Source organism: Methylobacterium platani (assembly GCF_001653715.1).
GTDB lineage: Bacteria > Pseudomonadota > Alphaproteobacteria > Rhizobiales > Beijerinckiaceae > Methylobacterium > Methylobacterium platani.
Map to the genome: position 1 here is coordinate 1 of NZ_LWHQ01000006.1, position 56257 is coordinate 56257.

At 71.7% G+C, this 56257-nt stretch carries 53 protein-coding genes and 1 tRNA gene (1 of these 54 cut by a window edge); 12 read left to right on the forward strand and 42 right to left on the reverse strand.

Annotated elements, in window-relative coordinates:
- Positions 1-50 precede the first annotated feature (50 nt).
- The 14 genes from xylB to A5481_RS01595 form a co-directional block, all read right to left on the reverse strand.
- A complete protein-coding gene (gene xylB / locus A5481_RS01530; protein ID WP_048437350.1) occupies positions 51-1526 on the reverse strand; it encodes a xylulokinase in 1476 nt (491 codons plus the stop codon).
- Between the two features lie 60 nt (positions 1527-1586).
- A complete protein-coding gene (locus A5481_RS01535) occupies positions 1587-2693 on the reverse strand; it encodes an ABC transporter ATP-binding protein (protein ID WP_048437351.1) in 1107 nt (368 codons plus the stop codon).
- A gap of 7 nt (positions 2694-2700) precedes the next feature.
- Positions 2701-4317: an FGGY-family carbohydrate kinase gene (locus A5481_RS01540; protein ID WP_048437352.1), complete on the reverse strand. Its 1617-nt coding sequence runs from the start codon at positions 4315-4317 to the stop codon at positions 2701-2703.
- 46 nt (positions 4318-4363) lie between these two features.
- Positions 4364-5335, reverse strand: a complete 972-nt coding sequence (locus A5481_RS01545; RefSeq protein ID WP_048437353.1) for a sugar-binding transcriptional regulator — start codon at positions 5333-5335, stop codon at positions 4364-4366.
- Entirely contained in the window at positions 5332-6237 is a 906-nt protein-coding gene (locus tag A5481_RS01550) for a TIM barrel protein (RefSeq protein ID WP_048437354.1), read from the reverse strand. Before A5481_RS01550 ends, A5481_RS01545 begins: the two co-directional genes overlap by 4 nt.
- Positions 6234-7052 carry a carbohydrate ABC transporter permease gene (locus A5481_RS01555; protein WP_048437355.1) on the reverse strand — a complete coding sequence of 273 codons (819 nt, stop codon included), beginning with the start codon at positions 7050-7052 and terminating at the stop codon, positions 6234-6236. Before A5481_RS01555 ends, A5481_RS01550 begins: the two co-directional genes overlap by 4 nt.
- Positions 7049-8023: a carbohydrate ABC transporter permease gene (locus A5481_RS01560; protein WP_082984883.1), complete on the reverse strand. Its 975-nt coding sequence runs from the start codon at positions 8021-8023 to the stop codon at positions 7049-7051. Before A5481_RS01560 ends, A5481_RS01555 begins: the two co-directional genes overlap by 4 nt.
- Positions 8020-8592, reverse strand: coding sequence for a phosphoheptose isomerase family protein (locus tag A5481_RS01565; RefSeq protein WP_064503742.1), 573 nt, complete (start codon positions 8590-8592; stop codon positions 8020-8022). The genes A5481_RS01560 and A5481_RS01565 overlap by 4 nt, the downstream gene beginning before the upstream one ends.
- Before the next feature lie 195 nt (positions 8593-8787).
- Positions 8788-10137, reverse strand: a complete 1350-nt coding sequence (locus A5481_RS01570) for an ABC transporter substrate-binding protein (protein WP_048433927.1) — start codon at positions 10135-10137, stop codon at positions 8788-8790.
- Between the two features lie 36 nt (positions 10138-10173).
- Positions 10174-11211 carry a zinc-dependent alcohol dehydrogenase gene (locus tag A5481_RS01575; protein WP_048433928.1) on the reverse strand — a complete coding sequence of 346 codons (1038 nt, stop codon included), beginning with the start codon at positions 11209-11211 and terminating at the stop codon, positions 10174-10176.
- A gap of 335 nt (positions 11212-11546) precedes the next feature.
- Positions 11547-12290 carry a MauE/DoxX family redox-associated membrane protein gene (locus A5481_RS01580; RefSeq protein WP_048433929.1) on the reverse strand — a complete coding sequence of 248 codons (744 nt, stop codon included), beginning with the start codon at positions 12288-12290 and terminating at the stop codon, positions 11547-11549.
- Positions 12291-12360: 70 nt separating this feature from the next.
- On the reverse strand, positions 12361-12753 hold the full coding sequence (copM, locus tag A5481_RS01585; RefSeq protein ID WP_048433930.1) for a CopM family metallochaperone: 393 nt from the start codon (positions 12751-12753) through the stop codon (positions 12361-12363).
- Between the two features lie 273 nt (positions 12754-13026).
- Complete coding sequence (locus tag A5481_RS01590) at positions 13027-13491, reverse strand: hypothetical protein (RefSeq protein ID WP_048433931.1); 465 nt, start codon at positions 13489-13491, stop codon at positions 13027-13029.
- Positions 13492-13872: 381 nt separating this feature from the next.
- Positions 13873-13947: transfer RNA gene (locus A5481_RS01595), tRNA-Gln, on the reverse strand.
- A gap of 167 nt (positions 13948-14114) precedes the next feature.
- On the opposite strand from A5481_RS01595, the gene A5481_RS01600 reads away from it, so the two are divergent.
- Positions 14115-14870 carry an SDR family oxidoreductase gene (locus A5481_RS01600; protein ID WP_048433932.1) on the forward strand — a complete coding sequence of 252 codons (756 nt, stop codon included), beginning with the start codon at positions 14115-14117 and terminating at the stop codon, positions 14868-14870.
- A 164-nt stretch (positions 14871-15034) separates the two neighbouring features.
- Entirely contained in the window at positions 15035-16648 is a 1614-nt protein-coding gene (locus tag A5481_RS01605; RefSeq protein ID WP_048433933.1) for a peptide chain release factor 3, read from the forward strand.
- A 36-nt stretch (positions 16649-16684) separates the two neighbouring features.
- Here A5481_RS01605 and A5481_RS01610 read toward each other — a convergent pair whose 3' ends face one another.
- Both A5481_RS01610 and A5481_RS01615 read right to left on the reverse strand, forming a co-directional pair.
- Positions 16685-17137 carry a response regulator gene (locus A5481_RS01610; protein WP_048433934.1) on the reverse strand — a complete coding sequence of 151 codons (453 nt, stop codon included), beginning with the start codon at positions 17135-17137 and terminating at the stop codon, positions 16685-16687.
- Positions 17138-17197: 60 nt separating this feature from the next.
- On the reverse strand, positions 17198-17668 hold the full coding sequence (locus A5481_RS01615; RefSeq protein WP_048433935.1) for a BLUF domain-containing protein: 471 nt from the start codon (positions 17666-17668) through the stop codon (positions 17198-17200).
- Between the two features lie 232 nt (positions 17669-17900).
- On the opposite strand from A5481_RS01615, the gene A5481_RS01620 reads away from it, so the two are divergent.
- The 3 genes from A5481_RS01620 to A5481_RS01630 all read left to right on the forward strand — a co-directional run bounded on the left by A5481_RS01620 (position 17901) and on the right by A5481_RS01630 (position 23152).
- Entirely contained in the window at positions 17901-19274 is a 1374-nt protein-coding gene (locus A5481_RS01620; protein WP_048433936.1) for a flagellar hook protein FlgE, read from the forward strand.
- Positions 19275-19464: 190 nt separating this feature from the next.
- Positions 19465-21345, forward strand: a complete 1881-nt coding sequence (flgK, locus tag A5481_RS01625; RefSeq protein WP_048433937.1) for a flagellar hook-associated protein FlgK — start codon at positions 19465-19467, stop codon at positions 21343-21345.
- Positions 21346-21355: 10 nt separating this feature from the next.
- Positions 21356-23152: a hypothetical protein gene (locus A5481_RS01630; protein ID WP_048433938.1), complete on the forward strand. Its 1797-nt coding sequence runs from the start codon at positions 21356-21358 to the stop codon at positions 23150-23152.
- A 59-nt stretch (positions 23153-23211) separates the two neighbouring features.
- On the opposite strand, the gene A5481_RS01635 is transcribed toward A5481_RS01630, so the two are convergent.
- The 3 genes from A5481_RS01635 to A5481_RS01645 all read right to left on the reverse strand — a co-directional run bounded on the left by A5481_RS01635 (position 23212) and on the right by A5481_RS01645 (position 26042).
- Entirely contained in the window at positions 23212-24114 is a 903-nt protein-coding gene (locus tag A5481_RS01635) for a LysR substrate-binding domain-containing protein (protein WP_048433939.1), read from the reverse strand.
- A 114-nt stretch (positions 24115-24228) separates the two neighbouring features.
- Positions 24229-24819 (reverse strand): glutathione S-transferase family protein, encoded by a 591-nt coding sequence (locus tag A5481_RS01640; RefSeq protein WP_048433940.1) that lies wholly within the window; start codon positions 24817-24819, stop codon positions 24229-24231.
- 14 nt (positions 24820-24833) lie between these two features.
- Positions 24834-26042 (reverse strand): ABC transporter substrate-binding protein, encoded by a 1209-nt coding sequence (locus A5481_RS01645; RefSeq protein WP_048433941.1) that lies wholly within the window; start codon positions 26040-26042, stop codon positions 24834-24836.
- A 329-nt stretch (positions 26043-26371) separates the two neighbouring features.
- Between A5481_RS01645 and A5481_RS01650 the strand changes: the two genes are divergently transcribed.
- On the forward strand, positions 26372-27577 hold the full coding sequence (locus tag A5481_RS01650) for an iron-containing alcohol dehydrogenase (protein WP_048433942.1): 1206 nt from the start codon (positions 26372-26374) through the stop codon (positions 27575-27577).
- A 31-nt stretch (positions 27578-27608) separates the two neighbouring features.
- Here A5481_RS01650 and A5481_RS01655 read toward each other — a convergent pair whose 3' ends face one another.
- Both A5481_RS01655 and A5481_RS01660 read right to left on the reverse strand, forming a co-directional pair.
- Positions 27609-28346 (reverse strand): FadR/GntR family transcriptional regulator, encoded by a 738-nt coding sequence (locus tag A5481_RS01655; RefSeq protein ID WP_082173118.1) that lies wholly within the window; start codon positions 28344-28346, stop codon positions 27609-27611.
- A gap of 38 nt (positions 28347-28384) precedes the next feature.
- Complete coding sequence (locus tag A5481_RS01660; protein ID WP_048433944.1) at positions 28385-28921, reverse strand: hypothetical protein; 537 nt, start codon at positions 28919-28921, stop codon at positions 28385-28387.
- A gap of 153 nt (positions 28922-29074) precedes the next feature.
- Here A5481_RS01660 and A5481_RS01665 point away from each other — a divergent pair, with 153 nt between their 5' ends.
- Together A5481_RS01665 and A5481_RS01670 are read left to right on the forward strand one after the other, a co-directional pair.
- Complete coding sequence (locus A5481_RS01665) at positions 29075-30457, forward strand: aminotransferase (RefSeq protein WP_048433945.1); 1383 nt, start codon at positions 29075-29077, stop codon at positions 30455-30457.
- A 409-nt stretch (positions 30458-30866) separates the two neighbouring features.
- On the forward strand, positions 30867-32327 hold the full coding sequence (locus A5481_RS01670) for a methyl-accepting chemotaxis protein (RefSeq protein ID WP_048435121.1): 1461 nt from the start codon (positions 30867-30869) through the stop codon (positions 32325-32327).
- A gap of 351 nt (positions 32328-32678) precedes the next feature.
- Here the strand turns inward: A5481_RS01670 and A5481_RS01675 are convergent, their stop codons facing one another.
- The 6 genes from A5481_RS01675 to alaS all read right to left on the reverse strand — a co-directional run bounded on the left by A5481_RS01675 (position 32679) and on the right by alaS (position 40992).
- The gene (locus A5481_RS01675) at positions 32679-34211 is read right to left on the reverse strand and encodes an acyl-CoA carboxylase subunit beta (protein WP_048435120.1); all 1533 of its coding nucleotides are present in this window, start codon (positions 34209-34211) and stop codon (positions 32679-32681) included.
- Positions 34212-34431: 220 nt separating this feature from the next.
- On the reverse strand, positions 34432-35328 hold the full coding sequence (gene rfbA / locus A5481_RS01680; RefSeq protein WP_048435119.1) for a glucose-1-phosphate thymidylyltransferase RfbA: 897 nt from the start codon (positions 35326-35328) through the stop codon (positions 34432-34434).
- Between the two features lie 14 nt (positions 35329-35342).
- A complete protein-coding gene (gene rfbD, locus A5481_RS01685) occupies positions 35343-36242 on the reverse strand; it encodes a dTDP-4-dehydrorhamnose reductase (RefSeq protein WP_048435118.1) in 900 nt (299 codons plus the stop codon).
- A 4-nt stretch (positions 36243-36246) separates the two neighbouring features.
- Positions 36247-37299, reverse strand: a complete 1053-nt coding sequence (rfbB, locus tag A5481_RS01690; RefSeq protein WP_048435123.1) for a dTDP-glucose 4,6-dehydratase — start codon at positions 37297-37299, stop codon at positions 36247-36249.
- A 108-nt stretch (positions 37300-37407) separates the two neighbouring features.
- On the reverse strand, positions 37408-37962 hold the full coding sequence (gene rfbC, locus A5481_RS01695) for a dTDP-4-dehydrorhamnose 3,5-epimerase (RefSeq protein WP_048435117.1): 555 nt from the start codon (positions 37960-37962) through the stop codon (positions 37408-37410).
- A gap of 363 nt (positions 37963-38325) precedes the next feature.
- Positions 38326-40992 (reverse strand): alanine--tRNA ligase, encoded by a 2667-nt coding sequence (gene alaS, locus A5481_RS01700; protein WP_048435116.1) that lies wholly within the window; start codon positions 40990-40992, stop codon positions 38326-38328.
- 175 nt (positions 40993-41167) lie between these two features.
- Between alaS and A5481_RS01705 the strand changes: the two genes are divergently transcribed.
- Positions 41168-41581: an MAPEG family protein gene (locus A5481_RS01705; protein WP_048435115.1), complete on the forward strand. Its 414-nt coding sequence runs from the start codon at positions 41168-41170 to the stop codon at positions 41579-41581.
- Between the two features lie 213 nt (positions 41582-41794).
- On the opposite strand, the gene recA is transcribed toward A5481_RS01705, so the two are convergent.
- The 10 genes from recA to flgB form a co-directional block, all read right to left on the reverse strand.
- On the reverse strand, positions 41795-42886 hold the full coding sequence (gene recA / locus A5481_RS01710; protein WP_048435114.1) for a recombinase RecA: 1092 nt from the start codon (positions 42884-42886) through the stop codon (positions 41795-41797).
- A 122-nt stretch (positions 42887-43008) separates the two neighbouring features.
- On the reverse strand, positions 43009-43428 hold the full coding sequence (locus A5481_RS32090; RefSeq protein WP_082173223.1) for a PIN domain-containing protein: 420 nt from the start codon (positions 43426-43428) through the stop codon (positions 43009-43011).
- Positions 43429-43475: 47 nt separating this feature from the next.
- On the reverse strand, positions 43476-43718 hold the full coding sequence (locus A5481_RS01720) for a hypothetical protein (protein WP_048435112.1): 243 nt from the start codon (positions 43716-43718) through the stop codon (positions 43476-43478).
- Positions 43719-43791: 73 nt separating this feature from the next.
- Complete coding sequence (gene cckA, locus A5481_RS01725; RefSeq protein WP_048435111.1) at positions 43792-46392, reverse strand: cell cycle histidine kinase CckA; 2601 nt, start codon at positions 46390-46392, stop codon at positions 43792-43794.
- 142 nt (positions 46393-46534) lie between these two features.
- On the reverse strand, positions 46535-47599 hold the full coding sequence (flhB, locus tag A5481_RS01730) for a flagellar biosynthesis protein FlhB (RefSeq protein ID WP_048435110.1): 1065 nt from the start codon (positions 47597-47599) through the stop codon (positions 46535-46537).
- A 4-nt stretch (positions 47600-47603) separates the two neighbouring features.
- Positions 47604-48377, reverse strand: coding sequence for a flagellar biosynthetic protein FliR (gene fliR, locus A5481_RS01735; protein WP_048435109.1), 774 nt, complete (start codon positions 48375-48377; stop codon positions 47604-47606).
- Between the two features lie 59 nt (positions 48378-48436).
- The gene (gene fliQ, locus A5481_RS01740) at positions 48437-48703 is read right to left on the reverse strand and encodes a flagellar biosynthesis protein FliQ (RefSeq protein ID WP_048435108.1); all 267 of its coding nucleotides are present in this window, start codon (positions 48701-48703) and stop codon (positions 48437-48439) included.
- 32 nt (positions 48704-48735) lie between these two features.
- Positions 48736-49041, reverse strand: coding sequence for a flagellar hook-basal body complex protein FliE (fliE, locus tag A5481_RS01745; protein WP_048435107.1), 306 nt, complete (start codon positions 49039-49041; stop codon positions 48736-48738).
- Positions 49042-49043: 2 nt separating this feature from the next.
- Entirely contained in the window at positions 49044-49454 is a 411-nt protein-coding gene (gene flgC, locus A5481_RS01750; RefSeq protein WP_048435106.1) for a flagellar basal body rod protein FlgC, read from the reverse strand.
- Between the two features lie 84 nt (positions 49455-49538).
- Positions 49539-49943 (reverse strand): flagellar basal body rod protein FlgB, encoded by a 405-nt coding sequence (gene flgB / locus A5481_RS01755; RefSeq protein ID WP_048435105.1) that lies wholly within the window; start codon positions 49941-49943, stop codon positions 49539-49541.
- A gap of 254 nt (positions 49944-50197) precedes the next feature.
- Between flgB and A5481_RS01760 the strand changes: the two genes are divergently transcribed.
- Positions 50198-51319: a hypothetical protein gene (locus tag A5481_RS01760; protein WP_245298613.1), complete on the forward strand. Its 1122-nt coding sequence runs from the start codon at positions 50198-50200 to the stop codon at positions 51317-51319.
- A gap of 210 nt (positions 51320-51529) precedes the next feature.
- Complete coding sequence (gene fliP / locus A5481_RS01765) at positions 51530-52297, forward strand: flagellar type III secretion system pore protein FliP (RefSeq protein ID WP_048435456.1); 768 nt, start codon at positions 51530-51532, stop codon at positions 52295-52297.
- Here fliP and A5481_RS01770 read toward each other — a convergent pair.
- The 4 genes from A5481_RS01770 to A5481_RS01785 form a co-directional block, all read right to left on the reverse strand.
- Positions 52285-52560, reverse strand: a complete 276-nt coding sequence (locus tag A5481_RS01770) for a hypothetical protein (RefSeq protein ID WP_048435465.1) — start codon at positions 52558-52560, stop codon at positions 52285-52287. The two genes, fliP and A5481_RS01770, sit on opposite strands and share 13 nt — an antisense overlap.
- Before the next feature lie 64 nt (positions 52561-52624).
- The gene (locus tag A5481_RS01775) at positions 52625-53002 is read right to left on the reverse strand and encodes a hypothetical protein (RefSeq protein WP_053082472.1); all 378 of its coding nucleotides are present in this window, start codon (positions 53000-53002) and stop codon (positions 52625-52627) included.
- Between the two features lie 91 nt (positions 53003-53093).
- Complete coding sequence (locus A5481_RS01780; protein WP_048435455.1) at positions 53094-53411, reverse strand: hypothetical protein; 318 nt, start codon at positions 53409-53411, stop codon at positions 53094-53096.
- Positions 53412-53464: 53 nt separating this feature from the next.
- Positions 53465-54370, reverse strand: coding sequence for a DMT family transporter (locus tag A5481_RS01785; RefSeq protein ID WP_048435454.1), 906 nt, complete (start codon positions 54368-54370; stop codon positions 53465-53467).
- Between the two features lie 263 nt (positions 54371-54633).
- On the opposite strand from A5481_RS01785, the gene A5481_RS01790 reads away from it, so the two are divergent.
- On the forward strand, positions 54634-55515 hold the full coding sequence (locus A5481_RS01790) for a YihY/virulence factor BrkB family protein (protein WP_048435463.1): 882 nt from the start codon (positions 54634-54636) through the stop codon (positions 55513-55515).
- 26 nt (positions 55516-55541) lie between these two features.
- On the opposite strand, the gene A5481_RS01795 is transcribed toward A5481_RS01790, so the two are convergent.
- Positions 55542-56257: the 3' portion of an SfnB family sulfur acquisition oxidoreductase gene (locus tag A5481_RS01795; RefSeq protein ID WP_048435453.1), read on the reverse strand. It continues 541 nt past the right edge of the window; 716 of the gene's 1257 nt are visible here — the last part of the coding sequence; the start codon falls outside the window, past its right edge; its stop codon occupies positions 55542-55544.

A 56257-nucleotide genomic window follows, 5' to 3' on the forward strand; every position in this document is an offset into this window, starting at 1 on the left:
GGCGACGCAGCTCGTGTCGTGTACCGTGTGGCCTGCCAACGCAAGTCTGCTTAGATCCGTCCCGCCGCCCTGTAGCGCTGCCGGCGCGCCGCGCTCGGCCCGGCGAACTGCCGGTCCGGCGCGACCACGGCGCGGGTCGGCGGGCGGGTGCAGACCTCCGCCTCGGTGCCGCCGGCGCACAGCATGCCGAGCCGCGCCGCCCCGAAGGCGGCGCCGAGCTCGCCGCCTTGCGGGCAGGTGAGCTCGAGGTCGAGCGTGTCGGCGATGAGCTGGTTCCAGAACGGGGTGCGCGAGCCGCCGCCGACGACGACGCAGCGTTGCGGCGCCGCCCCGGCCTCGCCCAGCACGTCGAGGCAATCCGCCATCGCGAAGGCGACGCCCTCGAGCACGGCGTAGACCAGCGCGTCGAGGCCGTGCTCGGCCCGGAGGCCGGTGAACGAGGCGGTGAGGTCGGGGTCGTTGTGGGGCGTGCGCTCGCCCGTGAGGTAGGGCACGAAGACCGGCGCGTGGGCGCGCCGGTCCGGATCGGCCGCGAAGGCCTCGGCGCGGGCGATCAGGGCGCCGACCGGGATCCCCTCCGCGGCGATGCCGGCGAGCCAGGACAGGGAGGCGGCGGCCGAGAGCGCCACCGCCATGCCGTGCCAGCGCCCCGGCAGGGCGTGGCAGAAGGCGTGCAGGGTGCGCCCGGGCAGCGAGACCATCCGGTCGGTGGTGACGAACAGCACCCCCGAGGTGCCGAGGGACAGGAACCCGTCGCCGGCCTGCACCGCCCCGATCCCGACGGCCGAGCAGGCGTTGTCGCCGCCCCCGCCGGCGATCGGGATCCGGTCCCCGCCCAGGCCCCACGACGCCGCGAGGTCGGCCGAGAGGTGGGCCGACACGTCGGAGCCCTCGACGAGGTCGGGCATCTGCGCCCGGGTGAGACCGCAGGCGGAGAGCAGGGTGTCGTCGAAGCGCCGCGCCGCCACGTCGAGCCAGAGCGTGCCGGCGGAATCCGACATCTCCGACACGAAGGCGCCGGAGAGCCGCCAGCGGACATAGTCCTTCGGCAGCAGCACCTTGGCGACCTGCGCGAAGATCTCGGGCTCGTGCCGGGCGACCCAGAGGAGCTTCGGGGCGGTGAAGCCCGGCATCGGCACGTTGGCCGCGCGCGCCGTGAAGTCCGGCACCCGGGCGAGCAGCTCGGCGCATTCCGCCCCGCAGCGGCCGTCGTTCCACAGGATCGCCGGGCGCAGGACGGCGCCGGAGGCCGAGAGCAGGGTGGCGCTGTGCTGCTGGCCCGACAGGCCGATCCCCCGCACAGGCCCGAGCTCGCCCCCCGGCGCCCGGGCGCGGGCCTCGGCCACGGCGGCGAGCGTCGCCTGCCACCACGCCTCCGGGTCCTGCTCCGACCAGAGCGGGCGCGGCCGGGCGATCGCCACCGGCGCGCCGCCCTCGGCGAGGCAGGTCTGGTTCTCGTCGAGGAGCACGGCCTTCACCGAGGAGGTGCCGATGTCGATGCCGAGGAAGCGGGCGGGTCGGGTCATGATGGATTCGTTGGCGGGTTGCGGCGTGATAGGGGAGCGACCGTGCTCCCGCGCTTCGTCTCAGATCGCGAGCCCGGCCCCGTCGAAGAGGTAGATCTGCTCGGGCGCGACCCGCACCGGCAGCTCGTCGCCGGCCGCGACCGCGGGGCGGCCGGGGGTGAGGATCGACAGGGCCTCGCCGTCGGCGGGCCGGGCGTAGATCTGGGTCGAGCCGCCGAGATTCTCGGTCATCTCCGCCCGCAGGCGCAGCGAGGGCGCGGCGCCGTCGAGGGCGAGGTGCTCGGGCCGCAAGCCCACCGTGACGCGGTCGCCAACCCTTGCGCCGCCCCTCGCACCGACCCTCGCGCCGCCCCGGCGGGGCGCCGCGACGAGGCGGCCGTCGACGAAGCTCGGATGCGTCAGGGTCAGGCGGTCCTCCGCCGCCTCGGCCACGGTGGCGGGCAGGAAGTTCATCCGCGGCGAGCCGATGAAGCCGGCCACGAAGGTGTTGACGGGGGCGTCGTAGAGCTCGGACGGCGTGCCGACCTGCTCGATGCGGCCGGCCCGCAGCACCACGATCCGGTCGGCCAGCGTCATCGCCTCGATCTGGTCGTGGGTAACGTAGACCATGGTCACGCCGAGCTTCTGGTGCAGCCGGGCGATCTCGATGCGCATCTGGGTGCGCAACTCGGCGTCGAGGTTCGAGAGCGGCTCGTCGAACAGGAACAGCTTGGGGTGGCGCACGATGGCCCGCCCGATCGCGACGCGCTGGCGCTGGCCGCCGGAGAGCTGGCGCGGCTTGCGCTGGAGCAGCGGCCCGATCTGCAGGATGGCGGCCGCCTCCTCGACCCGGCGGCGGATCTCGTCGGCCGGCATCTTCGCCATCTGCAGGCCGAAGGCCATGTTCTCGAACACGCTCATGTGGGGGTAGAGCGCGTAGGACTGGAACACCATCGCGACCTGCCGGGCGGCGGGCTCGACATGGGTGACCTCGCGCCCGTCGATCGCCAGCGTGCCGGCGGTGATCTCCTCCAGGCCCGCGATCATCCGCAGCAGGGTCGACTTCCCGCAGCCGGAGGGCCCGACGAAGACGATGAACTCGCCCTTCTCGGCGCGGAAGCCGACGCCGTCGACCACGGTGTGGTCGCCGTAGCGTTTGACGATGCCGTCGAGGCTCAGGAAGGCCATGGGGTCTCTATCCGTGGTCGGCGGCGAGGCCGGCTTCGGCGCCGAGCGCGTCGCGCTCGATCGCGTTGCGGACCTCGAACAGGGTCAGGTAGGTGCGGTAGGCGCGGTCGTGGGCGCGCGCCCAGGCCGGGTCGGGGGCGAGCGCGGCCTGCTCCGGCGCCATCGCGTCGAGGGCGCCGAACAGGTCGGGGACGAGCCCTGCGGCGGTGGCCGCCACCATGGCGGTGCCGAGCAGCACCGGCTCGGCCGCCTCGCCGACCACCAGGGTGCAGCCGAGCGCGTCGCGGTAGAGGCGCATCAGCAGCGGGTTGTGGCGGTGGCCGCCGGCCAGCGCCACCGTGTCGATGGCGTAGCCGTGGCGGTTCAGGTGCTCGCGGATGTGCCGGGTCTGGAGGGCGAGCGCCCGGGCGGTGGCGTAGTAGGCCTCCAGGAACGACCGCTCGCTCGTCTCCTCGCCGATTCCGGTGAGGAGCGCCCGCACCCGCCCGTCGCCGAGCGGCGCCCGGTTGCCGAGCCAGTCCGGCACGATGTGGCGGCGGGCGGCGAAGGCCGGTCCCTCGGCGTCGAGGCGGGCGAGCACCGCGGCCGCGGCGGCGGCGTGGGTCTCCGGCGACGGCGGCCCGGGGCTCGCCGGGTGGTGGGCGAGCACCGCGTCGAGGGCGGCGCCCGACAGGCTCTGCCCGGCCTCGTGCATCCACAGGCCGGGGAAGACCGCGTCCTTGAACGGGCCCCAGACGCCCGGCACGTGGCGCGGGTCGGGGGCGAAGGGCATGAACGAGGTCGAGGTGCCGGCGATCATCGGCAGCACCCGGTTGAGGCGCGAACGGCAGTCGCGGCCGAGCACCCCGAGGGCGCCGGCCTCTGCATCGATCAACCCGACCGCGACCGGCAGGCCGGGCGGCAGGCCGAATTCCCGCGCCGCCTCCGGCGAGAGCGGCCCGTGCACCGTGCCGACATGGGCGGGCGCGGCCGCGAGCCTGCCGAGGCGGGTGAGGTCGGCAAGCCCGAGCGTGTCGAGGAGGTCGCGGCACCAGGGCTCGGCCTCGTTCGGCAGGTAGGGCCACTTGCAGGCCAACCCGCAGACCGAGTGGCGGTCGACCCCCGTCGCCCGGAAGGCGAGCTCGTCGCAGAGGTCGCGGGCGGTTCTCAGCCGGGCCCAGGCCTCGGGGCGGTGGCGCTTGAGCCAGAGCAGCTTCGGCAGGTTCGTCTCCGGCGAGACGGCGCCGCCGACATGGTCGAGGAAGCGGTGGCCGGTGCGGTCGATCTCGAGCGCCTCCGCCTCGCCGCGGTGATCCATCCAGCACACGACGTCGGCCTCGCCGTCGAGCGGGGGCGCGCCGTCGGCGGTGAGCGCCAGGGACGAGGTGGCGTCGAAGGCGAGCCCGGCGACAAGCGCGGCCGCGCCGGGCTGCGCCGCCAGGGACGCTTGCGCCAGGACGTCGCGCACGCAGGCACCCACCGCCGCCCAGATCTCGGCCATGCGGTAGACCGCGTGGTGCTCGGCCGGGCGCAGGAGCCGGAACGGAGCCTGGCGCGCCGCGAGGACGCGCCCGTCCAGGGTGAACAGCCCGGCCCGGGCCGACAGGGTGCCGACGTCGACGGCCAGCACGAGGGGCGCGGTCATCGCGGCCCCCGCGCGCAGGGCCGGTCTCGGCCCGTCCGGATCCCGCTCACCTGCGCCCCTCCCCGTCGTCCAGAATCGCCTCCGCCACCGCTTCGTCGGTGACGAGACGGTTGACGTAGCGCGCCCGCAGCACGGCCGCCACGATGCTGGCCTTGTGGCGGCCGCCGGCGGCGAGAATGGAGTACGGCACCTCGCGCAGGTCCTCCGGCGGCAGGGCGACCGCCCTGGCGTTGAGGGGATGGTCGACCGGACGGCCGTCGCGATCGAGATAGACGCCGAGCAGGTCGCCGACGGCCCCGGCCGCCGCGAGCGCCGCGAGGTTCTCCGACACGGTCTGCGTGCGGGCGAGGAGCGAGAGGTCGGACAGGTCGCCGGCCGCCACCAGGGCGACGTCGGCCTGGCGCGCCCGCCGCATCGCCTCGGCGAGGCCGTAATGGGTCAGGAGCGCGAGCCGGTTCTCGCTCGACGGGCAGTAGATCGGGGCCGGGAGGTAGTAGCACTCGGCCCCGAGCGCCCGGGCGAACTCCGTCGCGACCTCGAAGGTGTTGGTGCCCGAGCCCCGGGTGAGGCCGCCCATCAGGGCCGCCACCCAGGCGCCGGGGAGCCGGCGCGGGCTGATCCGCCGGGCCGCCGCCGAGAGCGTGCTGCCCCAGCCGACGCCGAGGCCGCGGCCCTCCGCCAGCAGGGGGTCGAGGAGGGCGCCGGCCGCCTCGCCGATCACGCGCTGCTGGGCGGCCGGGTCGTCGACCGCCGGCACGACGACGGCCTCGGCGAGGCCGAAGCGGTCGCGCAGGCGCGCCTCGAGCGCGACGCAGTGGGCGAGCGGCATCCGCAGCTCGATCCGCACCGAGCCGTCGGCCCGGGCCTGGCCGACGATCCGGTTCACCCGCAGCCGCGTGATGCCGAGCCGGTCGGCGATCTCCTGCTGCTTCAGGCCGGCGATGAAGTAGTACCAGGCGACCCGGGCGCGGACGTGCTCGCCCTCGGGGCCGGCCTCCTCGGGCGAGGCCCCCTTCACGCGGCCGCCTCGCGCAAGGCGAGCGCCGAGCGGCGCACCGCGTCGAGCACCGAGGCGTCGTCCTGCTCGAAGGGGTAGAACACCTCGAGGAACACCGGCGCGTGGCCGAGCCCCGCGCGGCGCTGGAGGGCGAGGGCCGCGCGGGGCTCGACCCGGCCCGGCTTCGTCAGGTCCCAGTGGCGGTCGAGCTGGTAGTCGGTCTGCTGCAGGTGGACCGCGCCGATCCGGCCGCCCAGCCCCTCGAACCACGGCTCCATCGCGGCCCGGCCCGCGCCGTAGAGCGGCTCGTAGGTGCCGTGGCCCCAGTCGACGCAGTAGCGCCACGGCAGGGCCGCGCCCGCGAGGTCGTCCGACATCCGGATCGCCTGCGCCACCGTCCAGGGCCATTCCCGGCGCAACGGCGTCGGCTCGACTAGCAGCTCGGCGAGGCCGGCCTCCGCCGCGGCCTCGGCGAGGCGGTGCATCCGGGCGATCAGGTCGCGGTAGTCGGAATCCGGGATCGCGTCCGGCTCGTGCCCGTCGGGGCGCGCCGCCACCGCCCCGAGGGGGCCGCCGACGCGCGGGATGCCGGCCCGGGCGGCGAAGCGGTAGGCGCGGGCGAGCCAGTGCTCGGCCACGTCGCGCAGGCGCGGATCGGGGTGGAGGAGCTGGTTGAAGCTGTAATGCGCAAGGCCCACGAAGGCGCTGTGGATCGCGATGCCGTGGCGCTCGGCCGTCTCGCGGATGTCGTCCGCCGCCGCGTCGAGCACCGCGTCCGGCCAGAGCGGATCGACGAGGTCGAAGGTGAGCTGGACGAGGTCGAGGCCGAGCTCGTCCCGCACCAGCGGCGCCCAGAGGGCCGGCGTGACCCAGCGCTTGACGCAGAACGACAGGTTGATGCCGACGGGCGGGGTCGTCGTCATTTGGTCGCCCCCATGGTGAGGCCGCGGACCATGTGGCGCGAGACCGCGAGCGCGAACAGCGTCACCGGCAGCACGATGACGGTGCCGGTCGCCATGATCTTGCCCCAGGGCAGCTCGTAGCCGGACATGAAGCTCGTCGCGACGACCGGGGCGGTCTGGACCTGGCGGCGGGTGAGCACGAGGGCGTAGAGCAGCTCGTTCCACGAGAAGATGAAGCTGAAGATCGCCGAGACCGCGATGCCCGGCACCCCGAGCGGCAGGTAGATCCGGCGGAAGATCGTGAATTGGTCGGCACCCTCGAGGCGCGCCGCCTGCTCGAGGTCGCGCGGGATCGAGCGGAACTGGTCGGTGCAGATCCAGATCACGATCGGCAGGTTGAAGGTGAGGTAGATCAGGATCAGGACGAGGTGGGTGTCGAGCAGGTTGACCTGGAGCGCCAGCAGGTAGACCGGCAGGGCGAGCACGATCGGGCTGATCATCCGGTTCGAGATGAACCAGAACCACAGGTCGCGCTTGCCGCGGAACTCGAACCGGGCGAGCGCGTAGGCCGCCGGCGTGCCGAGGCAGACCGCCAGGAAGGTGGTGGTGCAGACGACGATCAGGGAATTGAGGATGGCGCCCGAGACCTTCTGGTCGGCGAAGATCTCGGCGTAGTTGGCGAGCGTCGGGCGGAACAGCCACACCGGCGGCGAGGCCAGCAGGGCGGCCTGCTCCTTCAGGCTCGACGACACCATCCAGTAGAACGGGAACAGGGTGAAGCTTAAGGTGACGAGGAGCCCGAGGGCGTGCAGCAGGCGCGCGGAACGGCCGGTCACGAGTCGATCTCCTTGTACAGGAGGCGGATGTAGAGCCGGCTCAAGATGATCGTGACGACGAGGAGCAGGATCGCCTGGGCCGAGGCGGTGCCCATGTCGAAGACCCGGAAGCCGATGCGCTGGATGTAGATCGAGATCAGGTCGGTGGCCGCGCCCGGCCCGCCCCGGGTCATCACGAACACCATGTCGAACAGCTTCAGGATGTCGGCCGAGCGCAGGATCAGCACGGCGGTGAGCCCGGGCAGCAGGTAGGGCAGCTGCACGTGGCGCAGGAGCGCGAGCCGCGAGGGCGTCTCAAGGCGCGCCGCCTCCTCGATCTCCACCGGCACCATCGACAGGCCGGCGAGGAAGATCAGGGCGCAGAACGGCGTCCACTGCCAGACGTCCATGACGGCGATCGCCGCGAAGGCCCCGGCCGAGGAGCCGAGCCAGTCGAAGCCGCCGAGCCCGACGAATCCGAGGAGCTGGTTGGCGACCCCGAAGTCGCGGTTGAAGATCAGCCGGCCGATCAGCCCGACCACCGCGAAGGTGGTGGCGAGGGGCACCACCAGCGAGACCCGGGCGAGCGCCCGCAGGAACGACAAGCCCGGCTGGTGCAGCATCAGGGCGATGGCGATGCCGAGGACCAGCTCGACCGGCATCACGGTCAGGAAGAACCGGGCGGTGAGGAGGAGCGAATCCCAGTAGCTCCGGTCGCCGAGCACGCCGAGATAGTTCTCGAACCCGACGAACGGGAAACCGTCCCGCGGCCGGGCGAGGTTGTAGCGCCGGAACGAGGTCACGAGGGCGAACAGCGTCGGGTAGATCCCGATCACCAGGAGCGTCCCGACCGCCGGCAGCAGGAACCACAGCGGCGTCAGCCGGCCGTAGCCGGGGTCGAGCCGGCCGGGAGCGGGCCGCGTTGCGGCGGGCGGGTCGGCGGCAGCCGGCGCGGCGGGGGCGGCCCCGGTCTCGGCGGGGTTCGGGGTCATTCGAGGTTGGTGTGGTTGGCGCGCATCGCCTCGGGGCTGACGCCGAGCCGCGCGCGGAGCTTCACGATCATGACCTCGAACAGCACGAACAGCGCGCCCTCGTAGAGCGAGCCCATCGGCAGGATCGAGACGCCGCTCCCCTCCTCCGCCCCGTCCCTGGCCACGTCGTCCGCCATGGTCTGGGCCGGGACGACGACGAGGTGGTCGGCGTGGCGCGCCGCCTCGCCGCCGGCTTGCGCCGTCACCACCAGCACGGCGGCGCCGGCGGCGCGGGCGATGTCGATCAGCGCCTGGATGGTCGGAAAGCCGCCGGGCCCGGCCGAGACCACGAGCAGGTCGCCGGCCTCGATCGGCGGGGTGGTCATGTCGCCGACGACGCTCGCGTCGAGCCCGAGGTGGAACAGCCGCATGGCGAGGCCGCGCACCTGAAGCCCTTCGCGCCCGACGCCGTGGAGCGCGATCCGCCGCGCCCCGGCGATCGCCGCGACGGCAGCGTCGACGGCCGCGTCGTCGAGGCGCGCGAAGACGTGCTCCAGCTCGGCGAGGGCCTGGCGGTAGGGGGTCGGCACGGGTGGTTCTCCTGAGGCGGGCGGGTATGTCTCCTCTCCCCGCGGGCGGGGAGAGGGCCGCGTCACCGTCCAGGCGACGCGGCAGGCGGTAAGCGAAGCGGGAGCGAGGGGGACGTGCCGGACGAGGCTCTCCCGGACGCATCCCTCGCTCCACGCTCTTCACGTCGGGGCGGGAGACGCGCCCGGGTCCGTTCGCTACTGCAGCAGCGCCTTCTTGCCCGAGTAGTACCCTTCCTTTCCCAGGATCCCCTCCATGCGGCTGCCGATCTCCTTGGCGCCGGCCGCCGGGGTGGTCTCGCCGAGCATCATCTTCGAGCCCCACTCGGCCACGACCTCGGAGATCGCCGGCCAGGCCGGGAAGCGGGGGCGGTATTGCGGCACGCCCTTCTGCCAGGAGGCGACCATCGGCTCGACGAACTTGTACGAGGCCTTGATGTCGGGCTGCTGGTAGATCGCGGAACGGCCCGAGACGCCGCCGGCCTCGACGTAGGGGCGGGCGATCGCCTCCGAGGTGGCCCACTGGATGAACAGCCAGGCCGCCTTCTTCTCCGCGTCGGTGGCCTGCGAGGCGACGGCGAGGGAGAAGCCGCCGAGCGCCGGCAGGCGCCCAGCCGGGCCTTCCGGCTCCGGCGCCACGGCGAGGCACTCGCCGAGCTTCGAGGTCTTCGGGTCGGTGAGCGTGCCGTAGAAGGCCGACCACTCGGTGATCATCGCGACCTGGCCCTGCGCCAGGGCGTTCACCGCCTCGTTGTGGTCGAAGCTGACCACGCCCGGCGGCATGTACTTCATCAGGTCCTGGCGGAACTGCAGGCCGGCCTGGCTCTCGGGGCTGTTGAGGTTGGACTTGAAGTTCTTGTCGAGGAGCGAGCCGCCGAACGGCCACAGCACCCGCATGAAGCTGTCGGCCGACTGGGTCTCGCCGCGGCGCGACTGCAGCGCGAAGGCGTACTGATTCTTGTCGGCCTTGGTCAGCTTGGGGGCGTAGTCCTTCAGCAGGGCGCCCCAGGTCGCCGGCGGCTTGTCGAAGCCGGCATCCTTCAGCATGCAGGCATTGTAGAACAGGAGGCCGGAATAGTTGTCGAACGGCAGGCCGTAGACCTTGCCGCCCCAGGTCCCGAAGGCGTCGAGGAGGAGCGGGAAGAAGCCCTGCAGGTTCAGGTTCGGATCGGTGACCTTGGCGTCGCCCTTGAGGCCGTCGATCGGCTCGATCCAGCCGTTCTCGGCGAACTCGCCGATCCAGACGAGGTCGACCAGCGCCACCGTCAGGTCGCCGCGCGAGGTGAAGTTCAGGACCTGCTTCTCGCGGGCGTTCTCGTAGGGGACGATCTCGTAATTGACCTTGATGCCGGTCTTCTTCTCGAATTCCGGCAGCAGCTTGATGATGGCACGGTAGCCCGGCCGGTCGAGGAAGGTGGTGGTGACGGCGGTGCCCTTGAGGGGGGCGGCGGCGGTCTCCAGCCAGTCGGCGGCCCGGGCTGGGGCCTGCCACAGGGTCGCTCCCGCCAGGAGAGCCAGGGCGGCGGTGCCTCTCGTGCGCTTCCTCATCGATCCCTCGTCATCGAGTTGTTGTGTTTTATTGCGTCATTGTCCGTTGGGGTAGATCAGGGTCTTGACCACGCCGGGGGTGTTCTGGGCGTGGCGCCCGAAGGCGGCCGCCGCCCCGTCGAGGCCGACCCGGTGGCTGACCAGGCTGGCGACGTCGACCTTGCCGCTCTCCACGAGCGCGATCGCCCGGGGGTAGACCTCGCCCATCCGGCGGGCGAACTTGATCTTGAGGCCGCGGCGCCGGGCCTCGGCGGCCGGCATCGTGTAGACGTCCCCGTCCGGGATGCCGACGAGCACGGCCCGGCCGCCGATCTTGGCCGCCCGCACCGCATCGCGAAATCCCTCGGGTGCGTTGGTCGCCTCGACCACCAGCGGGCAGCCCTCGCCCCGGGTCCGGTCGCGGATCTCCTCGATCGAGGCGCCGACGGCGGTCGCGCCGAGGCGCAGGGCGAGCTCGCGCCGGTGCTCCTGGGGGTCGACCGCCAGGATCTCGCCGGCGCCGGCCACCTTGAGCACCTGCAGGATCAGGAGACCGATCGGCCCGAGCCCGATCAGCGCGACCCGCTCGAGCAGCCGCGGCTTGGCGAGATCGACCGCGTGGATCGCGACCCCGAGCGGCTCCAGCATCACCCCGTCGAGGGGCGTGAAATGCTGCGGCAGCGGCACGACCTGGCTCTTCGGCACCCAGATCTGCTCGGTCATCGCGCCGTCGAACGGCGGCGCGCCGATGAACTCGACGTTGGGACAGAGATTCGGGTGGCCGCGCTCGCAGAACTCGCAGTGGCCGCAGGCCTTGTTGGGGTCGACCGCCACCAGGGTGCCGCGGGACAGGCCGAGTTCGGGATCGTCGCAGGTCAGCCGGCCGCAGAATTCGTGCCCGGGGACGAAGGGCTGCGCGATGGTCGCCGCGCCGATGCCGCCATCCTTGAAGTAGTGCAGGTCCGAGCCGCAGAGCCCGACCGCCGCGACGTCGAGCAGGGCCTCGCCGGGCCGCCCGTCGCGCAAGCCGTAGGGCGCGAGGCGCGCGTCGTAGGGACCGTGGAGGTAGAGGGCGGTGTGGGTGGGGCCGTTCATCGGCGCTCCGGCGCTTGTTTCCCGCGCCGTTCTTACAGATGTAATTTCAGCGATGCAAGTGTATGAGGCCGGTGCGGACGGACCGCGCCACGCGGGGCGGGAACGCGCACGCGCTCCGGCGCGGCATGGCGCTGCGGGACGAGACGCGGCCGTTCACCGGCCACGATCACCGACCGGGCGGGCGCGCGGCGGCCGGGGCGGGCACGGGCGCCCGGCCTCGGGCCGGGAACCTGCATCCGGCTGAAGCCCCGGCCGAGGCGGCGTTCGTGCGGATGCGCGGGGCGCACGAGGTGTCGGCGTCGGGCCCGAGCGGGAACCCGGGGCGACGAACGCCTTCAATGGTGCGCAGCCAGCATCCAGAGGGCCATGGCGACCATCATCACGTTCTCGGTCAGCGAGACGAACCCGAGCGGAACCTTGCTCGACCCGCCGACGCAGGCGCACTTGATGTCACGCTTGTCGACGTAGACCGCCTTGAACACCGAGACGGCGCCCACCGTGCCGATGAACAGGGCCACGGGAATCGACAGCCAGTCCAGGGCACCGGCCACCATCAGGACGCCGGCGATGCCCTCCAGGAACGGGTAGGCGTAGGCGTAGCGGACCCAGCGCCGGCCGAGGAGGTCGTAGCCCAGGAACATCGAGGAGAAGCTCTCCACGTCCTGCAGCTTCAGGAGGGCGAGCACGCACATGCTGAAGGCGATGAACCACTCGGCCGCGCGCATGGTCAGCGGCGTGCCGTAGACCGCGTGGCTCGCCGCGAGCGCCATCAGCGCCGTCATCGAGAACACCGCGATGACCGGCCCGTAGGTCGGCTCGTTCGGGTCGTTGGCGGGCTTGCCGAAGTGGCGCTGCAGGTCGTCGAAGCCGCCGACCCGCTCGCCGTCGATGAAGGTCTGGGGCGTCGACTTGACCCCGTGCTCGGCCTTGAAGCGATCGGTCTCCTCGCGCGTGGTCAGCGGGTGATCCTCGACCTCGAAGCCCTTGCGCTCAAGGAGATCCTTGGCCTTCAGGCCGTACGGGCAGGTGTGCTCGGGGGTGACCATCCGGTACAGGGTGGCCTTGCGGGTGGCTTGCATCTCGTCCTCCTGGAAGTGCTTCGGCGATGACGTCGAGGTGCCGCGGGGGGCGGCCCGGCCGCGCTCGCCGCTACTTGCCGTGCCGCTTCAGCCACGCCTCCATGTCGGAGATCTCCGCGGTCTGGTCGTCGACGATCTTCCGGGCCATCGCCCTGGTGGCGGGGTCCCTGGCGTACCTGAGGGCGACGCGGGCCATCGCGACCGCACCCGCGTGATGCGGGATCATGTGCGTCCGGAAATCGACGTCGGGATCGCCGGTATAGGCAACGTCCATGTCCTTCATCATGGCCCTGTCGGCTGCCTTGAACTCTCTCGTGGCGGCGTTGTCCGTCGGGTCCGGCTTCATCGCGCCCATGCCCTGGCCGGACATGGGCCCGTGGTCGTGCGTGCCTTGCGCGAGGACGTCGCCGGGGAGCGCGGTCGACAGCAGGACGGCGACGGCGAGGGTGCGGGTGAGCGTCATGGTGGCCCCTCTTCGGATGGTCGGTTGAACGTGCCGGCGGCGGTGGCGCCGTCCGGCCGTCGCCGAGCGCCGTCGCGGTCTCGGCCTGCGGAGGTGTCCGTCACCTGCGCCGGCAGCACGCAGCCGGGCTTGCCCCCGACGAGGAGGGTGGCGGTGCCCGCGAAGCCCGGAATCGGGATCGGTCCCTGCCGGCCGTCCGCGTCCGCCGGGACGTCCGCACGGCACCGTTCGCGGGCGGAATCCGGGCGTCGCGCGCCTCGGGCGCGCCCTGCCTCACGCGGAGGTTCGTGGGGGCTCGGGAAGGGCCTCGGGTCCGGGGCTCGACCGGTCGGCCGCGTCGCGCGGGATCACCGCGACGAACCGGAACAGGAAGGGTGGCAGGACCGGAGAACCGGGCAGGATGACGGTCGCGCAGCAGGCCATCGTCCCGCAGCATCGGGACCTGCACCCCGACGGGCAGCAATCGTCCCGGGGCGGCTCGACGCGCGCGCCCTTCGTCACGAGCGGGGCGCGAGCGATGCCGGACCGGGCCGGCACCTCGAGGCGGGCCGCCTGACCGGACTGCGCGGTCGGCGTCCTCCCGGTCACGGGCGGGGCGGCCCTCGCTCCCGTCATGGCGATGGGGTGGCCGCGATGCGCATGACCCTCGTGGGCCTGCACGGCGGACGGCGCGGCGTAGGCGATGATCGCGAGGATCATCGCTGCCATCAGACGCAGGATTTGCCGGTCGAGGCTCATGAGCGCTGCTGGCACCAACTCCGATGACGGGACCGTGCCCGCGGTTGGGACGTGAATGCCCGATCGAAGATTTGGTTGCCAGCGCGCCGGTTCAAGCCGCCGCAGGACGAAACTCGGGCACGGGATCCTCTCGCCCCGTCGCCGGGACGACGCGAATCACGGGCTTGGCGCAAGCGCCGCAAATTCCGTCAGTTTGGTCGCCGGTCAGCATCGGCGTCGCGCGCAGGGCCTGAACAGGCTCTCGCCCTGGCAGCCCGATGGACGGCGGTCGCGACGCTGCACCAGTTCCTTCCGGCGCAGCCCGGGTCCGAGGCCGCCCGGCTCGCTCCACAGGAAGGCTGCACGAGAACGGGAGCATTCTGAATGGGTTAGGTGAAAAGGTGGCTGGGGCGCCAGGATTCGAACCTGGGAATGGCGGTACCAAAAACCGCTGCCTTACCGCTTGGCGACGCCCCAACGCGCGGCTGGCGCTTCCTTAGCCGGGCGGCGCGGCGCTGGCAACCGGGGCGTGGCGCGGATGTGGGGCGGAGGGCCGGCCGCGGCGGTTGGAGGGCCTTTCGGGGTCGTGTATGCCGGAGCGCGCCAACGGCAACGATACGAACGAGACGGGGAGGAGAGGCGAGATGAGCACGCAGAAGGTCGCGCTGGTGACCGGGGCCGGCTCGGGGGTGGGGCGCGCGGTGGCGCTCGGGCTCGCCGAGGCCGGCTACGACGTGGTGCTGTCCGGGCGCCGGCCCGAGCCGCTGCAGGCGGTGGCGGGCGAGATCGAGGCCAAGGGCCGGCGGGCGCTGGCGCAGCCGACCGACATCGGCGACGAGGCCTCGGTGGCCGCGCTGTTTGCCCGCGTCGAGGAGACCTTCGGGCGCCTCGACGTGCTGTTCAACAATGCCGGCATCGGCGCGCCGCCGGTCGAGCTCGACGAATTGCCCGTCGCGACCTGGAAGGCGGTGGTCGACACCAACCTCACCGGCGCCTTCCTGTGCACCCAGGGCGCATTCCGGCTGATGAAGAAGCAGCAGCCGCGCGGCGGGCGCATCATCAACAACGGCTCGATCTCGGCCCACGTGCCGCGGCCGTTCTCGGCGCCCTACACCGCCACCAAACACGCCATCACGGGCCTCACCCGCTCGACCTCGCTCGACGGGCGCGCCCACGACATCGCCTGCGGCCAGGTCGATATCGGCAACGCCGCCACCGACATGACCGTGCGGATGCAGGCGGGCGTGCCCCAGCCCGACGGCTCGACCCGCCCCGAGCCGACCATGGACGCCAAGCACGTCGCCGACGCGGTGGTCTACATGGCGAGCCTGCCCCTCGACGCCAACGTGCAGTTCATGACCGTCATGGCGACCAAGATGCCGTTCATCGGCCGCGGCTGAGGGAGCCCTCCCTCTGGCCCTCGGGCGCCGGCTTGGAGTAGAGACGCGGCGCGGGCGCCGACACGGTGCCCGCGCCGTCCCCTCTCGGGATGATCCTCTCCACCGACGACCGGGCCCCCCGACGGACCCGAGACAGAAACCCGGGTCCGGGCTAGACACCTCCCATGCTGATGCAGACAGACGCCCCGCGCGCCCCCGCCGATCCGGTCGCCCGGCGCCGCACCTTCGCGATCATCTCGCACCCGGATGCCGGCAAGACCACGCTGACCGAGAAGCTCCTGCTGTTCGGCGGCGCGATCCAGCTCGCCGGCGAGGTCAAGGCCAAGCGCAACCGCGTCTCGACCCGCTCGGACTGGATGGGCATCGAGAAGGAGCGCGGCATCTCGGTCGTCACCTCGGTGATGACCTTCGAGTACGGCGATTGCGTCTTCAACCTGCTCGACACGCCGGGCCACGAGGACTTCTCGGAGGACACCTACCGGACGCTGACCGCAGTCGATTCCGCCGTGATGGTGATCGACGCCGCCAAGGGCATCGAGGCGCGCACCCGCAAGCTGTTCGAGGTCTGCCGCCTGCGCGACATCCCGATCGTCACCTTCGTCAACAAGCTCGACCGCGAATCCCGCGACCCCTTCGACCTCCTCGACGAGATCGAGAAGACGCTCGCCCTCGACGTGGCCCCGGTCACCTGGCCGATCGGGCGCGGACGGAGCTTCGCCGGCACCTACGACCTCCTGCGCCGCCGCGTCCGCCGCCTCGACGCGGCGGACGATGCCGGCACGGTACCGGTGTCGGGCCTCGACGATCCGCTCTTCGACACCCTGCTGCCGGAGGCCGGCGACGCCGCGACCTGGCGCGAGGAGGCGGAACTGGCGGAGGGCGGCTGCAAGCCGTTCGACCTCGAGGCGTTCCGCGAGGGCCACCTGACCCCGGTCTTCTTCGGCTCCGCGCTGCGCAATTTCGGCGTGCGCGACCTGATCGACGGGCTCGCCGAGGTGGCGCCGCCGCCCCGCGGCCAGGACGCCGACATCCGCGCCGTCGCGCCGACCGAGCCGAAGATGACCGGCTTCGTGTTCAAGATCCAGGCGAACATGGACCCGAACCACCGGGACCGCATCGCCTTCATGCGGGTCTGCTCCGGCAAGCTCAGCCGCGGCATGAAGGCGAAGCTGGTGCGCACCGGCAAGCCGATCTCGCTCTCGGCGCCGCAATTCTTCTTCGCCCAGGACCGCGCCATCGCCGACGAGGCCTATGCCGGCGACGTCGTCGGCATTCCCAACCACGGGACCCTGCGCATCGGCGACACGCTGACCGAGGGCGAGGAGCTGGTCTTCCGCGGCGTGCCGAGCTTCGCCCCCGAGCTCCTGCGCCGGATCAAGCTCACCGACGCGATGAAGGCCAAGAAGCTGCGCGAGGCGCTGCAGCAGATGGCCGAGGAGGGAGTGGTGCAGCTCTTCCTGCCGCAGGACGGCTCGGGCGCCATCGTCGGCGTGGTCGGCGCGCTGCAGCTCGACGTGCTCAAGGAGCGGCTCCAGGCCGAGTACGGCCTGCCGATCGACTACGAGCCGACCCGCTTCACGATCTGCCGCTGGATCGAGTCGGAGGACCAGGCCGTGCTCGATACGTTCATCGGCTCGCACGGCTCCTCGATGGCGAGCGACCTCGACGGGGCACCGGTCTTCATGGCGACGACCGGCTTCTCGCTGCGCTACGAGGAGGAGCGGGCGCCGGCGATCCGCTTCACCGACGTCAAGGACTACCAGAAGCGGCGGGCCTGAGGCCCGCGGGGCCCGGCGCCGGGGCGGCGCCGGGTTCTAGAACTTGCCGAGCATCGGGAAGTCGACGTTGAGGGCCGAGAGCGGGCCCACCGGCGCCTCGCGCTTGCGCGGCCGGCCGTTCAGCACCTGCTTCAGCTTGGTCTTGAGCAGCGAGAGGTCGAACGGCTTGAGGATGAAGGCGTCGGCGCCGGCGAGGTGCGCGACGTTGATGTCCTCGAAGCTGAACGAGGTCTCGGTCAGGATGAACGGCGTGTTGTGCAGCGCGTCGTCGGCCCGGATCTCGCGCAGGAGCTGGATGCCGTCCATCGGCTCCATGTCGAGGTCGGAGATCACCAGGCCGTAGCGGCGGGTGCGCAGCTGCTCGAGCGCCTGCGGCCCGTCGACCACGCCGTCGACCTCCGGGAAGCCGAGGCGGTTCATCAACTCGGTCACCAGGCGGACGAGTTTGACCTGGTCGTCGACGATCAGGATCGGAGGTGCTTCGCTCATCGGAACCAGCCAGCGGGTTTAGGTTTCATGGGCGGTGCCATCGGGGCGTCCCGGCGGCTCCTAGACGAAGAGATGGTCGATGCCCTGCTTGGCCATGGTCTCGGCCTGGAGCGTCTGGGCGAGGGCGTAGATCGTGCTGGCCTTCGGCGTCCCGCGCTGGAGCATCGGCCCGAGGTTGGCCTTCTGGAACAGGGCGTCGTTCGTCGGGGTGCGCGGCGCCGTGGCGAAGGAGGTCACGAATTCGCGCTTGGCGATCTCCCGCCACTCGACGATGTGCACGTCGCGATGCCGCGGATCCATGCTGATCCGCTGGAACGTCTCCTGCACCGACATCCGTTCGCCTTCGAGGATCTGGATGAAGTAGCCCTGATCGACGATCAGGAGGCTGGTGATCACCGAGAACTCGTTCTTCTTCTGGGCGTTCCGGGCGATGTCGTTGATCTGGCGCGCGCGCTCGGCCGGGTCGGCGGAGAGCTGGGCCCGCGAGAAGTAGATCAGGTGGATGAGGCTGCTTCGCTTGCTCGTGCGCATATCCCTGGGTCCAGCACCGGTCCAGGAGTGCAGCTAAGGGCAAGAGGTTCAACACCGCGTAAACGTCACCTCCGGCATCCCGCGGCAGATTTTGCCGTCCACACCCGGTCGCGCCCGGCGGCTTTTGCCGCCCGGGCCGCCGGGGATCCAGCGAATCCAACGACTTAGCCGTGGCACACGGCTTGCGGTGCATCCCGCCGAGTAACCTTGGCGGGATGGAGCCCCGGGGACAATGGACGTTTTCAGCGCGCTGCAGACCTCGGTCTCGGGCCTCAAGGCCCAGGCCTTCAGCCTCGAGAACATCTCGGGCAACATCGCGAACTCGCAGACCGTCGGCTACAAGCGGATCGACACCGACTTCGTCGACATGCTGGCCGAGCAGCCGGCCAGGCAGCAGGCCGCCGGCGGGGTCGCGGCCTTCTCGCAGCTGACCAACGCGCTGCAGGGCAACGTGGCGGCGACCGGCATCGCCACCAACATGGCGCTCAGCGGCGACGGGTTCTTCACGGTGCAGACCAAGGGGAGCGACGCCGGCGGCGCGCCGGTCTTCTCGGGCGGCAACCTCTATACCCGCCGCGGCGACTTCTCGGTCGACCGGGACGGCTACCTCGTCAACGGCGCCGGGTCGTACCTCGTCGGCCAGAGCCTCGATCCGGTCACCGGCCAGTCGACCGGGACCGGGCCGATCCAGGTCTCCGGCGCGTCCCTGCCGGCCAAGCCCACGACGAGCATCGCCTACGCGGCGAACCTGCCGAGCACCCCGACGACCACCTCGGGCTCGGCGCTCCTCGGCGCGCTGCCGGGGGGCGATGCCCGGGTGCTCACCGGCACCGCCGCGACGGCCCCGACGGTGGCGGCCTCGGATTCCACCGCGTTCTTCAACTCCAGCGTCGCGGGCGGCGAGCTCACGGCCTATTCGGGCAACGGCACGCCGGTGAGCCTGCAGATGCGCTGGGCCAAGGTGGCGGACGCGGATGCCACCGCCGGCACCGGCGGCACCTGGAACCTGTTCTACGCCAACCAGTCCGGCTCCGGCACGTCGTCCGCGACCTGGCAGAACGTCGGCACCGCCTTCGCCTTCAACGGCAGCGGCCAGCTCACCGCGCCCGCCGGCACCAGCCTCAGCATCCCGAACGTCACGGTGAACGGGACGAGCCTCGGCGCCGTCGCGCTGGACTTCGGTGCCGGCGGCCTCACCCAGTACGGCTCGACCGGGGGCCAGGTCGCCACCACGACCCTTCAGCAGAACGGCTACGCCTCCGGCACCCTCAACTCACTGGCGGTGACGAACGACGGCAAGGTCACCGGCACCTATTCCAACGGCAACAGCGTGGCGCTGGCCCAGGTCGGGGTGGCACGCTTCAACGCGCCGAACGCCCTGAAGGCGGTCTCGGCCGGCAACTACGCCCAGACGGCGGAATCCGGCGGGCCGCTGACCGGACTTGCCGGCACCACCATCATCGGCGGCAACGTTGAGCAGTCGAACACCGACACGGCCGGCGAGTTCTCGAAGCTGATCGTCACCCAGCAGGCCTACTCGGCCAACACCCGGGTGATGTCGACCGCCCAGCAGATGATGTCCGACCTCATCAACGTGATCCGCTAGCGGATCACGCCCTCTCGGCAGCGCGGTCCGCCAGCGGATCGCGCTGCCCCGTCCTGCCGGATCCGGTCGGCCGCGAGAAGGCGGCGCGACCGGGTCGGGCCTTCGTCCAGGGACGCCGGAGCGCGTCGCGGCCCGGAAGGGGCGCGGCGGCACGGCCCGGCCCTCACCCGCCCGACCCGGAATCCGCCCGATGTCCCTCAACGCCCTCAACACCGCGACGGCCGGCCTGCAGGTGACGCAGGCGGCGATCGGCCTCGTCTCGCAGAACGTCGCCAACGCCGGCAGCGCCGGCTACGTCAAGCGCGTCCTCACCCCGGTGGCGCAGCTCGGCAATTCGGGCGTCGCGACGGGCACGATCACCCGGACCCTCGACGCGGTCTCGCTCAAGCAGCTGCGGCTCGAGACGGCGGGGGCGGCCTATACCGGGCTCGCCGCGACGGTGCAGGGCCGGCTCGACGCGCTCTTCGGCAATCCGGGCAGCAGCTCCGCCCTCGACGGGGTGATGAACACCTTCACCCAGTCGCTCCAGGCGCTGACGACCGACCCGACCTCCGCCGCGTCGCGGACGAGCGCGATCGGCGCCGCCAAGACCGTGGCCCGCACGATCTCGGGCATCGCCGACGGCGTGCAGGACCTGCGCACCGGCCTGGAGGCGCAGCTCGGCAACGACGTCGCCTCGGCCGGCACGCTGCTGAAGCAGATCGCCGCGCTCAACACCAAGGTCGTCGGCGCCACCGGCAATTCGAGCGGCGACACCAGCGTGGCCGAGCTCCTCGACCAGCGCGACCAGCAGATCAACACGCTCTCGCAGTATCTCGACGTGCAGGTGAGCGAGCAGCACGACGGTTCGGTCACCCTGCTCACCGCCTCGGGCGCGACGCTGGTCGATCACGGCGCGGCGGCGAGCCTCGCCTTCGACGGCCGCGGCACCCTGGGCGCCGGGGCGCGCTACACCGACGACCCGGCCACCCGCGGCGTCGGCACCGTCACGGCGACGACGCCGGCCGGGGCGAAGATCGATCTGATCGCCACGGGGGCGATCCGCTCCGGCTCGATCGCCGCCGCGGTCTCCCTGCGCGACGACACCCTGGTCCAGGCCCAGCGCCAGCTCGACGACCTCGCCTCCGGCCTGTCGCGGGCGGTGAGCGACCGGCCGGCGACCGGCACAGCGGCGTCGGCCAACGGACTGACGGGCGTCGACATCGACCTCACGGGCCTCCAGGCCGGCAACGCCGTGACGCTCGGGGTGCGCAACGCCGCCGGGGTCGGGCGCAACCTGATCCTGATGCCGACAAACGGGGCGGCGCCCGCGCCCATCGACCCGGCCGAGACCGACGACCCGACCGCCCTGGTGGTGCCGGTCGACATCTCGGGCGGGGCCTCGACCTTCGCCGACAGGATCGCGGCGGCGCTCGGCACCGGCTTCTCCGTCTCGGCGACGCCGGGAGGGGCCGCCGGCTCGGTGCGCATCCTGTCCGACCCGGCGAGCCTCGCGCTCACCGGCGCGTCGGCCTCGGTCACCGTGCCGACGAGCGCCGCCGACACGAAGACCGGCAGCGGCCAGCTCGCGCTGTTCGTCGATGCGGGGAACGGCAACGGCGTGTTCACCGGCTCGTTCGAGGGCGGCTCGCACCTGACCGGCTTCGCCCAGCGCCTCGCCGTCAACCCGGCCGTCGCCGCCGATTCGTCGACCCTCGTGAACTACGCCGCGGCGACGGATTCCGGCGACACCGCCCGGCCGCAATCCCTCGTCGACGCGCTCACAAGCCGCAGCGTCACCTTCTCGGCCGGCAGCGGCATCGGCGGCGTCAGCGCTCCGCGTTCCTCCACGGTGATCGGCTTCACCCAGTCGGTCATCGACGCCCGCGGCGCGGCCAGCGCCGAGGCGCAGCAGCTCGACGAGGGCCAGACGATCGCGCTCTCCTCGGCCCAGAGCCGCTTCGGCAAGGAATCCGGCGTCAGCGTCGACGAGGAGATGTCGAAGCTGATCCAGCTCCAGACCGCCTACAGCGCCAATGCCCGGGTGCTGACCGCCGCCCGCGACATGCTCGACACCCTGCTCCGGATCTGAGAGGACCGCGATGACGATCGCCCCCTTCGCGGCCGGCACCGCCGCCGCCGACCTCAACACCCGCCGCCTCGTCGACATGAAGGCGACGCTCGGCACGCTCTCGAACCAGATCGCCAGCGGCCGGGTCTCCGACACCTATGGCGGCCTCGGCAGCGGCCGCACCCAGAGCCTGTCGGCGCATGCCCAGATCAGCGCGCTCGACGGCTGGATCGCGGCGGCCGGTACCGGTTCGACCCGGGTGGCCCTGGCCTCCGCGAGCGTCCAGCAGGTCGCGACCCTGGGCTCGGCGGCCTGGAGCAGCCTCGTCAGCGCCCGCACCGGCACCGGCACCGCCTCCCGCTCCACCCTGCAGCAGGCCGCGACCGGCCAGCTCGGCGGCGCCCTCGACGCCCTGAACCAAAGCACCGGCGGCCAGTACATCCTGGGCGGCCGGGTCACCGACCGGGCGCCGGTCGAGACCGCCGACCGCATCCTCGACGGCGATCCCGCCTCCGGCCTCGACGGCGTGCGCGCGGTGATCGCCGAGCGCCGGGCCGCCGACCTCGGTACCGGCACCCCGAAGACCGGGCGTCTCGACCTCGCGGGGTCGGGCGCGAGCCTCAGCCTGTCGGAGAGCGCGTCCGCGGGCGTGCGGGCGAATTTCGGCTTCACGATCGCCAATGCCGTGAGTTCGAACCCGGCCGGCCTCGCGGTCGCGTTCCAGGCCGGCACGCCGGCCGCCGCCACCCTGTCCTTCGCCGGCCAGCCGAAGGACGGCGACATCGTGCGGGTGACGGTGCAGAACACCGACGGCAGCCAGGGCTTCGTCGACCTCACCGCCCGGAACGCGGGACAGGGCGGGGCGGGCACCTTCGCGATCGGCGACGATGCGGCGGCGAGCGCGCAGAACCTCACCGCTTCTCTGTCGGGCCAGACCGTGGTCGGCGCCCAGAGCGCGAACCCGCCGGGGGTCGCGGCGGCGCTCGCCGGCGGCAATCCGGCCTCGATGACCGTGACGGTCGGGGCCGGTCTCGCCGCCGGAGACACTGTGCAGGTCACGGTCGGCCTGCGCGACGGCACCAGCAAGACCCTGAGCCTGAAGGCCGCCGCGGACGGCGAGGCCGCCGGCACCTTCGCGATCGGCGCGAGCCCGGCCGACACCGCCGCCAACCTCAAGGCCGCGCTCGCGACCGCCCTCGACACCACCGCCGGGACCGACCTCGCGGCGAGCTCCGCCACCCGGGCGGCGGCCGACTTCTTCGCCGGCTCGTCCTCGCCGGGCCTGAGCCCGCGCCGGGTGACGACGGATGCGAGCGGCACCGCCACCGGCTATGTCGCCGATCCGGGCGGCCGCACCCTGATCTGGTACAAGGGCGACGACACCTCCGCCGACCCGCGCCAGACCGCCACCGTGCCGGTGTCCCGCGACCAGTCGGTGGCGATCGGCGCCCAGGCCAACGAGGCGGCCTTCCGCACGACGCTGAGCGGGCTGGCGGTCCTCGCCGCCACGCCGTTCGACAGCACCGATTCCGACGGCTCCCGCTTCGATGCCTATTCGGGCCGGGTGCAGGCGCTGCTGAAGCCCGGCGACGGGCAGCCCTCGGTGCAGGGCATCGCCTCCGAGCTCAGCCTGGCCTCGGCCCAGATCGACACCCAGAAGAGCCAGAACACCGCCACCAAGGCGATGCTGCAGAAGACGGTCGACGGGGTCGAGTCGGTCTCGACCGAGGAGGCCGCGGCCAAGCTCCTCAGCCTGCAGAACCAGCTCCAGGCGAGCTACCAGACGACCTCGATGCTCTCCAAGCTGTCGCTGACGAACTACCTGTGACGGATCGATGAGAGGTGACGACCAGGGTTCGAATCAGTCGATTCGAACGTGCCGCGGTGTCACTCTCCGCCGCCCCTCACCCGCGCCAGCACCAGATCCGTGAAGATCCGCGCATGCGGCATCTCGGGCGCCGGGTGGCGCACCAGGGTCATCGGGGCGACCGGGGCCGGGCCGCGGATCTCGCGGTAGCGCACGCCCTCGGTGGCGAGCCGCGCCATCGAGCGCGGCACGACGGCGAGCGCGATGCCGGTGGCGACGAGGTTGACCACCGAGGCGAGCTGCGGCGCGTTCTGGGCGATGCGGGGCGAGAACCCGGCCGCCGCGCAGGCCGCCATGATGCCGTCGTAGAGCGCCCGGCCGTTGCGGCGCGGATAGACGATGAAGCCCTCGCCCGAGAGGTCGGCGAGGCCGACCGGCCCCGCCTCGGCGGCGAGGGGATGGGTGGCCGGCAGGGCCACCACCATCGGCTCGTCGAACAGGTGGCGCGCCCACAGGTCGTCGACCTCGCCCTCGTCCGGGCGCATGAAGGCGACGTCGACCCGGCCGGCCCGGAAGGCGGCGAGCAGGCTCGCGGTCGTCTCCTCCAGGAGCTCGACCTGCACGTCCGGATAGGCGCTGCGGTAGTCGCGGATCGCCCCGGTCACCAGGGGGTGGAACGAGGCCGAGGAGGTGAAGCCGATGCGGATCTCGCCGACATCGCCGGTCGCGATGCGCAAGGCCCGGGTCTTGGCCGCGTCGACCGCGGCGAGCACGGCGCGAGCGTCGTCCGCGAAGGCGCGCCCCGGCTCGGTCAGCGCCACCCCGCGCGACAGCCGCTGGAGCAGGGCGGTGCCGATCTCGGTCTCGAGGCTCTTGATCTGGTGGCTCAGCGCCGGCTGCGCGATGTTCAGCCGCTCCGCCGCCCGGGTGATGCTGAGATCGTCGGCCACCGCGACGAAGTAGCGAAGATGGCGAAGCTCCATCGCGCCGGTTCCTCCCTGATCCCCGGCCTTCGCCGCAACGCCCGGACTGTCGTCCGTCAGCCCTACGATAGCCGAGGTTCGGGGGGGAGCGCATGGGGCGCGATGGGAGGGGGCTTATCCGCGCGGCACGGTGTCCCGCACCGAGGGCCGGTCGGCTTGCGCATCGCGGAAGGCCGCGACGTTCGGGCAGAGACCCCGCCAGTCGTGGTCGGGAAAGCGGAAGACCAGGTAGTCGAGGGTGGTGATCGCCGCGATCGCCGGCAGGCCGAACGCCTCCTGGACGCTGGCGAAGACCGCATCGAGCCGCCGCAGGCCCTCCCGCATGGTGCGGAAGCGCTTGGTGCCGACGAGGCCGGCATCGAAGTCCGGCGCCGACTTGCGGCCGATGATGACCGCGACCGCGGCGTCGAACACCCCGATCGCGACGCCGGCGGCCGAGAGCGCCGTCGGACCGCCCGCCAGCATCGCCGGGGCGGGGCCGGTCGCGTCGAGGTGGCCGAGGATCAGCAGCGCCTCCGTGAGCCGCGCGCCGTCGTCGGTGACGAGCGTCGGCACGCGGCCGGCCGGGTTGGCGTCGAGGAAGGCCGGGTCGTCGGCCCAGGCATCGACGAAGGCGGTATCGACCGATTCGTTCAGCCCCTTCTCGATCAGGGCCATGCGGACGATGCGGACGAAGGGCGAGGTCGGGTTGGCGTAGAGTTTCATGATGCGTCGTCCGCTCAGCCGGTGGTCAGGGGGCAGCCGCTCTTGTCGGCGGGGGTGAACAGCGTGTCCCCGGGGATCGTTTCGATGACGCGGTAGAGATCGGCCTTGCTCTTGGAGTCCTTCGGGCTCTTCACCTCGACGAGCATCATGTCCATCACCACCCGGCCGTTCGCCTGGATGCGCGGGTTGCCGTAGAAGCCGTCGTCGATCGGCAGCTCCTTCATGGCCTTGTTGACGGCGCCGGCCTCGTCGGTGCCGGCCTTCTCGACGGCCTTGAGGTAGTGCCGCACCGAGGAATAGGCGGCGGCGTGGCCCATGGTCGGCACCACGTTGCCGTTGCGGGCCATCAGGCGCTTGGCCCAGGCGCGGCTGGCGTCGTTGGCGTCCCAGTAGAAGTTCACCGCCATGCGGATCCCCTGCGCCGCGTCGAGGCCGAGCGCCACGGTGTTGTTGGTGAAGACCAGCATCGCCACCACCTTCGAGGTGATGCCGAATTCCCGCGCCTGCTTGATGGTGTTGACGAGGTCCGGCCCGGCATTGGCGAGCCCGATCACGTCGGCACCCGACGACTGGGCCTGGATCAGCTGCGAGGACAGGTCGGTGGCCCCGAGCGGATGGCGGATCTCGCCGACCACCGTGCCGCCCGCCGCCTTGACGGCCTTGCCGGCATCCGCCGCCAGCCCGTGGCCGAAGACGTAATCGGCGGTGATGAAATACCACTTCCTGCCGCCGCTCTGGACCACGGCGCCCGCCACCGCATTGGCGAGCTCGCCGGTCGAGGGCACCCATTGGGTGCCGTAGGGCGAGCAGCCGGGACCGGAGAATTGCGAGGCGTAGCCGCCGGTCACCATCGTGGTGATCTTGCGCTCCTTGGCGTAGGCCTGCACGCCGAGGCCCACCGAGCTGGCACCGCCGAGCACGAAGGCGGTGACGCCGCGCTGGTCGACGAGCTGGCGGGCGAGGCCCGAGCCGATATCGGGCTTGTTCTGGTGGTCGACGCCGATCACCTCGATCGGCCGCCCGAGCACCTTGCCGCCGAAATCCTCCGCCGCCATCGTGGCGGCGAGCACCATGTTCGGCCCGCCATTGCCGGAATACATCCCCGACAGGTCCTCGAGCACGCCGATGCGCAAGGGCGTCTCGGCGGCCAGCGCCGGCGCGGTCAGCATCGTGGCACACAGGCCGGCGACGGCGAGGCGTCGCGTCCAGAACGGTCGGGGCATGGCGTTTCCTCAAGGATCGGCACCGGCCGGTCTCGCGCCCGTTCTCGGGCGTCGGGGCGATGCGTGACGATCGCCATGGTATGGCGGCCACGATCAATTGCCGTCCAATAGTTTGCACGTCGCCCCGTCATCGTTTCCCGGTATGGCTGGCGGCGATCCGGGGTGCCGACCCAGGGTGCGGCGCCCCGCCATCGTCGCCGGCTATGGCTCGCGCCCGATCTTTGTATTGGACGGGACGTCCGGGGACGGGCGACACCGCCGGCACGCTGCGCGAGGGCCCGACGAGACAGGCGCCCCGCTGCCCGAGGACACGCCCCGAGGACACGCCCATGATCACGAGCTTCTACATGCCGACCCGGATCGTCTCGGGGAGAGGCGCCCTCGCCACCATCGGCACGCTCGCCCGCGACCTGAAGATGACCCGGGTGCTGATCGTGTCCGATCCGGTGATCTCGGCGCAGGGGTTCCACGCCGACGCGCTCGCGGCGCTCTCCGATGCCGGGATCGCGGTCTCGCGCTTCGACGAGTGCGGGATCGACGCGCGCTGCTCGCACATCGACGACCAGGGCGAGCGGGTGCGCCGCGATGGCATCGACGGCGTGGTGTGCATCGGCGGCGGCTCGGTGATGTGCACCGGTAAGGGCATCGCCATCGTGGCGACCAACCACAAGCCGATGGCCGAGTGCACCGGCGTCGGGCAGTTCGACCGCAAGGCGCTGCCGATGATCATGGTGCCGACTACCGCCGGCTCCGGCTCCGAGGTGTCGCAATGGACCATCGTCAAGGACGAGGTGCGCCACCTGAAGCTGCTCGGCGGCGGCCCCCTGAGCTTCCCCGACGCCGCGATCCTCGACCCCGTCACCTTGCGCTCGCTGCCGATGCACGTCGCGGCCCTGCCGGCGGTCGATGCGCTGACCCACGGCGTCGAGGCGTACCTGAGCGGCATCGCCTCGCCGCTCACCGACGCGGTGGCGCTGGCCGCCGTGCGCCTCCAGGCCGCCTCGCTGCGCGCCTCGATCAACGCCGACGACGACCGTGCCCGGGAGGACAACCTGGTGGCCTCCTGCATGGCCAACATCGCCTGCGGCAACGCCCGGCTCGGCCACGGCCACGCCCTGTCGCTGCCGCTGGAAGGCCATCTCGACCTGCCTCACCCCTACGGCGTCGGGGTGCTGCTGCCGCACGTCGTCGCGTTCAACCTCGCGGTGCTGCCGGCCAAGGTCAAGCCGCTCGCCGAGGCGCTCGAGGTCGAGACCCCGGGCCTGTCGCGCCAGGAGACGATCGAGGCCTGCGCCGACGCGATCCGGGCGCTCTACGCCGATATCGGCTTCCCCACCCGCTTCACCGCCGCGCAGCTGCCCCGCGACCGCGTGCGCGAGATGGCGCTGCGCGCCGTGCCCGGCCTCTATGCCGGCATCGCCGCCAAGGACTTCGATCCGGCGAGCGCCCACGACCGCACGATCATCGCGAGCCCGGCGGCGCGCAGGATGACGGTGAGGCAGGCAGAGGAGATCTTCGAGCGGTGCGTGGGATGAGGCCGAAGGTCGTTTTCGACGGCCGCCGGGGTCACTCCGCCATCGACAGCTCGGTATCCGCCAGCGCCAGGTGGATCAGCTCGGCCATCCGCGCCCGCGCCAGGGTCCCCTCCCCCGCCGCGATCGCCTCGTACAGGGCGCGGTGCTCGGGCAGCGGATCGCGCGGCAGCGCGCGGCGGCGCTGCTTGTAGATCGTCGTCCAGGTGACGGACGCGGCGATCGAGCTCGACAGGGCGACCAGCGGCGCGTTGCCGGTCGCCTCCAGGATCGCGTGGTGGAAGGCCTGGTCGGCGGCGCGGCCGGCCGCGACGGCGAGGCCGTGGCGGGCCATGCCGTCGAGGGCGTGGGCCATCCGGTCGAGGTGGTCGTCGCCGCGGCGCGCGGCGGCGAGCTCGGCCGCAGCCGGCTCGACGATCTGGCGCAGCTCGAACAGGTCGCGGATGAAGCCCTCGCCCGGCTCGGTCTCGAAGGCCCAGGCCAGGATGTCGGGGTCGAGGAGGTTCCAGCGGCCGCGCGGGCAGACCCGGGTGCCGGCCTTCGGCCGGCTCTCGACCAGGCCCTTGGCGCTCAAGGTGCGGATCGCCTCGCGGTAGGCGGTGCGGGAGACGCCGAGCCCCTCGGCGGCCGCAATCTCGCCCGGCAGCACCGTGCCGGGCGGGGAACGCCCGGACAGGATCGCGATTCCGATGTCCCGCGCGACCGCGCCGGCGAGCCGGTGCGAGGCCGAGGCGAGCGGCAGCACGACGGCGTCGCGTGCACCGTCCCTCACCGCGTTGCCCTCACCGCGTCGCCCTCACCGTCCGGCCCTCACGTCACCGTCCGCTTCTCCACGTCGAGGACGGGGCCGTTCGGCGTCATCCGTTCGCGGGCGACGAGCCGGTCGCCGGGCAGGAAGACGCCGAGCGGCACGTCCCGGTCGGGCAGCACCACGGTGGCGTTGTAGTTGACGAAGACCAGCACGTGCCGGCGCTGCGGGATCGACGCCACGGCCCAGCGCTTGAGCTGGCCGTAATACGGCTCCCGGCGCCAGACGCTCGGCTGGCTCGGATCGACCTGGACGTGCAGGAAGCGCGTCACGGGATCGAGGCTCAGCACCATCTTGGCCTTGTCGGGCTTCCATTCCGGGCCGAGCCAGGATTCCGTCATCCACAGGCAGTGGAAGGCGCGGCAATGGCCGGGCCGGGTCTCGTGGATGCCGCAGCCGCGGCCGGGCTTGGCGTGGCGGCACCACTCGCCGGCGACGCTCTCGACGGCGGGCACGTCGTAGACCTTGCAGCACAGGGTGCAGGCGCCGCAGGCGCGGCCGGGCGCAGGCGTCGAGACGAGTTCGGCGGGGTCGAGCATGCGCGTCGGTCTGACCAGGATTGTGCGGGCGGCCCGCGTGAGCGGCCCGGGTTGTGCGTCGGGATCGCGCCGCTAGTGTGACGGCGCAAGCGAATTCTGCTCGGCCAGTCGGGAGCCGCCCTGGGGCTCCCCGTGAAGAAAGCGACAGAGACGATGCTCTCGAACCTCGCCACCCGCGACGTCGAAACCCTGATCCACCCCTACACCAACCTGGCGGCCTTCCGGCAGACCGGGCCGCTGGTGCTGGAGCGCGGCCACGGCGTCTGGGTCTACGACACCGACGGACGGCCCTACCTCGAGGGCATGGCGGGCCTGTGGTGCACCGCGCTCGGCTATTCCAACGAGGAGCTGGTCGAGGCCGCCCGCGAGCAGATGGCGCGGCTGCCCTTCACCCACCTGTTCTCCGGCCGCAGCCACGACCCGGCGATCGAGCTCGCGGAGACCCTGAAGGAGCTGGCGCCGATCCCGGTCTCGAAGGTGTTCTTCACCTCCTCGGGCTCGGAGGCCAACGACACCCAGGTCAAGCTGACGTGGTACCTCAACAACGCGCTCGGCCGGCCGCAGAAGAAGAAGATCATCGGCCGGCACAAGGGCTACCACGGCGTCACCGTGGCCTCGGCCTCGCTCACCGGGCTCACCGCCAACCACGCCGACTGGGACCTGCCGCTGCCGGGCTTCCTGCACGCCGCCTGCCCGCACCACTACCGCGGCGCGCATCCCGGCGAGAGCGAGGAGGCCTACTCGGCGCGCCTCGCGGCGGAGCTGGAGGAGATGATCCTGCGCGAGGGGCCTGAGACCGTCGCGGCCTTCATCGCCGAGCCGGTGATGGGTGCCGGCGGCGCCATCGTGCCGCCGAAGGGCTACTTCGCGGCGATCGAGCCGGTGCTCGCCCGCTACGACGTGCGGCTGATCGCCGACGAGGTGATCTGCGGCTTCGGGCGGCTCGGCACCTGGTTCGGCTCCGAGACGGTCGGGATGAAGCCCCACAGCCTGTCCTTCGCCAAGGCGCTGACCTCGGCCTACATGCCGCTCGGCGGCGTCACGGTCGACGAGACCCTGTACCAGGCGATGCAGGACCAGAGCCGCAAGATCGGCACGTTTGGCCACGGCACCACCTATTCGGGCCACCCGGTGGCGAGCGCGGTGGCGCTGAAGACCATCGAGATCTACCGGCGCGACAAGATCATCGAGGGCGCGGCCGAGAAGGCGCCGCACTTCCAGCGCCGCCTGTCGGCGCTCGAGGAGCACCCGCTCGTCGGCGAGGCCAAGGGGCTCGGCCTGATCGGCGGCCTCGAGATCGTCGCCGACAAGGCGACGAAGCGCCAGTACGACCCGAAGGCGGGCGTCGCCGCCCGCTGCGTCGCCTTCGCCCAGGAGGAGGGCCTGATCGTCCGCTTCCTCACCGGCGACCGCGTCGCCGTCTGCCCGCCGTTGGTGATCCGCCCGGACGAGATCGACACCCTGTTCGACCGGCTCGGCACCGCCCTCGACCGCACCCAGGCCTGGATCCGCGAGCAGGGCCTGACAGCCGCGTAAAAAACGCTCAGGCACGACGAGGCCGCCGCCCGGCGGCCTCGTCCGTACAGTCCAGGCAAGCCGCGGCCGAGTATCCGGCCGGCCGGACGTGCCGCGCCGCAAGGTCCCCGCCCGCCGATCGCGCCGTCGCCGCAGGGTCTCCCCCCAGGCCGGGGCGGAGCGAGGTCCCTGCCCTTACCGTTAGGAGCCGACAGGCCCGCCGCGCCCGCCGGTTTCCGCAGACCTTGCTCAATCCCTTGTATTTGAACAGTTATTTTTGAAGTAGCGTCACCGCCGCGGCGTGCGGCGAGTCCCCCCTATTTCATTTCGGACCGCCGGGCCGCTGACATGAAAGCACCGGTTTTATAGGATTATTAAACCTGAAGACTCCAAATTTGAGCAGTTATCGATCAAAGGGAGAGCCGGCGACATGTTTTGGAAGAGGCGGGAAAACGTGTCCGATGCGACATTGGCCGCCCTCAACAGGTCTCTCGCCATCATCGAATTCAACCTCGACGGCACGGTGATCCAGGCCAACGACAACTTCCTCAGGCTGCTCGACTACCGTCCCGAGGAGATCGTCGGCAAGCATCACCGGATGTTCCTCGGCGAGGAGACGGCGGCCTCGCCCGACTACGCGGTGTTCTGGGACAAGCTGCGCGCGGGCGAGTTCTTCGCCGACGAATTCCTGCGCTTCGGCAAGGGCGGCCGGCGCGTCTGGCTCGAGGCGACCTACAACCCGGTCCTCGACGCCACCGGCAGGCCGGTCAAGGTGGTGAAGCTCGCCGCCGACATCACGAAGAAGAAGAACGAGATCAGCCGTCTCCTGACGATGATCGAGGGGATGCCGGTCGCGGTGATGACCGCCAACCCCCACGACGAGTTCCGCATCGACTACATGAACGGCGCGTCGCGCCGGACCCTCGGCCCGCTGGCGCAGTACCTCCCGGTCACGGCGGACCTGATGGTCGGTACCTCGATCGACGTGTTCCACAAGAACCCGTCGCATCAGCGCCGGATGCTGGCCGATGCGAGCCGCCTGCCGCACCGGACCAAGATCAGGCTCGGGCCGGAGGTGCTCGACCTGCAGGTCTCGGCGATCATGGGGCCGGACGGCGCCTATCTCGGGCCGATGCTGACCTGGGCGGTGGTCACCGCGCAGACGACCATGGCCTCCGACGTCTCGCAGGTGGTCGGCGCCATGAGCCAGGCCGTCGAGGAGATGCAGCGTTCCGCCAACGGCCTCGGCCGCTCGGCCGACGAGGCGCGCGAGCGCGCCGCGACGGTGGCGGCGGGCTCGGAGGAGATGACGGCCTCGATCCAGGAGATCTCGAGCCAGGTCGGCCGCGTCTCCGAGCGCGCCCAGCAGATCGCCGCCCAGGCCGAGGCGACCGACGCCACCGTGCGCACCCTCTCCGACAAGGCCCGCGAGGTCGATTCGGTCGTCGGCATGATCTCGACCATCGCCGACCAGACCAACCTGCTCGCGCTCAACGCCACCATCGAGGCGGCTCGCGCCGGCGCTGCCGGCCGCGGCTTCGCGGTCGTCGCCGCCGAGGTCAAGGAGCTGGCGGGCCAGACGGCGCGCGCCACCGGCGAGATCACCCAGCGCATCGGCGACATCCAGGGCGCGACCGGCGAGGCGGTGGCGGCGATCGCCACGATCAGCAGCGCGGTGGCCGAACTGTCGCGGCTGACGCTCGCCATCGCCAGCGCCGTCGAGCAACAGGCCGCCTCGACGCAGGAGGTGTCGTCGAACATCCTGGCGGTGTCGGACGCCGCCAACGCCACCGGCCGGATCGCCGAGAGCGTCCGGGCGGTGTCGGAGAGCCTCGCCGGGCATTCGAGCGGGCTGACCGGGAGCGTGGAGACGTTCCTGAAGGCGGGGTAGCGGTCAGGCTTTGCGGAGAGCGAGAAAAGCGCAGGTTCTCCCCTCTCCCCGCGGGCGCAGGGCTGTCCGGGGAAAGTTGTGGCGCACCTCCCCTCTCCCGTGTGGGAGAGGGGCCGGGGGTGAGGGTGGCGCGCTTCCGTATGAAGCGCTGAATCGTCGTGCTGGCAGCGGAACGGTTCGGCCTTCTTGCGGCACCGTCTCCACCCTCACCCCTACCCCTCTCCCACACAGGAGAGGGGATCCCGCGCTTGATTCTGACGAAGATTTTCTCTGGACAGTCCTGCTCTCCCCGCGGGAGGGGAGAGGAGGATACCCGCGCCCACGACACGAACGAGTGCGCTGTCCCGCCCCTCACAACGGGATGTTGTCGTGCTTCTTCCAGGGCTGCTCGCTCTCCTTGGTGCGCAGCATGGCGAGCGCCCGGGCGATGCGCCGCCGGGTCGAGTGGGGCATGATCACCTCGTCGATGTAGCCGCGCTCGGCGGCCACGAACGGCGACATGAAGCGCTCCTCGTACTCGGCGGTGCGGGCCGCGATCTTCTCCGGGTCGCCGAGATCCTGGCGGAAGATGATCTCGACCGCGCCCTTGGCGCCCATCACGGCGATCTGGGCGGTCGGCCAGGCGTAGTTCACGTCGCCGCCGACGTGCTTGGAGGCCATCACGTCGTAGGCGCCGCCGAAGGCCTTGCGGGTGATGACGGTGACGAGCGGCACCGTCGCCTGGCTGTAGGCGAAGAGCAGCTTGGCGCCGTGCTTGATCAGCCCGCCATATTCCTGCGCGGTGCCCGGCAGGAAGCCCGGCACGTCGACGAAGGTCACGATCGGGATCGAGAAGGCGTCGCAGAAGCGCACGAAGCGGGCGGCCTTGCGCGAGGCGTCCGAATCGAGCACGCCGGCCAGCACCATCGGCTGGTTGGCGACGAACCCGACGGTGCGGCCCTCGATCCGGGCGAAGCCCGTGATGATGTTGCGGGCGTACGCCGCCTGGATCTCGAAGAAGTCGCCCTCGTCGACCACCCGCCGGATCAGCTCGCCCATGTCGTAGGGCTTGTTCGGGTTGTCGGGGATCAGGGTGTCGAGGCTGCGGTCGAGGCGGGCGGGATCGTCGAAGCTCTCGAGTTCCGGCACGCCGGCCTGGTTGTTGGCCGGCAGGAAGTCCATCAGGCGCCGGATCTGCAGCAGCGCCTCGACGTCGTTCTCGTAAGAGCCGTCGGCGATCGACGACTTCGAGGTGTGGACCTTGGCGCCGCCGAGCTCTTCCGCCGTCACCACCTCGTTGGTGACGGTCTTCACCACATCGGGGCCGGTCACGAACATGTAGCTCGTATCGCGCACCATGAAGATGAAGTCGGTCATCGCCGGCGAGTAGACGTCGCCGCCGGCGCACGGCCCCATGATCACCGAGATCTGCGGGATGACGCCCGAGGCCGTCACGTTGCGCTTGAACACCTCGCCGTAGCCGCCGAGCGCCGCCACGCCCTCCTGGATGCGGGCGCCGCCGGCATCGAAGATGCCGATGATCGGGGCGCGCATCTTGAGCGCCATGTCCTGGACCTTGATGATCTTCTGGGCGTGCGCCTCGGAGAGCGAGCCGCCGAAGACCGTGAAGTCCTTGGAGAACACGAAGACCGCGCGGCCGTTGATCGTGCCCCAGCCGGTGACGACGCCGTCGCCCGGGATCTTCTGCCGCTCCATCCCGAAATCGTTCGAGCGGTGCTGCACGAACATGTCGAATTCCTCGAACGACCCCGAATCGAGGAGGAGCTCGATGCGCTCCCGGGCCGTGAGCTTGCCGCGCTTGTGCTGCGCCGCCACTCGGCTCTCGCCGCCGCCGAGCCGGGCCTGCGTGCGCCGCTGGTCCAGCCGATCGAGGATGTCCTTCATGCTGTCGCCCGTCCCTGAAGAAATGTCGCCCGCCCGCCGAGAGGCTTAGCCGTGCCTGCGGCTTAGCACGCACCGGGGCGCGGCGAAAACTCGGTCTTTTCGGGCGGGGCGGGGCGGGGAAACGCGAAGGGCCGCGCCCTCCCCGGCCGGGACGGCGCGGCCCTTCGGCCGGTCGACGGACGAGCCCGGCCCGGAACCCGGGCCGCGCCCTAAGGCGGGATCACTCCCCGAGCAGGGCTTGGCCCGGCTCCTGCTCGCGGGCGAGGCGCAGCAGGCTCTGGCCGTAATTGGTCTTGGCGAAGAGCTGGCCGCGGGCCACCACCTGCTCGCGGGTGATGAAGCCTTGCGTGTAGGCGATCTCCTCCAGGCAGGCGACCTGCATGCCCTGGCGGTGCTGGATCACGCGCACGAACTCGCCGGCCTCGAGCAGGTTGTCGTGGGTGCCCGTATCGAGCCAGGCATAGCCGCGCGACATGCACTCGACGTGGAGCTGGCCGCGGTCGAGATAGGCCTGGTTGACGTCGGTGATCTCGAGCTCGCCGCGGGGCGACGGCTTCACCGCCGCCGCGATGTCGAGCACCTGGTTGTCGTAGAAGTACAGGCCGGTCACCGCCCAGGGCGATTCCGGGTTCTTGGGCTTCTCGACGAGCTTGGTGGCGCGGCCGTCCTTGTCGAGGGTGACGACGCCGTAGGCCTCCGGATGGTCGACGTGGTAGGCGAAGACCGAGGCCCCCGTCTTCCGCTCGCGCGCCTTGGCCAGGAGCTGGCGCATGCCGGCGCCGAAGAACAGGTTGTCGCCGAGCACCAGCGCGACCGAATCGTCGCCGACGAACTCGCGGCCGATGATGAAGGCCTGGGCCAGGCCCTCGGGCTTGGGCTGCAGCGCGTACGAGATGTTGATGCCGAACTGCTCGCCGGTGCCGAACAGGCGCTTGTAGTTGTCGATATGCTCCGGCGACGAGATCAGCAGGATGTCGCGGATGCCGGCCAGCATCAGCACCGAGACCGGGTAGTAGATCATCGGCTTGTCGTAGACCGGCAGCAGCTGCTTGTTGATCGCCAGCGTCGCCGGGTGCAGCCGCGTGCCGGATCCGCCGGCGAGCACGATGCCCTTCATGATAGTTTACTCCTTCAGGCGTGTTTCGCCGCGGGACCGATGAGCTGGTCCAGGATGTCGTCGAGGGCCGCCTGCCACGGGCGGGGCGTGAGTCCGAAGGCGGCGGTGAGCGTCCCGGTCGAGAGCTCGGAATTGGCCGGCCGGGTCACCGGGGTCTTGAAGGCCGAGCTCGGGATCGGCGCGACCGGCACGGAGCGGGCGCCGCGCGCCGCCGCCCCCGCCATGATGGCGACGGCGAAGTCGTACCAGGTCGTCGCGCCGGCATTGACGCAGTGATAGGTGCCGGCGGGCGCGGCCGGATCCTCGGCGAAGCGCAGCGCGATCGCCACCAGGACCTCGGCGAGGTCGCCGGCCGAGGTCGGGCAGCCGCGCTGGTCGGCGACCACCGTCAGCGTGTCGCGCTCGGCGGCGAGCCGCAGCATCGTCTTGACGAAGTTCGCCCGGTGCGGGCTCACCACCCAGGCGGTGCGCACCACGGCGTGGCGCGGGTTGCCGGTGCGCACCGCCATCTCCCCGGCGGCCTTGCTGGCGCCGTAGACGCTCACCGGATGCACCGGCGCGTCGGTGGCGTAGGCCCCCGTCCCGGTCCCGTCGAAGACGTAGTCGGTCGAGACGTGGATCAGCGGGATGCCGGCCTTGGCGGTCTCCGCCGCCAGGTAGGCGGCGCTGAGCGCGTTGAGCCGCCAGGCCGCCGCGACGTCGCTCTCGGCCTTGTCGACCGCCGTGTAGGCGGCGGTGTTGATCACCGCCGACCAGGGCCGTTCGGCGACCGCGCGGGCGACCGCGGCCTCGTCGGTGATGTCCAGCGCCGCCCGGGTCGGAGCGTGGATGACCACCCCCTCGCCCCAGGATTGCCGCTGCAATTCGGTGCCGACCTGGCCGCCGCCGCCGAGGACGAGGATGTCCCGCGCCATAGTCTTACTCCGCGCTCAGGCCGAGGCGCTCGCCGGAATAGCGGCCCTCGCGGATCGGGCGCCACCACGACTCGTTGTCGAGGTACCAGCGCACGGTGTCCTCGAGCGCCTGCTCGAAGGTGCGGCTGGGCGTGTAGCCGACCTCGGCTTCGGCCTTGCTCGGGTCGATGGCGTAGCGCCGGTCGTGGCCCGGACGGTCGGTGACGAACTGGATCAGGCGCTCGTGCGGGCCGGCCTCGGGACGGAGGCGGTCGAAGATCGCGCAGAGCGTCTTGACCACCTCAAGGTTGTTGCGCACCGAGCGGCCGCCGAGCAGGTAGGTCTCGCCGATGCGGCCCTTCTCCAGCACCGCCACGAGGCCGCGGGCATGGTCCTCGACGTGGATCCAGTCGCGCTCGTTCTGGCCGTCGCCGTAGACGGGCAAGTTCTTGCCCTCGAGGGCGTTGAGGATCATCAGCGGGATCAGCTTCTCGGGGAAGTGCCGCGGCCCGTAATTGTTCGAGCAGTTGGTCACCAGCACCGGCAGGCCGTAGGTCTCGTGCCAGGCCCGGGCCAGGTGATCGGAGGCCGCCTTCGAGGCCGAGTAGGGCGAGCGCGGGTCGTAGCGGCTGTCCTCGGTGAAGAAGCCACCCGGGGGCAGCGAGCCGTAGACCTCGTCGGTCGAGACGTGGAGGAAGCGGAAGGCGTCGCGCTCCGCGCCCGACAGCCCGTTGTAGTAGGCCCGCGCGGCTTCCAGCATCACCTGGGTGCCGACCACGTTGGTGCGGATGAAGGCGCCCGGCCCGGTGATCGAGCGGTCGACGTGGCTCTCGGCGGCGAGATGCATCACCGCCTGCGGGCGGAACTCGGCGAAGAGGGCCGAGACCTTCTCGTGGTCGCAGATGTCGGCTTCGGCGAAGCGATGCCGGTTGTTGCCCTTGAGCGGCATCAGCGAGATCGGGTTCGCCGCGTAGGTGAGCGCGTCGAGGGTCAGGACCTCGTGGCCGAGGTCTTGGACGAGGTGAAGGACCAGGGCCGAGCCGATGAAGCCGCAGCCGCCCGTGACGAGGATGCGCATGGGGTCGATGATCTCCAAAAGGTGGCGCCCATCGGCGCGAGGCGAATCAGCTCGCCTTCTGATTGTATATTCGGACGCCGACCCCGCGGGAGGTCGGCAGTGCGGGACTCAGAACAGCGCCGGCAGGTCGGCGAAGCGAGGCGCGACCTTGTCCTTCGCCGAGAGCTGGGCCTCGGCCTCGCTCACCGGCCAGTCGATGCCGAGATCCGGATCGTTCCACAGCAGGTTGCCGTCATGCTCCGGGCTGTAGACGCCGCCGGCGACCTTATAGGCCACCATGGTGTCCGGCTCGAGCGTGCAGAATCCGTGCCCGAAACCGATCGGCACGTAGAGCTGGTGGCCGCCCGCCGCATCGAGGCGGGCGGCGACGTGCCGGCCGTAAGTCGGCGAGTCGCAGCGCAGGTCGACCGCGACGTCGAGGATCGCGCCGGAGAGCACGCGGATCAGCTTGGCCTGGGCGAAGGGGTGGCGCTGGAAGTGCAGGCCGCGGACGGTGCCCTGTTGCGCCGAGAACGACTGGTTGTCCTGGATGAAGTGATCCTCGACGCCGTGGGCGGCCAGGACGTCGGCCCGGTAGGTCTCCGAGAACCAGCCGCGCGCATCGCCGTGCCGCTTCGGGATCACCAGCTTCACCGCCGGGATCGCCTGATCGATGACCTGCATCCTGCCTACCTTCCGATCTCGTGCCGCCCGGTCGATGCGGGGCTCTTGCCCGGCAAACGCGGCACAACGGCGTCGGCCTGACCTGCCCCAGGCCGCACGCCCGCAGCCTCTACTTCGCGGGCGCGAGATGAGCAAGGTCGGACGCGGATCGGATACGGCGGTCGGAAATAGGCATCCGCACAGCCTTGCGCACGCGCGGACGCCTCACGCAGCCCGCACGCGCCGGAATTTCGGGACGCTCAGACGAAACTTCGGGACGTCAGGGATCAATACCGCTCCGAACCGGGCAATACGGCGGCGCAGTACGCCGGAACACCGCGCCGGGACCCCGGACGGGGCCCCTGAGCGCGGCGCCGGGCAGCGTCACGGGGTCGCGAGGACCGCTGCGATCGCCTCCAGGGCGGCCTCGGCCGCCGCGCCATCGGGACCGCCGGCCTGGGCCATGTCGCGGCGCCCGCCGCCGCCCTTGCCGCCGAGCCGCTCCGAACCCGCCCGCACCAGCGCGACCGCGTCGAACCGGCCGGTCAGGTCCTCGGTCACGCCGACGACGAGGCCGGCCTTGCCGTCCGGCGCCACGCCGACGATCGCGACGATCCCGGAGCCGAGCCGCTTCTTGCCCTCGTCGGCGAGGCTCTTGAGGTCGCGCATCTCGACGCCCTGGACGACCCGGGCCATCAGCTTCGTGCCGGCGACCTCGCGCACGCCGGCGTCATCGCCGCCGCCAGCCCCCCCGCCCATGGCGAGCTTGCGGCGCGCATCGGCCAGCTCCCGCTCCATGCGGCGGCGCTCCTCGAGCAGGCTCGCCAGACGCTCGGGCGCCTCGGCGACCGGCGCCTTGAGCAGGGCCGCGATCGCCGCGAGCTGGCGGCTCTCGCCGGCGAGGTGGCGGCGGGCGGCGTCGCCCGTCATCGCCTCGATCCGGCGCACGCCGGCGCCGACCGCGCTCTCGGCCAGGATCGTCACGACGCCGATATCGCCGGTGCGCCCGACATGGGTGCCGCCGCAGAGCTCGATCGAGAAGGTCTTGCGCCGGCCGTCCTCGGCGGCGTCGCGGCCCATCGAGACGACCCGCACCTCCTCGCCGTACTTCTCGCCGAACAGCGCGCGGGCGCCGGACGCGACCGCGTCGTCGACCGCCATCAGCTTCGTCACCACCGGTTCGTTCTGCAGCAGCACCCGGTTGGCGATCTCCTCGACACGGACCAGTTCCTCGGCCTCGATCGGCTTCGGGTGGCTGATGTCGAAGCGCAGGCGCTCGGGCGCGACGAGCGATCCCTTCTGGGCGACGTGGTCGCCGAGAACCTGGCGCAGGGCCTCGTGCAGCAGGTGGGTGGCGGAGTGGTTGGCGCGGATCGCCGAGCGGCGGGCGTGATCGACCTTCAGCTCGACCGGCTGGTCGAGGGTCAGGGCGCCCTCCTCCACCGCGACGTGATGGACGAAGAGGTCGCCGAGCTTCTTCTCGGTCGCGGTCACCCGGGCCTTGAGGCCCTGGGCCGTCACCATGCCGGTATCGCCGACCTGGCCGCCGGACTCAGCATAGAACGGCGTTTGCGTCACGACGAGGAGGCCTTCCTCGCCGGCCCGGATCGTCTCGACCTCGGCCCCGCCGCGCACGAGCGCGGTGACGACCGCTTCCGCCGCTTCCGTGTCGTAGCCGAGGAACTCGGTGGCGCCGGTGCGCTCGCGCAAGCCGTACCACAAGGTCTCGGTGGCGGCCTCGCCCGAGCCCGACCAGGCCGCGCGGGCCGCCGCGCGCTGGCGCTGCATCGCGGCCGAGAATCCGTCGGTGTCGACGGTGATGCCGCGGGACTTGAGCGCGTCCTGGGTCAGGTCGAGGGGGAAGCCGTAGGTGTCGTAGAGGGTGAAGGCGGTCTCGCCCGACAGGCTGCCACCCTCCGAGAGGTCGCGGGTCTCGGCGTCGAGGATCGACAGGCCGCGCTCCAGGGTGCGGCGGAAGCGAGTTTCCTCCAGGCGCAGGGTCTCGGCGATCAGGCTCTCGGCCCGCGCGAGCTCAGGGTAGGCCTGGCCCATCTCCCGCACCAGCGTCGGCACGAGGCGGTACATCATCGGGTCGCGGGAGCCGAGGAGCTGGGCGTGGCGCATGGCCCGGCGCATGATCCGGCGCAGCACGTAGCCGCGGCCCTCGTTGCTCGGCAGCACCCCGTCGGCGACGAGGAAGGACGAGGCCCGCAGGTGGTCGGCGATGACCCGGTACGAGGCGGTCGCCTTGCCCTCCGGCGCCCGGCCGACCTGGTGCGCCACCGCGTCGATCAGGCTGCGGAACAGGTCGGTGTCGTAGTTGCTCTTCACGCCCTGGAGGATCGCCGCCATGCGCTCGAGGCCCATGCCGGTATCGATCGAGGGCCGCGGCAGGCCGACCCGGTTGCCCGGCTCGATCTGCTCGTACTGCATGAACACGAGGTTCCAGAATTCGAGGAAGCGGTCGCCGTCCTCCTCCGGGCTGCCGGGGGGGCCGCCCCACAGCTCCGGGCCCTGGTCGATGAAGATCTCCGAGCACGGGCCGCACGGGCCGGTATCGCCCATCTGCCAGAAATTGTCGGAGGTCGGGATGCGGATGATGCGGTCGTCGGAGAAGCCGGCGATCTTGCGCCACAGGGCGGCGGCATCGTCGTCGTCGGCATAGACCGTGACCAGCAGCCGCTCGGGCGAGAGCCCGAATTCCTTGGTCACGAGGTTCCAGGCAAGCTCGATCGCCAGCGGCTTGAAATAGTCGCCGAACGAGAAATTGCCCAGCATCTCGAAGAAGGTGTGGTGGCGCGCCGTGTACCCGACATTGTCGAGGTCGTTGTGCTTGCCGCCGGCGCGCACGCATTTCTGCGCCGTGGTGGCGCGCTGGTAGGGCCGCTTCTCGACGCCGGTGAAGACGTTCTTGAACTGCACCATGCCGGCGTTGGTGAACATCAACGTCGGGTCGTTGCGCGGCACCAGCGGCGAGGACGGCACCACCTCGTGGCCGTGCTTGGCGAAGTAGTCCAGGAAGGTGGACCGGATCTCGTTGACGCCACTCATGGGAAGAATCGTCTCTGCGGAAGGCGGGCCGGGAACTCGGCGCACCGGCGGGCGGCCCGCGGATGCATCCGCGTGTCTTTAGTCACGCGCTCCCCCCGTGTCGAGGCGGGGCGGCGCCGCTATGTGAGCCGGGACAGGCGCGGCCGCCGGCCCGCCCGGCAGGATCCGAGCCCCGATGACCGACGACATCCGCCTCCTCGCCTTCGCGGCCGCCCTCGGCTTCGTCCATGTCATGGCCGCCTCCGCCGCCGGGCTGAAGCAGCGCGGCGGCCTGACCTGGGCGGCGGGCAACCGCGAGAGCGAGGGCGAGGTCACCGGCGCCGCCGCCCGGCTGAAGCGCGCGTCAGCCAACTTCTTCGAGACCTTCCCGCTCTTCGCCGCCCTGGTGCTCGCCGCCGCGGTGTCGGGCCGGCAGGGCGGGGCGGTGGCGTGGGGGGCCGAGCTCTATGTCTGGGCCCGGCTCCTGTACCTGCCGATCTACGGCTTCGGCATCCCGTGGGTCCGCACGCCGGTCTGGGGCGTGGCGATGGTCGGCATCGGGTTCGTGTTCGCGGGTCTGTTCGGATGGGCCGGGCCGGGAGCGCCGTGACGGGCAGGTCCTTCAAGGACCTGAAAGAGGCGCGGGGTTTTCTCCTCTCCCTGCGCACGGGGGAAAGCAAAGGCGCGGGCCAACCCTCCCCCGCAGAGGGGGGAGGGAACATGCCAGCGCCACTCCCTGCCTCATACAGCCCCGTGCAACGAGAAGGGGCCGCCGCGCTCGTCGCGCGGCGGCCCCGATAACCATCAGAACAGATCCCTCGGATCAGGCCGATCCCTCGTCGAGGTCGTCGGCCGTCGGGGTGGCGTTCTCGAGGATCTTGTCGGCGACGAGGCCCGAATTCTGCCGGATCGAGGCTTCGATCTTGTTGGCGACGTCGGGATTGTCGCGCAGGTAGCCCTTCGAGTTCTCGCGGCCCTGGCCGAGGCGCTGGCTGTCGTAGGAGAACCAGGCGCCCGACTTTTCGACGATGCCGGCCTTGACGCCGAGGTCGATCAGCTCGCCGACCTTCGACACGCCCTCGCCGAACATGATGTCGAACTCGACCTGCTTGAACGGCGGCGCCACCTTGTTCTTGACCACCTTGACCCGGACGCTGTTGCCGATCGGCTGGTCGCGGTCCTTGAGGGTCGAGATGCGGCGGATGTCGAGGCGCACCGAGGCGTAGAACTTCAGCGCGTTGCCGCCGGTCGTGGTCTCGGGGCTGCCGTACATCACGCCGATCTTCATCCGGATCTGGTTGATGAAGATGACCATGCAGTTCGAGCGCGAGATCGAGCCGGTGAGCTTGCGCAGGGCCTGGCTCATCAGGCGGGCCTGGAGGCCCGGCTGCTGGTCGCCCATCTCGCCCTCGATCTCGGCCCGCGGGGTCAGCGCCGCCACCGAATCGACCACCAGCACGTCGATGGCGCCGGAACGCACCAGGGTGTCGGTGATCTCGAGGGCCTGCTCGCCGGTATCGGGCTGCGAGATCAGGAGGTCGTCGAGGTTGACGCCGAGCTTGCGGGCATAGACCGGATCGAGGGCGTGCTCGGCATCCACGAAGGCGCAGACGCCGCCCTTCTTCTGGGCTTCGGCGATGGTGTGGAGCGCGAGCGTGGTCTTGCCGGAGGATTCCGGCCCGTAGATCTCGATCACGCGACCGCGCGGCAGGCCGCCGACGCCGAGCGCGATGTCGAGGCCCAGCGAGCCGGTCGAGACGACCTCGACCTCCTGCACCTTGTCGCCCTTGCCGAGCCGCATGATCGAGCCCTTGCCGAAGGCGCGCTCGATCTGGGCGAGGGCGGCGTCGATCGCCTTCGACTTGTCTTTGTCCATGGTCGGGTTTTCCACCAGTCGCATCTGGGGCTGAGCCATCTCGGCGGGTCCTTATGGCAGGAGGGGCGGCAAGTCTCAATCGCGCGGCTGGTTTTTATGTACCTGTTTTGTTCTCATTCGGCAAGGGCGGACGGCGCATTCGGCGGGGGATCGTAAGCGGGTCAGGCGCGGTCGAGGGCGCGAAGCAGGTTGGCGTTCGACCAGGACGGCCAGCCGGTGCCGGCGAAATCGCGGTCATGGCTCCAGATGTCGGCGTCGAGGAGCCAGGCGCAGGCAAGCACGTGCGCGTCGCTCGTCGAGCCGTTGCGGGAGGCGACGGCGTCGGAGAGGACGCGGGCCGCGCTCTCGATTCGGTCGGAGTAGTACGAGGCGTCGATGACATCGATCCCGGCGAGAATCACCTCCGCGCGCACAGGTGCTCCCGCCGGGAGATCCGGCACGCCAAGCAGGACTCGCTGGACCTCCTCCGCAACGCGAGCAGATGTCGCCACGATCCGTCGATCGGCAAGTGCGTCGAAGATCGACACGGAGCGGCGCCCCAATGCGGCACTCAAGACGATGTTGGTATCGACGACCAGCATTCCGGAAGGCAGTCGCCGAGGAATGATCGCGGCAGCCGGCCTCTCCGTCACTCGGCGCCGCGCTCGGCCAGCAGCCGATCGATGGCGGCGTTCTCTTCCGGAGTATACTTTTCCGCATCCGCCCGGATATCGGCTATCACTTTGCGGATATACTCCGGGGATGCCTGGTGGATCGGCAACAGAATGCCGACGGTCGCCGTGCCGTTCTTGATCGGCATCGCGTGCGGCAGCGACTGGATCGCGCCGGCCGACATCTTCTGGAGTTCGCGCATGCTGATCGCGCTCTTCATGGCCGCCTCCTGGTTACTCACATATATGTAAGTCCGGCGGGCGGCGGCCACAAGGATGCGATCCGGACCGCCCTCACCCCGCCATCGTGGTCTTCACCGTCTCGACGAGCTGCTTGAGGCTGAAGGGCTTGGGCAGGAAGTTGAATTCCTCGCCGTCGGGCAGGTTCTTGCGGAAGGCGTCCTCGGCGTAGCCCGAGACGAAGATCACCTTGAGGCCCGGATGGGCCTTGCGCAGCTCGCGCAGGAGGGTCGGGCCGTCCATCTCGGGCATCACCACGTCGGAGACGACGAGGTCGACCGGCACGTCGCGCTCCTGCATGATCTGCAGGGCCTCGAGGCCCGAGGCCGCCTCGAGCACGGTGTAGCCGCGGGCGGTGAGCGCCCGGCCGTTGACGGCGCGGACGGGGTCCTCGTCCTCGACGAGGAGGATCGTGCCGTGGCCGGTGAGGTCGCGGGCCGGCGGCTTCGCGTCCTTCGCCGCGGGGGCGGCCGCCGCGGCCGGGGCGGCGCCGGGCACCGGCGGGGCGATCTCGAGCGGCGCCTCGGGCGCGTCCGCCTCCGGCACCGGCACGTGGCGCGGCAGGTAGATGGCGAAGACCGTGCCCTGGCCGATGGTCGAGCGCACGTCGATGTAGCCGCCGGACTGCTTGACGATGCCGAACACCGTCGAGAGGCCGAGGCCCGTGCCCTTGTTGACCTCCTTGGTGGTGAAGAACGGCTCGAAGATCTTCTCCATCACCTCCGGGGTCATGCCGGTGCCGGTGTCGCTGACCTCGATCAGCACGTGGTCGGCGGCGGGCAGGCCGTTGAGGCGAAGCGCCCCCACGGCGTCGGCGGCCATGTTGGCAGTGCGGATCAGCAGACGCCCGCCCTCCGGCATCGCGTCGCGGGCGTTGACCGCGAGGTTCACGATCACCTGCTCGAACTGGTTGACGTCGGCCTTGACCGGCCAGAGGTCGCGGCCGTGCTTGAGGTCGAGCTCGACCCGCTCGCCGAGCAGGCGCTTGAGCAGCAGGGTGAGGTCGGAGAGCGCCTCGCCGAGATGGATCACCTCCGGCCGCAGGGTCTGGCGGCGCGAGAAGGCCAGCAGCTGCCGTACCAGGCTCGCGGCCCGGTTGGCGTTCTGCTTGATCTGCATGATGTCCTGGAAGGCCGGATCGGTCGGCCGGTGGCTCGCCAGCAGCAGGTCCGAGTAGCCGATGATCGCCTGCAGCACGTTGTTGAAGTCGTGCGCGATGCCGCCGGCGAGCTGGCCGACCATCTCCATCTTCTGGGCCTGGTTGACCTGCTGCTGCAGCTGGTGCTGGGCCGTGGTGTCGAGGGCGTACAGGATCACTGCGCCCGAGGCGCCGCCGGCGGTGCCGGCGGGGCTGAGCCAGATCCGGGCCGAGCGGTTGACCGGCGCCGAGACCCCGATCTCGACCGGCGGCACGTCGCCGCGCCCTTCCGCCGCGGCGCGGGCGGCGGCATCGACGACGGAGCGGTCGCGCTCGACGACGAAGTCGCGCACCGGCGGACCCGCCTCGCTGCCGTCGCCGGTGCGCGGAAGCGTGCCGAACAGGCGCGCGAAGGAGGCGTTGGCCCGCACCAGCCGCCCGTCGGCGTCGAGGGTCGCCACCGCGACCGGGCTGGTGTTGAAGAAGCGGTCGAAGCGCAGCTCGGCCGCCTGCTGGGGATCGTCGCTCTCCTCGCCGGCGGAGCGGTTGAGCACCAGCGTGCGCGAATCGCCCGGCCGGCCGTCCTGGCCGTAGGCGACGCGGTGATAGAGCCGGGCCGAGAGCGGGTGGCCGTTGCGCCGGCGAAGATCGAGGTCGAACCGGTCGGTGCGGACCTCGCCGGGCTCGCCCTTGCCGCCGATCAGCACCGGCCCGAGATCGTCGGGCAGGATCTCGGACAGGCGCAAGCCGCCCGAGCCGACCTGGGCCAGGTCGTGGCCGAGCCAGGCCGCGAGCGTCGCGTTCATGTAGACGACCGAGCCCTTGGGATCGACCGCCATGAAGCCCGCGGGCGCGTGGTCGAGGTAGTCGATCGCGTGCTGCAGCTCCTGGAAGACGTTCTCCTGGCGCTCGCGCTCGTGGGTGATGTCGGCGACGCTCCACAGGGCGACCGGGCGGCGCGGCAGCGGCAGCGGCCGCACGCCGATGCGGAACCAGGCGAAATCGCGCTCCGCCGCGCCGCCGGGCGGGGGCGCCATGCGGATCTCCTCCGACAGGGCGCGGCCCTCGCGGGCGGCCTGCGCGAGGCGATAGACCGCCTCCGACACCTCCGGCGAGCCGACGAAGACCCGCTCGACGGGCCGCAGGTTGGTGAAGGTGTCGCTGCCGGCGAGCTTCAGGTAGGCGGCGTTGGCGTAGATCGGCCGGCCGCCCTCCTCCATGGCGATCATGCCGTCGGGCGCGGCATCGACCACCGCCTTGGTGACGTCGTTGCGGGTGCCCTGGCCGGTGAGCTGGATCGCCCCGATGGCGAAGGCGAACAGGCAGAACACGCCCGCCATCGCGAGCAGGGCCAGGAGGCCGAGAATGATCGGCTGCGCCTGCTCGCTGGCGACGAAGCTCAGGCCCACCGCCGCGCCGACGAGGAGGCCGGCGAGCAGAAGAAGCAGGCTGACCCGGCCGGGCCGCTCGGAGCGGTCGAGGGCGGCCTCCGCCGCGGATGGGCTCAACTCCGGCATGTCGCCTCGACACTCCCCGCGGATCCGGACCACGCGCCCGGACCCCTGACCGTTCCCCGGGGCCTCGGAACGGCCCCTGATCCGCGTTCCCTAGCAGGCACGGCGTTTCCGTGGAATGAACCCGGTTCGTTCCGGGCCGTCCTCAGTGGCGCCGCCGCAGGCGCATCACGTAGCCGATGACCTCGGCCACCGCGCGATAATGCTCGGGCGGCACCGCGGCGTCGATCTCGACGGTGGCGTGGAGCGCGCGCGCCAGCGGCGGGTTCTCGACCACCGGCACGCCGTGCTCGCGCGCCACCTCGCGGATGCGCAAAGCGAGCGCGTCGACGCCCTTGGCGACGCAGACCGGCGCGGCCATCCCGGCCTCGTAGCGCAAGGCCACCGCGTAGTGGGTCGGGTTGGTGACGATCACGCTCGCGCCCGGCACCGCCGCCATCATGCGCTTCTTGACCCGCTGCATGCGGATCTGGCGCATCCGGCCCTTCACCTCCGGGTTGCCGTCCTGCTCCTTCATCTCCTCCTTCAGCTCCTGCTTCGACATGCGGAGCTTCGCCCGCCAGCGGAAGCGCTGGTAGAGCGCATCGCCGAGGGTGACGACGACGTAGGCGGCGAGCACCGCGCCCATCAGCCGCAGGCAGAGCGACAGGGTGCCCTGGAGCACGGATTGCGGCTCGAGCCGCGCGAAGACCTCGAGCCGGTCGCGATCGTTCCACAGGACGAAGCCGGCGGCCACGCCGACGAGCAGGATCTTGACCACGCCCTTGCCGAACTGGAACCAGGCCTCCGGGCCGAACAGCCGCCGGAGGCCCGCCATCGGCGAGACCCGGCTCCACTTCGCCCCGAGCGTCTCGGTGGTCCAGACCAGGGGGTGCTGGACGAGGCCGCCGACGAGGCCGGCGGCCAGCACCGCGCCCACCGGCACCGCGAGGGCGAGGAGCGCGGCGACGAGGGCCCGCCGGCCGATCGCCGCGTAGGCGGCGGGATCCGAGGGAACGTCGTGGAGGTGGGCGAGGAAGGCGCGCAGGTCGGTCAGCAGCCCGCGGGCGACGGGTGCTGCGGCGATCATCAGCACCAGCGTGAAGGCGCCCAGCATCAGGAAGGTGTTGACCTCCTGGCTGGTGGCGACGTCGCCGCGCTTGATCGCGTCGTCGAGCCGTCGCTGGGTCGGGTCTTCGGTGCGGTCTTCCTGGTCGGTCTCGCCCGACATGCGCTCACGACCTCCCGAGATCGGCCAGGAAGCGGCCGAGATCGTCGACGAACACCCCCATCATCACCCCGATCGTCGCCAGCATCACCAGCATGCCGATCATGATCGCCGCCGGGGTGGCGACGAAGAACACCTGCATCTGCGGCATCAGCCGCGAGAGCACGCCGAGGCCGAGGTTGAACAGGATGCCGAAGGCGATGAACGGGGCCGAGATCTGCACCGCCAGGGTGAAGCCGCGCGCCACCGCCTTGACCGCGAAGGCGGCGGCGTCCCCGGTCGCCGGCATGCCGAGCGGCGGCATCAGGCTGTACGAGTCGCGGATCCCCTCGATCGCCAGGTGATGCAGGTCGGAGGCGAGCACGAGGGTGAGGCCGAGCAGGCTGAGGAAGCTGCCGAGCGTCGCCTGCTGGTTGCCGACGGACGGGTCGACGGTCATCGCGTAGGACAGGCCGAGCTGCTGGGCGACGATCGTGCCGGCGGTCTGGAGCGCCGCGATCACCGCCCGCACGCTCAGGCCCAGGATCAGCCCGACCGCGATCTCGCCGACGAGCACGCCGATCAGCGCCGTGCCGGCGCCGCCGGGCTCCGGCCCGGTGCCGCCGGGCAGGAGCGGGCGGGCGACCGGGAACAGCACCAGGGAGAGCAGCAGCGCGAAGGCGAGGCGCAGGCGCGGCGTCACCATCGCCTCGCCGATGCCCGGCATCAGCATCACCAGCGTGCCGACCCGCGCGAAGGTGAGGAGGTAGGCCGAGGCGAGGCCGGGCAGGAGGAGGTTCACGTCCGGCCGATTCGGGAGCGGTGGGAGACGAGGGCTTGTCGGACGGACGCCGCCGTCGCTCAACCCCCGGCGGCGATCCGGGCGGCGATGCGCGTCATGTAGCCGGCGAGCGCGTCGCCCATGAAGGGCAGCATCAGCAGCATCGCGGCGAACACCGCGACGATCTTCGGCACGTAGATCAGGGTCTGCTCTTGGATCTGGGTCAGGGCCTGGAACAGCGAGACCACGAGGCCGACGACGAGGGCGACGAGCATCAGCGGCCCGGCGACCTTCAGGAAGGTGACGATGCCGTCGCGGGCGACGTCGAGGATGGCGAGACCGGTCATCGCGAGGAGGAATCCTTCAAGGAAACGATCCCTTAAATCTGCATCCGCATGATGTCCTCGTAGGCCGAGATCACCCGGTCGCGTACCGCCACCAGGGTCTGGAGCGCGGTCTCGCTCTCGGCGACCGCGGTCACCACGTCGACGACGTTGGCCTTGCCGGCGGCGGCCGCCATCGCCTGGCCGTCGGCGCGCTTGCCGGCCTCGGCGACGCCATCGAGGGCCGAGGACAGGAGCTGGGTGAAGCCGCTCTCCCCCGCGCCGGCGACGCCGGAGGCGGGCGTGCGGCCCATGGTCTGGATGGCGGCGTAGGCGCCGGCCGCGAAGGCGTTGGTGGGCATGGTCAGGCCTTGAGGATGTCGATGGTGCGGGACACCATGCGGTTGGTGAGCGTGACCATGTTGAGGTTCGCCTCGTAGGAGCGCTGGGCCTCGCGCATGTCGACGGTCTCGACCAGGACGTTGACGTTGGGCATCCGCACCTCGCCGTTGGCGTCGGCGGCGGGGTTGCCCGGGTCCTGCTTGGAACGGAACGGGCTCTGGTCGCGGCGGATCTTGCCCAGGTCGACGACGCTCGCCTCGAGCTCGCGGTCGACGTGGTTGGAGAAGGTCGCGATCTTGCGCCGGTACGGCTCGGCGCCGGCGCTGGCCGGTGCCGAATCCGCGTTGGCGATGTTCTCCGAGATCACCCGCATCCGGCCCGACTGGACCTTGAGCCCGGAGGCCGCGATGCCGATCGCCTTGCTGAAATCCATGGAAGCCACCTTGCGGGCCGGAACGACGAACGAGCGGGGAGGCGCCCGGAGAAACGCGATTGGGGAAACGCGATGCAGAAGAACTTACTTGCCGACCGCGGTGCGCAGGGTCTGCAGGCTCTTGCGGTAGAGCAGGCTCGCGAGCTGGTAGTCGCCCTGGTTGTCGGCGGCCTTCAGCATCTCGTCCTCGAGGCTCACGGCGTTGCCGCTCGGCATCATCTCGAAGCGCGTGCCGGCGCGCTCCTCCGCCGGGCCGCCCGGGCCGGTGCCGGCGAGGTGCATGCCGGCCGTGCGCTCGACCCCGATGGCCGGCAGGCCGGCGGCGGCGAGCGCGCCGTCCGGCTGGAAGCGCGGCGCCTTGAGGTCGCGGGCCCGGAAGCCCGGGGTGTCGGCATTGGCGACGTTCTCCGCCAGGACCTTCTGGCGCGTCTGCTGCCATTGCATGCGATTGCGCAACATCGCGACGACGGGGAGATCGGTGACCGACACGGGCGGGCCTTCCGGTTTACACCGGCACAATCTGCCTAGCGCATGGTTAAAAGGTGGTTAAGACGAGCGATATCCGTGGGTCCCGCCTCGCCCGCCGCCGCGCCGCTCAAAGCTGTTAACGATATGTTAACGTCCCCTGCGCAGGCCGGTCACGGCCGTGCTAGAAGGCATCAACTCGTCGGCGTGCCCCGCGCCCGCCTCACTTGAGAGACCGTGCTTTGCTCTCCTCGATCCTCGGGACGGACGGTTCGCCCTTGCTCTCCTACCTGATCGTCTTCCTGATCATGGTCGTGCTCCTCAGCCTCTTCGCGCTCGGCGCGAAGCGGTTCGCCCGGGGCCGCCTGACGCTCGGCGGCAACGGCAGCGCCGGCCGCAGCCGGCAGCCGCGGCTCGGCATCGTCGACATCTACGAGCTGGACCGGCAGCGCCAGCTGATCCTGCTGCGGCGCGACAACATCGAGCACCTGCTGCTGGTGGGCGGGCCGAACGACGTCGTGGTCGAGCGCAACATCGTGCGCGCCGGCAGCGGCCGGGTGCAGGCGGAGCTCTCCGACCGGTCGGAGCCGGCCGACGCCCCGGAGCTTCCGCTCACCCTGCCGGCGGGCACCGAGCCGGCGCCGCTGCCGCCGCCCTTCCCCGAGCCCGAGATCCCGGCGCGGCCCGCCGCCCCGGAGCCGGTGCGGGCCGCGCCCGCCTTCGAGCAGGACCAGGACGAGGCCGCCCGGCCGGCCCCGCGCCCGGCCTCGCGCTTCAACGCCTCGCGCCGGGTCGAGCCGCCGAGCCTGCGCGCCGCCCGCCAGGTGCCCCCGCCGCTGGAGACGCCCGCCGCGGAGACGCCGCAGGAGGCCGCCCCGTTCGCGGTTCCGGTGCCGCCGGTGGTGGCGCCGCCCCCGCCGATGCCGGAGCCGGTCCTGCCGCCCGAGCCGGTGCCCGCCCCCGCCGGGACCCGCGGGACCGAGCCGCGCACCGTCGACGCCACGATCCTCAACGATATGGCCCGCCAGCTCGAGGAGGCCCTGCGGCGTCCCTCCTCGGCGGTGGCGCCGGCCCGCCCGGCCGCCCCGGCGGCGAGCGCGCCGCCGGCCCCCGAGCCGGCGCCGGTCCCGGCGCCCCCTCCCCCGCCGCCGCCTGAACCCGAGCCCGAGCCGGAGCCCGCGCCGCCCCCGCCGCCCGAGCCGCCGCCGGAGCCCGAATCGGTCCAGGCCCCTGCGCCGGAACCCGAGCCGGAGCCGGTCCCCGCGCCGCCCCCGCCTCCCCCGCCGCCGGAAGAGCCGGCCCCGGCCCCGAAGCCGCCCTCGGTCCAGAACCCGTTCTCGGTCGAGGAGATCGAGGCCGAGTTCGCCCGGCTCCTCGGCCGGCCGCTCGACAAGCGCTAAGCGGACTTGCGTTGGCAGGCCAGCGCTTCGCCCGCTTAGGTTCTTGTTTTGGCGCAGATTTTTGGCGCCGAACCGGCAACCACCTCGGCGAAATCTGCTTAGACGTCCCGCGACAGCTGTTGCACCGGAACCGCGCCCGCCCGCCCTCGACCGGGTGCGGCGGGCGCGGCGCTTGCGGGCCGCCGCCGCTCAGCCCAAGGGTTGGCCGCCATGGCGCACCCGAATCGCTCGTCCCTCCTCCCCCGCCTCCGCCGTCACCTCTGCCGCGCGACCGTGGCCCTGCTGGTCTTCTCCGGCGGCACGGCGATGGCGCAGAGCCTGACGGTCGATCTCGGCCCGAGCGGCGGCGTCACCGAGCGGGCGCTGCAGCTCGTCGCGCTCATCACCGTGCTGGCGCTGGCGCCCTCGGTGCTGGTGATGGCGACCTCGTTCACCCGCATCGTCGTGGTGCTGTCGATCCTGCGCTCGGCGCTCGGCACCCAGACGGCGCCGCCCAACGCCGTGATCGTCAGCCTGTCCCTGTTCCTTACAGCCTTCGTGATGGCGCCGACGGCGCGGGAGGCCTACCGCACCGGCATCGAGCCGCTGCTCGCCGGGCAGATCCAGCAGGGCCAGGCCTTCGAGCGGGCGAGCCAGCCGTTCAAGGCGTTCATGCTGCGCAGCGTGCGCGAGAAGGACCTGAAGCTTTTCCTCGACCTCGCCCGGGCCGGCACGCCGGCGACGCCCGAGGCCGTCGGCCTCGAGGTGCTGACGCCCGCCTTCATGATCTCGGAGCTCAGGCGCGCCTTCGAGATCGGCTTCCTCCTGTTCATCCCGTTCCTGATCATCGACCTCGTGGTCGCGTCGATCCTGATGTCGGTCGGCATGATGATGCTGCCGCCCGCCACCGTGGCGCTGCCGTTCAAGCTGATCTTCTTCGTGCTGGTCGACGGCTGGACCCTGGTGGCGGGGTCGCTGGTGCAGAGCTACGGCGGCTGAGGCGCGCGGGGCCGGACCAGGTGCAGCGACCGGCCGGCGAGGTGGGCCGGCACGCCGCGGCGCATCAGCCGGTCGCGGCGGGTACGGCGCGCGAGGCCGGACGCCCAGGCCTCGGTCGCCGCGAGGACGGGCTGCGTCCAGGCCTCGAACCAGGCGACCTGCAGCGCGACGCCGAGCCCGATGATCTCGCCCGCCAGGGCCTGCGAGGCCGCCGCGAGCCGCGGCAGCCGCTCGTCGAGCGGGATGCGGGGCGGGGGGCTCACGGCCGCGGCCCGCAAGGCGGCCGATCCGGAAGTCCCCGGCCCGCCCCGGCGTGACGGCGCGGCGTCACCGCAGGGCGGCGTCCGGCAGAGGGGCCTCGGGGGCGATCCGGGCGGCGTCGATCACGTGCGCCTCCGGGACGGCCCCCGTGAGGTCCGATGCCGCGATCGCGGCGGGCGTGACCGGGACGGACGGGATCTCGACGGGCGTGCTGTCGGGCGCCAGGATTCCGGCCGGATTGTACGGCCGGTTGTAGCACCGGCAGATGGCGCGCCAGATCGCCGCGCGCTCCTCCGGGGCGAACCGGCTCAGGCAGGCATCGAGGGCGTCCTGGCCGGCGCGGGCGAGACCCTCGCGCGTGCCGGCATCGAGGCGGTCGGCCCCCGCGGACGGCGTCAGGTCGATCGGGCGCAGGTCCGGATCGGGCATGGTCGGCTCGGGCACGGCTCGGCTCCCTGACGGTTTTCCACGACAGGTCTAACGCCGAACGTCTCGCTTCGATCCGGGCCGCCGTCGGGGCTCGGGCGGGCCCCCGTCAGGGCTCCGGGAAGTACGGCGGCGGAATGTTGTAGATCGGCAGGTTGGTGTTGCGCGGCAGCCACGCATGGAAGACCGTACCGTCGGGCTCGCCGTAGGAGACCGGCCGGACCGGGCCGCCGCGGTGCGGCACCCGGGCGGACCGGTAGCGACGGTGCAGGGGTGCATAGGACGGCCGCGACGCGGGCCGGTAGCCGGCGGGAGCCCGATCGAAAGCGGCGGGCGCCGCGCGGTCCGGCTCCGGAAAGCCGTCGGCCGCCGCCGGGGCGGCGAGCGCCAGGATCATCAGGCCGGCGGTCAGGGCGGGGCGCAACATGCGGGCTTCCTCGAAGGCCCCGCGAGCGTAGCGCGGCGAATCCCACCAGGGGCTTAACCGCGGCTGGCGATCGCCACCCCGGCCACCGCCACCACCATGCCGAGGAGCTGCACCGGCGCCAGGGTCTCGCCGAACAGCCCGAACGCCATCGCGGCCGAGACCGGCGGCACGAGGTAGAACAGGGCCGCGACGCCCGCCACCGCGCCGCGGCGGATCAGCCCGAGCAGGATCAGGATGCCGCCGACCGACAGGCCGAGCACCGCCCAGGCGAGGCCCAGCAGCAGCGGACCGGTGAGGTCGAACTCGCCGTGCTCGGTCAGGAGCGCCAGCGGCACGGTGAAGAGGCCCGCGCCGACGAATTGCGCCGCGGCGTTGGTGCGCAGGTCCACGGCGACGGCCTTGCGCTTCTGCCACAGGGTGCCGAGCGTGATCCCGATCGTGCCGCAGAAGCAGACCGCCAGGGCGACGGGCGGGATGCCGCCGGACGCGCCGATCCGCGGCCCCAGCACCAGCCCGGCGCCGACGAGGCCGACCGCGATGCCGAGCCAGCGCCGGCCCGAGACCCGCTCGCCGAGCAGCGGCCCGGCCACCGCCGCGGTGAGCAGCGGCTGCAGGCTCGCCACCAGGGCGGCGATGCCGGCCGGCAGCCCGCGATGCACCGCCCAGAACACCGCGTCGAGATAGACGCCGTGGATCAGGATCCCGGCCACCATCGCGTCGCGCCAGCCGGCCAAGCCGCGCGGCCAGGTCGCGCCGGAGGCGAGCGCCAGGCCCGACAGCACCATCGCGCTCAGCACGAAGCGCACGCTGAGGAAGGTCAGCGGCTCGGCATGCGGCGCGATCAGCCGCGCCACGATGAAGCCCGTGGCCCAGATCAGCACGAACAGGCCGGGCGCCAGGCGGGTGGGCCAGGGGACGCCCGACGAGGCGGCGCCGGAGAGAGGCGGTAAGCGGCTCATGATGCCTGCGCAACGAGCACGAGCGCGGCCGTTCCGCAACCGGGAACCGCGGCAGGTCCCCCCCGCCGGTCGCGCAAGGATCGGGAACCGCCCGATCGTGCCCGGAAGGACGCGGGCGCCGCAATTCTGCCGGCCCGGCTTTCCAGGACGGGCTCGCGCGCTCTACCTGAGGCGTCAGGTCCGCCGGCGCGAGACGCCTGCCGGAAGGATAGGCCTGCCGGAAGGCCCGAGACGTCGACCAGCCCGAGAGCCCGCGCGCCGTGATCCGTCCCCGCACCGCCCTGGAGATCGCCGCCATCGCGGCCCAGCGCTTCGTCGCGCATGACGGCTGGGCGATCGCGAGCCACATCGCGCTCTCGCTCCTGACCTCGCTGTTCCCGTTCCTGATCCTGCTCACCGCCCTCGCCGGCGTGTTCGGCACCAAGTCGCTCGCCGACGAGGCCGGCAACCTGCTGTTCGAGATCTGGCCGAGCGAGGTGGCGGGCCCGATCGCCGGGGAGGTCCACCGGGTGCTGACCGAGCAGCGCGGGGGGCTGCTCACCCTCGGCGCGGTGCTGGCGCTCTACTTCTCGTCGAGCGGGGTCGAGAGCCTGCGGGTCGGGCTCAACCGGGCCTACGGCCTGCGCGAGATGCGGCCGTGGTGGCTCACGCGCCTCGAATCGATCGGCTACGTGATCTGTGCCGCCTTCGCGATGCTGGCCTTCACCTTCCTGGTTGTGCTGGGGCCGCTGGTCTGGCGCGGGCTGCTCCTGGTGGCGCCGGGGCTGGAGCCGCTCGGCCTCACCGTCGCGGTCGGCCGGATCAGCGTGACGGTGCTGCTCGTCGCGAGCGTGCTGGTGATCGCCCACAAGTTCATCGCCGCCGGGCGGCGGCCGGTCGCCTTGGTGCTGCCCGGCATCGCCGTGACGCTCTGCCTGTGGGTGCTCGCCGGCCTCGGCTTCGGGATGTACCTCGACCGGTTCTCCAGCGCCTACGTGTCGACCTACGGCGGCCTGGCCACCGCGATGGTGTTCCTGGTCTTCGTCTACTGGCTCGCCGCGATGTTCCTGTTCGGCGGCGAGATCAACGGCACGGTGATCGCCGCCCGCCGCCGCCGGCTCCAGGCCCGGGCCCAGAGCCGGCGCGAGACGATCAAGATGCTGTAGCGCCAGGCTTTCCGGAGCGCACGGCGTCAGCTCCAGGCGTGGAACGGCGGGTTGACCCCGTTGAGGGCGTGGTTGCCGACGATCGCAACCTTCCAGCGCACCGGATCGTGCAAGGTGTGGGTGCGGGCGTTGCGCCAGTGCCGGTCGAGGTTGTGCTCGGCCAGCGTCGCGCGGGTGCCGGAGAGCTCGAACAGGGTGGTGGCGGCGGCGAGCGCGACCTCGGTGGTCAGGACCTTCGATTCGGCCACCGCGAGCTGGGCCGCCGCGACGCTGTCGGGCGTCGGGTCCGCGAGCGCCGCGTCGATGGCGAGGCCGGCCCGGTCGAGCAGGGCTTCGGCGGCGTGCTGGCGGATCGTCAGGTCGCCGACCGCGCGGATCGTGTAGGGGTCGTCGGAGGCCCGGTCCCGGCCGCTGTCGATCCAGGGCCGCGCCTTCTCGCGCACGAAGGCGATGGTGTCGTCGAGGGCGGCGCGCCCGATGCCCGCGTCGATCGCCGCCTGGATGATCTGGAAGATCGCTCCGTCGACCCGCGGCGCCGCGTAGCCGCGCCAGGCCGGCACCAGGCGGCTCTTCGGGACGCGCACGTCGTCGATGATCACGGTGCCGCTCGCGGTGCCGCGCTGGCCGAAGCTCGACCAGTCGTCGATGACGGTCAGCCCCGGCGCGTCGCGATCCGCGATGGCGTACCAGGGGCGGCCCTGGTCATCGACCGCGACGATCGGCACGAGATGGGCGAGCAGCG

Coding starts and splice junctions, on each gene's coding strand:
- A5481_RS01580 (WP_048433929.1), bottom strand. CDS start 12,290: ATGCAAGCCACCCGCAAGGCCACCCTGTACCGGATGGTCACCCCCGAG.
- A5481_RS01560 (WP_082984883.1), bottom strand. CDS start 8,023: ATGACCCCGAACCCCGCCGAGACCGGGGCCGCCCCCGCCGCGCCGGCT.
- rfbD (WP_048435118.1), bottom strand. CDS start 36,242: ATGGCGCGGGACATCCTCGTCCTCGGCGGCGGCGGCCAGGTCGGCACC.
- xylB (WP_048437350.1), bottom strand. CDS start 1,526: ATGACCCGACCCGCCCGCTTCCTCGGCATCGACATCGGCACCTCCTCG.
- A5481_RS01665 (WP_048433945.1), top strand. CDS start 29,075: ATGCTCTCGAACCTCGCCACCCGCGACGTCGAAACCCTGATCCACCCC.
- A5481_RS01705 (WP_048435115.1), top strand. CDS start 41,168: ATGACCGACGACATCCGCCTCCTCGCCTTCGCGGCCGCCCTCGGCTTC.
- A5481_RS01720 (WP_048435112.1), bottom strand. CDS start 43,718: ATGAAGAGCGCGATCAGCATGCGCGAACTCCAGAAGATGTCGGCCGGC.
- fliP (WP_048435456.1), top strand. CDS start 51,530: ATGGCGCACCCGAATCGCTCGTCCCTCCTCCCCCGCCTCCGCCGTCAC.
- recA (WP_048435114.1), bottom strand. CDS start 42,886: ATGGCTCAGCCCCAGATGCGACTGGTGGAAAACCCGACCATGGACAAA.
- A5481_RS01610 (WP_048433934.1), bottom strand. CDS start 17,137: ATGAGCGAAGCACCTCCGATCCTGATCGTCGACGACCAGGTCAAACTC.
- rfbA (WP_048435119.1), bottom strand. CDS start 35,328: ATGAAGGGCATCGTGCTCGCCGGCGGATCCGGCACGCGGCTGCACCCG.
- flgC (WP_048435106.1), bottom strand. CDS start 49,454: ATGGATTTCAGCAAGGCGATCGGCATCGCGGCCTCCGGGCTCAAGGTC.
- A5481_RS01620 (WP_048433936.1), top strand. CDS start 17,901: ATGGACGTTTTCAGCGCGCTGCAGACCTCGGTCTCGGGCCTCAAGGCC.
- A5481_RS01590 (WP_048433931.1), bottom strand. CDS start 13,491: ATGAGCCTCGACCGGCAAATCCTGCGTCTGATGGCAGCGATGATCCTC.
- copM (WP_048433930.1), bottom strand. CDS start 12,753: ATGACGCTCACCCGCACCCTCGCCGTCGCCGTCCTGCTGTCGACCGCG.
- rfbC (WP_048435117.1), bottom strand. CDS start 37,962: ATGCAGGTCATCGATCAGGCGATCCCGGCGGTGAAGCTGGTGATCCCG.
- A5481_RS01785 (WP_048435454.1), bottom strand. CDS start 54,370: ATGAGCCGCTTACCGCCTCTCTCCGGCGCCGCCTCGTCGGGCGTCCCC.
- alaS (WP_048435116.1), bottom strand. CDS start 40,992: ATGAGTGGCGTCAACGAGATCCGGTCCACCTTCCTGGACTACTTCGCC.
- rfbB (WP_048435123.1), bottom strand. CDS start 37,299: ATGCGCATCCTCGTCACGGGCGGCTGCGGCTTCATCGGCTCGGCCCTG.
- A5481_RS01615 (WP_048433935.1), bottom strand. CDS start 17,668: ATGCGCACGAGCAAGCGAAGCAGCCTCATCCACCTGATCTACTTCTCG.
- flhB (WP_048435110.1), bottom strand. CDS start 47,599: ATGTCGGGCGAGACCGACCAGGAAGACCGCACCGAAGACCCGACCCAG.
- cckA (WP_048435111.1), bottom strand. CDS start 46,392: ATGCCGGAGTTGAGCCCATCCGCGGCGGAGGCCGCCCTCGACCGCTCC.
- A5481_RS01660 (WP_048433944.1), bottom strand. CDS start 28,921: ATGCTCGACCCCGCCGAACTCGTCTCGACGCCTGCGCCCGGCCGCGCC.
- A5481_RS01600 (WP_048433932.1), top strand. CDS start 14,115: ATGAGCACGCAGAAGGTCGCGCTGGTGACCGGGGCCGGCTCGGGGGTG.
- flgK (WP_048433937.1), top strand. CDS start 19,465: ATGTCCCTCAACGCCCTCAACACCGCGACGGCCGGCCTGCAGGTGACG.
- A5481_RS01540 (WP_048437352.1), bottom strand. CDS start 4,317: ATGACCGCGCCCCTCGTGCTGGCCGTCGACGTCGGCACCCTGTCGGCC.
- A5481_RS01640 (WP_048433940.1), bottom strand. CDS start 24,819: ATGAAACTCTACGCCAACCCGACCTCGCCCTTCGTCCGCATCGTCCGC.
- A5481_RS01535 (WP_048437351.1), bottom strand. CDS start 2,693: ATGGCCTTCCTGAGCCTCGACGGCATCGTCAAACGCTACGGCGACCAC.
- fliE (WP_048435107.1), bottom strand. CDS start 49,041: ATGCCCACCAACGCCTTCGCGGCCGGCGCCTACGCCGCCATCCAGACC.
- A5481_RS01670 (WP_048435121.1), top strand. CDS start 30,867: ATGTTTTGGAAGAGGCGGGAAAACGTGTCCGATGCGACATTGGCCGCC.
- A5481_RS01675 (WP_048435120.1), bottom strand. CDS start 34,211: ATGAAGGACATCCTCGATCGGCTGGACCAGCGGCGCACGCAGGCCCGG.
- A5481_RS01650 (WP_048433942.1), top strand. CDS start 26,372: ATGATCACGAGCTTCTACATGCCGACCCGGATCGTCTCGGGGAGAGGC.
- A5481_RS01635 (WP_048433939.1), bottom strand. CDS start 24,114: ATGGAGCTTCGCCATCTTCGCTACTTCGTCGCGGTGGCCGACGATCTC.
- A5481_RS01645 (WP_048433941.1), bottom strand. CDS start 26,042: ATGCCCCGACCGTTCTGGACGCGACGCCTCGCCGTCGCCGGCCTGTGT.
- A5481_RS01575 (WP_048433928.1), bottom strand. CDS start 11,211: ATGAACGGCCCCACCCACACCGCCCTCTACCTCCACGGTCCCTACGAC.
- A5481_RS01605 (WP_048433933.1), top strand. CDS start 15,035: ATGCTGATGCAGACAGACGCCCCGCGCGCCCCCGCCGATCCGGTCGCC.
- A5481_RS32090 (WP_082173223.1), bottom strand. CDS start 43,428: ATGCTGGTCGTCGATACCAACATCGTCTTGAGTGCCGCATTGGGGCGC.
- A5481_RS01630 (WP_048433938.1), top strand. CDS start 21,356: ATGACGATCGCCCCCTTCGCGGCCGGCACCGCCGCCGCCGACCTCAAC.
- A5481_RS01570 (WP_048433927.1), bottom strand. CDS start 10,137: ATGAGGAAGCGCACGAGAGGCACCGCCGCCCTGGCTCTCCTGGCGGGA.
- fliQ (WP_048435108.1), bottom strand. CDS start 48,703: ATGACCGGTCTCGCCATCCTCGACGTCGCCCGCGACGGCATCGTCACC.
- A5481_RS01550 (WP_048437354.1), bottom strand. CDS start 6,237: ATGACGACGACCCCGCCCGTCGGCATCAACCTGTCGTTCTGCGTCAAG.
- A5481_RS01780 (WP_048435455.1), bottom strand. CDS start 53,411: ATGTTGCGCCCCGCCCTGACCGCCGGCCTGATGATCCTGGCGCTCGCC.